Here is a 54635-nt window from a genome sequence, read left to right as displayed (position 1 = left end):
TAGTTGAAGAAGAAGATCGATCCGGTGCCGGAACCGCTGTCCCACAGGATGATCTCGGTGCCGGCTTTGGCGGTGGAGTCCTTCAGGCCCTGGACGTCGTTCAGGGTGACCCGGTTGAACGGGCCATGGCAATAGTCGACGGATCCCTGCTGGATCTGGAGCTTGCCGACTTGATCATCGGTGACGACGCTGATCTGGATCTCGTCGAGGTAGGGAAGTTGATCACCGTTCGGCATCACGCACCAGTAGTACGGGTTGCGCTCCAGCACTACGCCGCGGGAGTTGTCGAACGACTTGCACCGGTAGCCGGTCATGGTCGGACACTCGGGATTGCGGTGCCAGTCGGAGCGGGTCGCCATCAGGCCGCCGACTGCGTCCCAGTCCTCGCCGACGCTCTTGTTGAATTTCGGGTGGAATTGCTTGAGATAGTGGCTCGGCATGGCCCAGAAGGGGCCCACTCGAGGACCGTTCACCCACATTGCGATCCGGTCCGGCGTGAGCGGCGCCGGCGCATCGAAGCTGATCTTGAGCGTGGTCTCGTCGACGGCGGTGAAGGTGGCCAGGGTGCCCTTGCCGGAGCGGGCCTCGTCCGGCGGCGTCACGGCCATCTTCTGCTCGAGCACGAATTCTTCCCACCAGAACATCACGTCGGCGGTCGTCCACGGTTCGCCGTCGGACCACTTGAGGCCCTTGCGGAAGTGGAAGGTCCATTCCGAGGCGTCGTCGTTGGACTCCCACGACTCGACCAGGCCCGGGCCCACATCCTTGCCGTCGTTGAGATAGCGCAGCGGTGAGTTGCCGTAGAAGAACTCGAAGTCGGAGACCGCGCCGGCCGCACCGGTGGTGGAGAAGACGTTCATGTTGAGCTTGCCGCCGTACTTGCCGGGAGTGACCCAGCGGTGCGGGATGACGTACGGATGCTCGGGCAGCCGCTCCTGCACGGGCGGCAGGTCCTGCCCCTCCAGGGCGGGCGCCTGTTGGTACGTGCCCGGGGCGACCAGCGGCTCGGATGCCGAGCCCTGCGCCTCCGAACGGGGCCCGTTGGAACCGTTGCCGTTCGGAGTGTCGCCCCCGCTGGAGCAACCGCCCAGCGCCGCGGCACCGGCGAACAGGGCGGATCCGTACAGCAGGTTGCGCCGGGAGATCTTGGGCATGTGCATCGGGGTCCTCCAACGTCGTTGTTGTCCTCGCCGACGGCACGCGCTGCTCTCTCGCTCTCGGCTCCCCCGAACGTCGAGAACGAGCCTCCGCCTCGAGGCATCTAAGCGCTTAACCTACGGAACGACGGGCACCACCACAGCCCTGCGGCCGCATGGTGAGACCCGGCGCCGGGGGTCAGGGTCCCGCGTACCCCTGCTGGAGCAGGGGCAGCTTCTCGGCCCTGATCGGGCGCCCGGCGCTGAACGAAAAGACGGCGTTTCCGTGCGTCGCGATCGCGTCGGCAATGGACGGCAGGTCGGGGACGAGCGCCCGGATCAGATTCTCGGGCGTCAGCACGTCTCGGATGATCACGACGCTCGGACAGGCCGTGCCTGAGCTCGCCAGAAACTTCGTCAGCTTCTAGAGCCGGGCGAAGGCGGCCTCGGCCGCGTCGAGCGTCTCGGCGACCTGCGCCTCGGTGTGCTCGGTGGAGAGGAACCAGAGGCCGCGCGGCACGATGTTGATCCCGCCGGCCAGCAACAGTTCGTGCAGGCGGGCCATCGCGGCCCGGTCGCAGGCGGCGAAGTCGCGGTAGTTCCGCACCGACGGCTGGTCGGTGATGTAGGTCTGGAACACCGGGCCGGGACCGTCGACCAGCAGCGGGACACCGTGCCGGCCGGCGATCTGCCGCAGTCCGTCCATCAGCGTCCGGCCGGTCGCCCGGAGGGCGGGATAGATCTCGTCGGCATGATCATCGAGGTGGGCGAGTACGGCGTCCGCGGCGGCCATCGCGACCGGATGGGAGTTGAACGTGCCGGCATGGGCCACGGTCCCGCTGCTGATCGTGTCCATCACCTCGCGGCGACCGACCAGGGCCGAGACCTGCATGCCGCCGGCCAGCGCCTTGCCGAACGTGGCCAGGTCGGGCGTCACGCCGATCAGTTCCTGGCCGCCGCCGGGCGCGACCCGGAAGCCGGTGATGATCTCGTCGAAGATCAACAACGCGCCGTGGTCGGCGGTCAGCTTCCGGGCCGCGCCGACGAACTCGGGGTCGGGCGTGATGCAGCCGGTGTTGCACAGGATCGGTTCCATGATCACCGCCGCGACCTCGTCGCCCCGGGTTGCCATGGTCTGGGTGAGCACCTCGAGGTCGTTGTACGGCAGCACCAGCAGCCCGTTCGCCCCCTCCGGCGGCAGGCCGGCCGTGCCGCCGACAGCGGCCGGATGGCGGGCGTCGCCGGCGGCCGCGAGATCGGGATGCACGCTGTAGAGCACGGGATCCAGCCAGCCGTGGTAGTTGCCCTCGAACTTGATGATCAAGGAACGGCCGGTGTGCCCGCGGGCCAGCCGGATCGCGCCGTGCACGGCCTCGGAGCCGACGCTGTTGAACCGCACCAGTTCGGCGCACGGGATCATCGCGCAGAGCCGTTCCGCGACCGACGCCTCGAGCTCGTGCTGCGCGGCGTAGGCGACCCCGCGCTTCGCCTGTGTGGCAACGGCTTCCGCGACTAGCGGCGAGGCATGGCCGAGCAGGTTCGGTCCCTGGCCGAGCACGTAGTCGAGGTAGCGCCGGCCGTCGACGTCCCACAGTTCGGCGCCGGCGGCGTGATCGACGAAGAGCGGGATCCCGGCGCTGCGCCGGGCGTCGCTGGACACGCCGCCGGCGATCACCCGGCGGGCGCGTTCGTACGCCGAAGCCGAACGGGGTCGGTCCGGTGCTGGCGGGGTGGTCATGATCACTCCAGTTTCTCGGTGAGCAGGCGGAACAGCTGTCGCGGCCGGCCGCCACCTGCGGACGGTGCCGACGGCAACGGCCAGGCGAGCCCGGCCGCGACCAGGTCCTTCAACATCCGGCGGCCGGTCCGCGGCGTCACCGCCATGGCCGCGGCGACGGTCTCGACGTCGGCGATCACCGGTTGATCTTCGTCGGCGCGCTCGACCAGCCGGTCCATGATCGCGCGCAGCCGGTCGTCCTGGCTCGACCCGTTGTCCGGTACGGATTCGACCCGGGCGGTGTCGGACGAGCCCGGCGGCAGGTCGATCCGGTCACCGCCGGAGTCCCGGTAGACCGCGTAGGTTCCCTTGCCGGCCAGGGATTCCTCGACCGCGCCCAGGGCGTTGGCCTCGGCACTGCGGGCGGTCGGGCCGACCCCGACGCCGACCGCGACCGGTACGCCGAGCGAGGCGGTGATCATGGACATGAAGGGGGCCAGCTGGAGCCGTTCGGTGAGCAGGTCGAGGCCCTCGTGGGTGGTGGTGACCAGGAACAACGTGTCCGACCGCCGGGTCACCGTCGCGCCGGCCCGGCGGCCGTGGGTGAGCAGCCGCTGCTGCGCCGCGAGGGCGAGTTCCTGTTGCCAGTAGTCGGTGTCCTGGGCCGCCGAGCGGGGCGCGGTGATCAACCGGACCGCGATCATGGCGATCCGGTTGGCGCCGAGCCGGGTGCCCTGACCGAGCAGGACAGCCGTCTCGATCGCGTCCCTGACCGTGGCCCGGGTCGGCGACAGCCGCAGCACGGGATGACCGGCAGCGCGCAGTTCCCGTTCCACGGACAGGATCGTGGTCAGCGCGAGGCTCGCCTCGCCCGAGGCCAGCCCCTCGGCGTGGAACCCGGCGAATTCGCCCACCGACTCCGGACCGGTGTAGGCCAGGCAGCGGACCCGGTCGGCGGACAGCCCGAGTTCCTCGTACGCCTCGACGACGTCGGACCGGCGCAGCGAGTCGATGCTGAGCCGGGTCAGGTCGATCGCCGGGTCGGCGAGCCGGGCCCGGAGCAGCGCGGAGTAGAGCGCCGAGCCGCTGAGCGCAACGTGGGTCGCCGGCACCGTCAGCCAGCCGGTCCGCCGGATCCGGTCGTACAGCCAAGGGCCGGGGAACACCGCGGCGTCGATCCGGTCGGCGATCCGTTCGATCGCGGCCTCCTCGTCGCCGTCGTCCGTGGGCGCCGTGACGAACTTGAGTCGCTGCGGCGCGTACCGCTCGATCACCTGCTGGGCACAGGACTGCATCTCCCGCAGCAGGCGTCGCTGGCCGACCAGCCCAACAGTGACGTCCGGCCCGTTCTGTGGGCGTTTCGGCTCTTCGCTCATGATCATCCTCCCGATCCGGGTAGCGGACGCCAGCTGAACAGCCGGCGAGCCGAACCGCCCAGCACGGCGCGCTTGACGTCGTCCGGGGCCGGCAGCCCGAGGACCCGGCCGAGCGAGAGCCGATGGTCGATGAACGGGAAGTCGGAGCCGAACAGCACCCGGTCCGGGCCCACCGCGGCGAGCAGATCCATGATCAGTTCGCCGACCAGCTGGGACCCGCAGAGCTCGAGGTGCAGCCCTGGATGGCGGCCGGCCACCATGATCGACTCGTCGACGCCGGCCGGGGTGATGCCGGAGTGGCCGAGGATGATCTTGGCCTTCGGGTAGGCCGACGCCACCGTGTCGAAGGCGGCCGGCGCGTCCCACGGCGAGCCCTGGGCGGTGTGGCTGAGCACCGGGCAGCCGGTCCGGTCGGCGAACTCCCAGACCGCGGCGTAGCGGCGGCCGGTGACCGGATACGCATGCAGGCTGGGATGCAGCTTGATCCCGACGAACCGCCGGTCCGACTCGACCCGGGCCAGTTGATCATCGGGCTGCTGCCACGGGTTGATCACCGCGTAGCCGGCCAGCCGGTCCGGGTGTGCGTCGACCGCGGCCAGGGTGGCGTCGTTGCCGCGGTCGGCGTCGAGCTGGATGGCCAGGTTCGACGACAGGACGGTGACCGAGGTGCCGACCCGGTCCATCACCGAGACCATGGTGTCGGCGTCGGGGGCGGGGATGAAGAACCTCGAGTACGGACCCAGGTGGGCATGCGCATCCACCACGTCCACCGAGGATCGTTCCCTGAGCCTGTCGAAGGGCAAGGCAGGATCTGGATCGCCCTTCGACAGGCTCAGGGAACGATGGGGCCAGAGTTGCTCGGCGTTGCTTCGTCCGATGGTCATGATCGTTTCCGGGTCCAGGCCGGCGGCCGAGAGGCGGAGCACGGCCTCGGCTGGGTCCCGGAGTCCGTACCCGCTGCCGAAGATCAGCCGGTCGCCGAAGCCGTTGTGGTGCAGCCATTCCAGCGCCTGATGGGTGGCCAGGTTGACCAGGTCGAGCCGCAGCCCGGGATGGCGGGCGAGCAGCGGTGCCGCGTAGCGCAGCTCGCGGTAGCCGGCCTGGCTGACCACGATGATCAACGCGGAGTGTCGGGTCAGCAGGGTGTCCACCGCGGCCCAGCCGGCCTCGGCCAGGTCCAGCCAGAGCGGCAGCCGGTGCCGTACCAGCGCGTCGAAGAAGCCGTCCAGGCTCGGGTCGGTGAGGGTGAACCGGTGGGTGTCGGGGAACAGCCGGAAGGCCGCCACGCCTTCCGCCGCGGCCCGGTCGACCAGCACTGCCGGGTCGGCGAGTTCGCCCGGTGTGGCCGGGACGGCGGTCCAGCAGGCCAGCACCCCATGATCGGCCAGCTCGGCAGCGATCGCGGACGCCTCGGCGTTACCGGTGAGCGGATCGTGCAGCCAGGAGAGGTTCGAGCCGACCAGGGCGCCGGCGAAGCCGAAGCGGGTCAGATGATCACGGATGGCGGCGGCGTCGCCGCGGCCGAACGGGCGCTCGGGATGCCGGCCGGACCGGACGTGGGCGTCGAACCAGCCGGTCCGCTCGGGCAGCGGCCAGGGCGTCATAGGCACAGCCCGTCGATGCGCCACCGTCCCGCCATCGGCAGGCCGATCGTGATCACGCCGCCGTCCCGGTGCGCGTCGATGCCGATCCCGTTCAACCGGAGCCCGGCATCCGCTGTCAGGCCGGTGATCCGGAGGCCGGACCGCCCCGTGCTGATCACGTCGAGGCCGATCCGGTCGGCCTCGGTGGCCAGCCCGATCGAGGCCAGCGTCCGGGCCAACGGGTCTCGCTGCCGTACCGACACCTCGGGCAGGTCGAGATCGGAACCGGCCCAGGCCGCCGCCCAGCGCAGCACCCCCGAGGCGTCCCGACGGACCCAGCGGGTGGCCTCGATCGTGTCCACCACGTCGGCAGTCTGCACCACGACCCGGCCGTCCTCGCCACCGGCCGCGACGAGATCAAGATCATCCGCGGCCGGTCCGGGACGGAGCACGGTGGTGAACTCGCCGGAGCGGCGCTCCACCTCGAGCCCGTACAGCGGGGCGTAATCCGCCGTACCGCTCGCCGGATCGGGCCGCCGGGCGACCCCCTCGGTGAAGCGTACGGTCTCGTCGGCATCCGGCAGGACGATGATCGACAGTCCCGGGCCGCCCGCCGACCCGGTACGGAAGCCCGTCCCGGACGCCACCCACGGGTCCACCGCGTGCCAGTGGCAGCGAAAGCGGCGCGGTGCCGTCTGCTCTGCCCGGTCCCGGACGATGATCACCACCGGCTCGACGCCGGCCATGATCACTTCCCGGCGCTGGGCCGTGCCGTGGCCGTGGTGTTCGGCGGACAGTGCGAGGACCGGGCCGGCGGTCCAGGACCCGAGCAGCCGGGCACCCCGGTCGTCGTCGAGTTCCGCGTCGTCCACGGTGACGGTGTTGTGGCCACGGCCGGCCTGGTACCAGGTCAGATAGTCCGGCACGTCGTAACTGGCCGGCCCGCCGGCCTCCCAGAGCAGCGGCCGGCGCCAACCGTCCAGCACCAGATCCAGCACCGCGCGGTGCGAGTGCGACTCCAGCTCGTGCTCGATGTGCGGGCCGAGGTTGATCACGATGCGAAGATCATCTTCCGCCCGGAGCACGGCGTATCCCGAGTCGGGCAGCAGGTCGATCGCCGGCGGCCCCGGCACGCGCCGGGCACCGGCGGCGGTGATCAACTCGGGGGCGTCGAGCAGCTCGCCGCCCCTCCGGAGCCAGTCGGCCGGCCAGACGATCCCGCTGTCCTGCAGGTGCGGCACCCAGCCGCCGGAGCCGGTCAGCGTCACCAGCCAGTCGTGCATCGCCCGCACCCGCGGATGCCGCAGGATCGTGCCGTCGCCGTACCCCCGGTCGATCATGGCGGCGAGCTGCACCGCGTCCAGACACATCACGTGGTAGCCGGGGGAGCGTTCGTAGTGACCGCCGTCGGGGTAGATGTCGAGTTCGAGGTGCTCCAGCAGCCGCTCCCGGCCACGGCGGTCCCAGTCGGCCGCCTCGGTCAGGTCCGGCAGCACCGCGGCCAGCTGGATCAGCTGGGTGGCCGAGACCAGTTGCCAGTTGCCGTGCCGGAAACGATCATGCTCGTCGTACGCCCAGCGGGCCCCGCCGATCAGCGCGGCCACCAGGTCGCGCCAGGCCTGGTCGGACAGCGCCGACGGGGTGAGCACCTCGAGCGCCGGCAGCAGGTTGCGGCAGCGCGCCCAGGTGCCGAGGGAGTACCAGATCACGTCCAGCCCCGGCCACTCGCCGATCACCGAGTCGCGCGTCTCAGCCCACCGGACCAGGTGTCGGTCCACGGCCCGGAGTCGTTGGTGATCGCCGGTGAGCAGCCAGGCTTGAATGCCCTCGGCGAGCCAGCCGAGATAGTGCCAGCCGTACCGCTGCGAGCGGCCCTGATCGGCGCCGGTCACGTCAAGATCATTGTCGAGCAGGCGGTCGGCCGCGGCGATGATCTTGGTGGCCTCCGCGCTGCCGCGGACCCGGTCGGCCCACTCGGACAGCGGCCAGGCCGCCGGGCGCAGCCGGGCGCCGACCCAGGCCCGCAGCTCCGCGACGCCGGTGACGCCTTCCGGGCGGCCGAACGCCGCGATCAGGTCGTCGTCGGTCAGCGCCGTGACCCGGGCATCGATGTGGCGCGGCTTCTCCGGTCCCTGCACCGGGGCGGTGATCATCGGCTCGGCTCCGCCGGCGGTGGCACGTCGACCGGCTGACGGGTCCGCAGCGACTCGTGGGCTGCGGCCAGCACGGCGGTCACGTCACGGCTGCTCTCCAAGGTGACCAGGGGTTCCGCGCCGGTCCGGCAGCACTCGATCCAGTGCACGATCGCGTCCCGGTACGCCCCCGCGGGCACCCCGTGGACGACCCGCTGCAGCAGCGTCCGCGGATAGGTCAGGCCGTCCGGCCGGGCCACCACGAGATTCTCGGCCTGCCGGTCCAACTGGATCACGCCGCCTTCGGCGACGATCCCGATGTAGGAGTCGACCGGGGTGGGGAAGCTGGCCGGGGAGATCCAGGCCGACTCGAAGGTGGCGACGGTTCCGCGTTCGTACTCGGCGTGGATCTGGATCGCGTCCGGGGTGTCGATGCCGCGCCCGCGCAGGACGCCCCAGCGCCCGGTCGTGTAGACGCGGACCACCCGGTCCCGGATCAGCCAGGACACCAGATCGATGTCGTGGCTGGACAGGAACCAGGCCGAAGTGGTGTGGGCGGCCCAGTTGATCATCTCGGTGGAGACGGTGATCGTGTCGTTCTTGCGGGCGTACGCTACCGCGGCGTCGCCCATCGTGCCGAGCTCGTCGTACGCCTGCGCGTAGGCGGGAACCCAACGGTGGTTGAACAGGCACATCCCGATCACCCCGGCGGACCGGACCGCGGCGAGGGCCCGGTCGGCATCCGCCACCGAGGTCGCGAACGGCTTCTCGACCAGCACGTGCCGGCCGGCCTCGGCGGCGGCGACCACCAGGTCGGCGTGTTGATGATCAGGAGTCGTGATCACCACCGCGTCCACCGCATCGTCGGTGAACAGGTCGTGCGGCTGATCATGGACGCGCGGCCGGGGAGCGCCGCGGCCGGCGATCTCGTCGGCCAGCCGGTCCGCACTGGCCCGGGTCCGGGACACACAGGCGGTGATCGACACGCCGGGCTCGCGCGACAACGCGACGGCGTTGCCTCGGCCCATGATCCCGGCGCCGACGATCCCGATCCGCAGCGGCTCGGCCCGCAGTGACGCGGTCACCGGGGCTTGGCCAGTTCGGTGTTCCAGGACTTCTCGGCGTCGGCCAGCGCCTGGTCGGCGGTCTTCTTCCCGGTCAGGAAGGCGACGATCTCGGTGTCGAAGATCAACCGCAACTGCTCGTCGTTGCCGGACCCGAGCGAGGCGTCGGCGCTGTTCGGGAACGTCTTGATCAAGGTCGCGATGGCGGCGTCGGCCGGTTCGGTCGCGTCGGTCGTCTTCTCGGTGAAGAAGGGATCCTCGAGCGCCTTCGGTGCCGAGGGATAGATCGCGACGAGCTTGCAGAACGCGACCTGGTTGGCCGCCGAGGTGACGAACTTCAGCCACTCCGCCGCGGCTGCCGGGTTGTCCGACTTGGCCGGGATGCCGAAGATCTGCTGGCCGGGCATCATGTACGTGCCCGAGGCGCCGGTCACCGGCGGCGTCACCGCGATCTTCTGGTAGACCTGCGGGGCGTTCTTCTGCACGTTGAGCAGGTTGGACGACACGGTGATCGGCGAGAACGCGATCAGCTGATTCTCCAGGTTCTGCGGCAGATTCCGTACGTCCGAACTGATCGCGCCCGGGGCGATGGCGCCGGAGTCGTACAACGGCTTGAAGGTGGCGACGAACTCGCGTGCCGCGTCGTTGTTGAACGCGGCGGTCTTCCTGTCCTCGCTGAGCAACTGGATGTCGTTCTGCTGCAGGACGGCGCTGGTCGGGATCAGATTGGTGGCCGATTTGCCGGTCGCCTTGTGGTACTCGGTGGCCAGTTCCAGCGCGTCGGTGAACGTCTTCGGCGGCTGCTGCGGATCGAAGCTGGTCGGCTCCAGCAGCGCGGTGTTGTAGAAGCCGAGCGAGGTGCCGCCGTTGTACCAGGGGATGGCGATCTGCTGGCCCTGGGCGTTCTTCAGCGGCTCGGTCAGGCCCGGTGCATAGGCAGCCAGGTCCTCGGCGCTGAAGAACTCGCCGAGATCACGCATCTGGCCGGCGAACAGCCCGGTGGTGGCCGAGGTGAAGTTCACCGCGTCCGGCACCTTGCCCGAGGCGATCGCCGCGAGCAGCTTGGTGGTGATGTCCTGGCCCGGCACGTCGACCCAGTTGATCTTCACGTCGCCGTGCTCCGACGTGTAGCTGTTGATCATGCCGTTCAGGTAGTCGGCGTAGTTCTTCTGCAGGTTGATCGTCCACCACTCGACGTCGCCCGCGAACTTGTCCCCGGCCGGAGCCTGCGGACCGGTGGCCGGGTTCCCGGACAGGCAGCCTGCCGCGCCCAGCAGGGGCAGCAGGGCGGCGGCCGCGGTGAAGTTCCGGCGGGAGATGGCGGTGGGCGCGGACATGGCGTCCCTCCTGGCTGTGGGTGATGTCCTCAAGATGGGTTACGGACACAGTTTCGAACCGACTCGGGAGCGAAGTCAAGGCCGAAGGTGCATTTACAGCCGCAACTATTGACACTGCGCGTCCCGGATCCTTAGCGTCTTGGTGATTCCTGAACCGTATGTTTCGGGCACGTAACGAGGGCGTCGACCAAGTCTGGAGTGCGCGCATGGCATTGACCGCGGCAGGGCTGGCTCGGCGCAGTGGCGGACCTGGGCGGGTGGTCGGCCAGCGGTGGTGGACGCCCTACCTGTTCCTGTCCGTCGGGCTGGTGCTCTATGCCGCGATGTTCGCCTGGCCGGCGGTGATCGCGATCCAGCTGGCGTTCTCCCGTTACACGATCATCAACCCGATCAGCTTCGTCGGGCTGGCGAACTTCCAGTCGATGGGTGCCGACCCGCGGTTCTGGCACGCGCTGGGCAATTCGCTGCTCTTCCTGATCATGTTCCTGCCGCTCTCGGTCGTGGTTCCGTTGCTGCTGGCGCTGTTGGTGAACATCCCGTTGCGGGGGATCCAGGCGTTCCGGATGGCCTACTACCTGCCGGTGATCACCTCGATGGTGGCGGTCGCGGTCGGCTGGCGGTACGTGTTCAACCGGGAGGGCGTGGTCAACTGGCTGCTCAGCCTGGTCGGGCTGGGGCCGATCGACTTCCTGCTGAACACCGCCTGGGCGCTGCCGACCGTGGTGCTGCTGGAGGCCTGGAAAAGTGCCGGGCTGTTCATGATGATCTACCTGGCCGGCCTGCAGTCGGTGCCGCGAGAGCTGATCGAGGCGGCCCGGGTGGACGGAGCCTCGGCGGTGCGCCGGCTTTGGCACGTGATCATTCCCGGCCTGCTGCCGACCTTCGCGGTCACCCTGACGCTGAGCATGCTGGAGGCCATGCGGGCGTTCGAGTCGGTCTACGTGCTCACCCGCGGCGGACCGCTCGACTCGACGCTGACCCTCGGCTACTACATCTGGTCCAAGGCGTTCCAGGACTACGACATGGGGTACGCCAGCGCGATGGGCCTGGTGCTCTGGGCGATCATGATCATCCTGGCGATGGCGAATCTGCTGGTGACCCGGCGGCGGGACCGATGAGGGCCCGGAGCACCGGCTTCCACGTCCGCCGGGTGCTGCTGTACGTCCTCCTGGTCGCGCTGGCCGCCGTCTTCATCGGGCCGTTCCTGATCCTGCTGTCGGCGGCGACCAAGCCGGCTACCCAGGACGTGTTCTCGTTCCCGCCCGATCTGCTGCCGCGGCCGCCGGTGGCCGACTACTTCGTCGAGGCGTGGACCACGATCCCGTACGGGCAGTTCCTGATCAACTCCGTGATCTACGTGGTCGTCATCGTCCCGGTCTACCTGGTGGTGAGTGCCCTGGTGGCGTACCCGCTGGCTCGGATCGCCTTCCGGGGCAGAGGAGTCTTCTTCCTGCTGTTCCTGTCGATCATGTTCCTGCCGGGCGAGCTGATGCTGATCCCGCGCTTCCTGGTGATGAGCCAGCTGCAGCTCACGGACACCTACACAGCGGTGATCCTGCCGGCGATCCTGTCCTCGCTGGGCATCTTCCTGCTCCGGCAGGCGTTCCTGCAGATCCCGGACGAGGTGATCGAGGCGGCCCGGGTGGACGGCGCGAACGAGTTCATGATCTTCGCCCGGATCGCGGTGCCGATCGCGGCGCCGACGCTCGCCGTGCTCGCGATCCTCGGCTTCATCTCGGTCTGGAACAGCTTCATCTGGCCGCTGGTGGTGCTGACCAGCCAGTCCAAGTTCCCAATCGCGCTCGGCATTGCCTACCTGACCGGCGTCAGCGGCACCGACGTGCGGGGGCTCGCGGCCGGAACGGTGATCTCCCTGGTGCCCGTGATCATCGTGTTCCTGATCTTGCAGCGGCACATCCTGGCCAGCATGAGCGGCGCGGTCAAAGGCTGACCTGCGTCCCGAGCCCGTCGCAGGGCATGGAGGAGAAGGAAATGATCATGAATGGTGGACCGACGTTCGGCCGCCGGACCGCACTGGCCGGCGCAGCGGGAATCGCTGCCGTGCTGACCTTGCCGGCGGCCCGGGCCGGCGCCGCCGGAGGCTACGACCTGCCGCCGGCCTTCACCGAGGCGCAACGGGCCTACCTGGCGATCGGCTTCGAGCACAACGAGGCCGGTGGCTATGCCTGGGGCGAGTCGTACTTCCTGCTCGGCCTGGTCCGGATGTACCAGGCGTACGGGGAGACGTCGTACCTGGACACCTTGGTGGACCGGCTCGATCACGTCATCGCGACCACGGACCGCGGCCGCGGTGTCACCGATTACCTCGGCCGGTCCGGCCCGGTGTGGCGGACGGCCGGCAACTACACCGCGGCGCACGGGGTGATCACCGACGCCGCCGGGACACCGGCGATTCAGGTGCGCTGGGCCGGCACTCGCGGCGCCGAGTCGACGGCGGTGATCACGGAGTCGACCGGCGGCACGTTCACGCTGGCCCTGCGCAACCCGGCCACGGCGACCGTGATCACCAGGACCGGGCTGTCCCTCGATCCGGCCGCGGCGAACTACGCGGTGAACGTGATCAACGCGGCGTACGCCCCGGGGCTGCGGTGGACCGCGGTCGACCTGCGCGACCAGCCCGGCCCGGCGGACCCGCCGCCCGCGGGCACCGTCGCCTTCGCGTCGCAGTACTACGTGTTCGCCGTGCACACCGGGATGGTCGCGTACCCGCTGGCCCTGTTCGCCCGGGTCGTCGCGGAGACGAAGGGACTGCGGAAGCGGTACGGCTCCGCGGGGAAGCGGGCCGCCGAGGCTGCTGCGGCCGCGATCGCCTTCCACGACGGCGAGTTCGTGATCAACGACGCGGGCCTCGGCGACTACGTCTGGCCGCGCAACGCGCCGATCCCGTTCGACGGGCTGATCCAGCCGTACAACCAGAGTCACGGGCCCGGCCAGGCGATGGCCGAGCTCTACCGGGTCACCGGGGACGCGAGCTACCGGGACCGGGTCGCGGCCATGATCAACAGCTATGCTCACGGTGTCCGGACCGATGCCGACGGCGCGTACGTCTGGAACTACTGGCCGGTGCACAGCGAGCTCTACTCCGGCTACACCAAGGCCGACGACCTGTCGAGCTACACCCCGGCCTACTCGGCGGTCCGCTCGATCGAGGACATCAGCCACGCGGCGATCACCACCGAGTTCCTGGAGGCGGCCGAACGCGCCGGGATCAGGCATCCTGATCTTGATCTCACCGCGATCGCCCGGACGTTCGTGAAGAACGTGATCAGATCCGAGACACAGGTCTGGTACCGGGTCGACGGCACCGCCGAGGCGGTGCCCGGCAACGCCGTCCAGGCGGCCCGCTGGATGCCGTACGCCCGCTATGACGCCGAGATCTACGCACAGTGCCTGCGGGTCTACGACGCCGTGCAGCTGGTGCCCAGCCAAGGCTCGCACGCCCTGGGGATCGGCTACCTCAACTGGGCCCGGAAGCGAGGCTGGGAACGCGGCTGACTTCAGCCTTACGTCCGATGATCAGGTCCGGCTACCGTGCCGGACATGCAGCTCAAGGTCGAGAACGCGCCGTACGGTGTCGAGGTCAGGACTCCGATCCTGTACGGCCGGGTGCCGGGACAGCCGGTCTGGCAGGGCGGCCTCTGGCTCGACCTGCTGCTGCCGTCGCCGGCACCTGCCGACCCGGCGCCGGCCGTCGTGTATCTGCATCACGGCGGCTGGCGCCAGGGTGACCGGAGCTACGGCATCTATCCGTGGAACGGCCCGTTCCTCGCCGCCCACGGCCTCGTGGTCGCATCGGTCAGCTATCGGTTCAGCAGCGTGGCGCCGTTTCCGGCCCAACTCCACGACGCCAAAGCCGCCGTCCGCTGGCTGCGAGCGAACGCCTCAGGATCCGGGCATCACGGCCGTTCTCGACGCCCTGTTCGGCGGACCAGCGTCGCGGACGACCGCGTTACGCGAACTCGCCAGCCCGAGAATCCACGTGACGCCCTCGTCGGCGCCGTTCTTGATCATTCACGGGGCACGCGACGAAACGGTCCCCGTCCGACAGGCCCGAGCGATGGCCGAGACGCTGCGGCAGAGCGGCGTGCCGGTCACCTTGCACGAGATCGAGGGCGTCTTCCACAACCTGCTACCGGAGACCGATGTGCCCTGGGGCACGGAGCCGTGGTCCGAACTGGCAGCACTGGCGCTGGCCTTCTTCCAAACGACGCTGCCGGTGACCATTTCCTGAGCCGGCCGAGACTCCGATCGGGGGCTCAGGCGGCGCCGTGATCTTGGTCCATGGTCATGCCTGTGGTGGCGGGATGATCATGATCTCCCTTGCGGCCGATCTCCGAGGATCAGGGATTCAGTCGTTGGCGTCCAGCGTGACCGTGCCTGCCGTGCCGTCGACAGTGATCATCCGCCCGGTGGAGACGCGCCGCGTCGCGGCCGGCACGCAGATGACGGCCGGGATGCCGTACTCCCGGGCGACCGTGGGTCCGTGCGCCATCACGGCACCGCTCTCGGTGACGAGACCGCCGGCTGTCAGGAAGAGTGGCGTCCATCCTGGGTCGGTGGTCGGGGTGACGAGAATCTCGCCGGGTTCTATGGAGGCGTCGGAGAGGTCATGGATCACCCGGGCGCGGCCTGTGACGCGGCCGGGTGCCGCGCCGGTACCGGTGAGAGTGTCGCCGTGGGATGGCGGGGACGGCAGGAGTGTTTCCACATCCGTGCCGTCTGACAGCAGAGCGACCGGAACGGTGCGGCGGCGCAGTTCGCGCTCATGCTCCGCGCGCCGCTGGGCGATCGTGTCCTGGTAGTCGGCACCGGTCTCCACCACCGTGCGCAGCTCGTGGAGCTGAAGGAACATGACGTCGTCGGCAGCTGCCAGCAAGCCTTTCGCGAGGAGGTCTTCGCCGACCAGGAGTAGCTGGCGGCGGCGGTCGCGCAAGGCGTAGAGCCCGGCGAATTTTCCCGCCTCGCGCAGTCCGGACAGTTCCCTTGACCTGCGCAGGAAGAAGCTGGCGAGCCGGCCCCGAAGCGGATGCTGGCGACGGGCCCGCCGGGTGAGTTCGGAGACCATCGATTCGGCCTTCTTCGCGGCGCGCTCGAAGCGACGATCCGGTGCCTGCTCGGGGTCGGTGACCCGGAGGCAATTGGCGAGCATCGTGAACACCGGCGTCGGGGCCTCGGCCCAGCGCGGTACGCCGACGTCGACCTCGGCGGCCGACCGGATGCCGTACCGCTCGAGAAAGGCGTCGAGGCCGATGTCCGGCAGCCGACCCGCCAGTTGGGCAGCCGCGAGTTCTGATGGCGGAGTGTTGAGCAGCATCTCTCGGTACGGCTCCGCCCGCCGGGCCACGTCCCACAGGGCGAGGTCCATCTCGATCGTCACGTTGTGCGGCATTCCACCGAGCACCGTGCGGATCTCGTCCTCGCTCGCGATGCCCTTGAGTAGCGGCGGGAGGGCGGCAGACACGGCGAGCCCGCTGACCACGGGCCAGACGATCGCGTCGGTGACCGTGCTCGACTCCGCATCACGCTCGAGCAGGTCCAACACCTCAGCGACCGTGGCCGGATCGGTCGCCGGCTGCCGGCGGAGGCGCTCGATCTCGCCGAACACCCGGGACCGCGCCCGCTCGGGACGGGCCAGCGCACTGAGAATCCCGAGGGCAGCTTTCGGGCCGGTCTTCATGGCGGCGGCATTGCGCTTGCGGGAAGTCTTCCTCGGCTCGAACTGCGGGTCGGCCAGCAGGTGTTCGACGGCCTTCTGTGCGCGCGGCCCGAAGTCCACGGCCATCAGCTTGACGAGTCGCTGCCGGGTCGAGCGATCGCGCAGCGCGTCGGTCAGGTCGCCATACAGCCGCCCGCCGATGTCGACGATCTCGACGGTGAAGCCGAACGCAGCAAGCATGCCGGCCAGCATCGACTTCAGCGTCGACATGCCCATCGGTGTGGCAGGTTGCAGCATCCCCTGCACGTGGCCGAACTCGACGTACAGCCGCGGGCCGGGTTTGTCGCTCGGCGGGGGTGCCGGGAAGAGGGTGGTGATCGGGCGTGCCTGCAGCAACCACAGCTCCCCGTCGCGGTCGTAGGCCCACTCGATGTCCTGCTCGGTGCCGAGTAGCTTCCTGATGCGCTCACCGGCCGCGCGCAACTCCTGCTGCCGCGCCGGGGAGAGGCAACCGTGTTCGCTCTCCTTGGTGCCGTTCAGCACGTAGTGGTCCGCAATGACCGATCCGTCAACGACCGCGGTTCCCAGTCCTGGCGCGGCGTCGACCACGCTCACGCTGCGCGATCCGGTCAACGGGTCGGCGGTGAACAGAACGCCCGCGACATCGGCATCGACCATGCGTTGGACGACGACGGCCATCCGTACCCGGTCGTGCGGGATGTTGTTGGCCTCGCGGTAGGCGGTCGCGCGAACGGTGTGCAGGGAAGCCCAGCAGGCCTCGATCGCCTGAAGCAATGCTTCGTCGCCGGTGACTCCGAGGTAGCTGTCCTGCTGACCGGCGAAACTCGCGTGCGGTAGGTCTTCGGCGGTGGCGCTGGAGCGGATCGCGACCGGCCCTCCGCCGAGGCGTTCGTAGGCCGCGAGCACCTCGGCGCGCGGCACCACCCCCTTCGCATACGCCTCGGTCGTCACGCAGAAGCCGTCCGGCACCCGCTCACCGAGGTGGACCAGTCCAGCAAGGCCTGCCGCCTTGCCGCCGACGAGGTCTCGCTGTCCGATCCCGATCTCGGTCAACTCGAGCACGTTCATGCGGGGCCTCCCTCCCTTGCGCCGACCCGATCCTCAGTGACCGACCGACACAGTTCCAATACGACTGCAATGCATAGATTTGACAATACAGGCGCAATGTAAAATCGCCGAATGCCGCGCAAGGTCGACCATGGTCAACGCCGCGAACTGCTGGCCGACGCCCTGATGCGGCTTGCCGCCGCACACGGTCTGGAGGGTGTCAGCCTGCGACACGTGGCAGCCGAGGCGGGTGTCTCGACCGGGATGGTGCAGCACTACTTCCGCAACAAGGACGAGATGATGACGTTCGCACTCGGCATGGTGGGAAGCCGGATCCGAGCTCGGACGGATGCCGTGGGCGCGCCGGCGGCGTCTCCGCGCGAGCTCGTCCGTGGCGTCCTGCTCCAGATTCTGCCGCTCGACGAGACCCGGCGGCTCGAGGGCCACGTCGGGCTGGCCTTCCTCGCGTACGCGGCTGTGAAGCCGGCGATCCAGGAAGGTTTGCGTACGGATGCCGCCGGAATGCGCGAGTTCATCGCGCAGCAACTGCGTGCGACCGGAGCTGACGGCATCGACCCCGAACTCGCGGCGACCGGGCTGCTGGCGCTTGCCGACGGCCTCGGCGTGCAAGTTCTCTCTGGGCAGTACGCCGAGACGCACGCCGCCGCCGTACTGGATGCCCACCTCGACCTGCTCTTCGGCAAGCCGTCCCGCGACGTTGATAGCTCCTAGTGTCGAGGGAGTATGGGCTCAGGTCAGGATTTCGACGTCGAACGAGGCGACCAGGTCGGGGTCGGCGTAGAGGTCGATGCTGACGATCCTGCCGTCGCGGATGCTGATCTCGAAGACCGAGCGCGGCTGGCCGCCCGGGGCCCAGGTGGCGCCTGCGAAGCCGTCGACCAGGGCGACCTGGGCGGCTTGAGCGGACCCCGCCAGAGCCTTCGCGATGGCCTTGGCGCCACGCAGTTCGGCCTCGATGCGTGGGGCGCCGCGGTCGGCACTGGCCTTGGCCGCTGCGACGGCCATCGGGTCGGCTCGGAGCACCACGTCCGGCGCGAGCAGGGTGAGCAAGCGGTCGAACCGGGAGTTGCGGGTGGCGTCCAGGAAGGCGGCGACCACCTCGGTCTGCCGGGTCTGATCACGAGTGCCGTCGGTATCGGTACGCGAGCGATCGTACGTCGAGCCGCCGCGCACCCGGCGCCGAGCCCGGCTGGCCAGCTGTCGGCTCGCCGCCGGCGTCTTGTCGATGATCGGGGCGATCTCGTCGAACGGCACCGCGAACAGATCGTGCAGGACGAACGCCAGCCGTTCGGTCGGGGCCAGGGTGTCCAGGATGATCATCAGGGCCGCGCCCATCGAGTCGGCCTGCACGGCCTGCTGCTCGGGGCCGTGATCCTCGTCGTCGCGCAGCTCGGTCGGGCGCGCGTCCAGGGAGTCTTCCCGTCGCGTGCGCCGCGTCCGCAGCTGGTCCAGGCAGATCCGGGAGACGACCGTGGTCAGCCATCCGGCCAGGTTGTCGATCTCGCTCGGGTCGGACCGGTGCAGCCGAAGCCAGGCGTCTTGCACCGCGTCGTCGGCTTCGCCGGCCGATCCGAGGATCCGGTACGCGACACGGCGCAGGCGTGACCGGTCGTCCTCGAAGGCCGCGGTCAGCATGTCCTCGGTCGGCAGGTCCATCTTGTCCTCCGGCACCTGTCACATCCTCTCGTCGGTGTCCGTCACCGGCCTGACGAACCAATCGGGGTTCGTGTGACAACGCGAAGGAATGATCATGGAAGCACGGATGAAGAACCCGGCCGGCTACTTCCCGGAGGCCGGGAAGGCGCTCTATGCGCTCGGCAACGCGATCCGCGACAAAGGTGTGCCGGCCGAGACCCTGCAACTGGTGCATCTGCGGACCAGCCAGATCAACGGCTGCGCCCCCTGCCTCGAGGCGGGCTTCGCCTCGGCGAGAAAGGACGGGGAGTCCGACCAGCGGCTGGCCACGATCCCGGCCTGGCGTGAGGCGCCCTATTTCACCGACGCGGAGAAGGCGGCACTGGGCCTGGCGGAGGCGATCACCCGGCTCAGCGACCGGCCGGATCCCGTGCCCGACGACGTCTGGAACGCCGCCGCGGAGCACTACGGTGAGAAGGAGCTGGCCGTGCTGGTGCTCTGGATCGCCACGACGAATACGTACAACCGGCTCAATGTCAGCACCCGGCAGCAGCCCGGCTCCTGGAGTTGAACGACCCTCCCGTCTGACCCGGACGCCGCCACGGGTTCAGTCGGCGGGCAGGCCGAGGATGCCGCGGGCGGCTCGTACGGCGAGCGCGACGTCGTAGGGTGCGCCGGCGACGCCGATGCTGACGGCCTCCAGGGCGTGGCCGAGGGCTTGGGCGGTCTGGGTCGCGGGTGGGCCGGGTGGGATGGAGCCGTCCCGGCGGCCGGCCCGGATCAGCCGGAGCAGGTCGGCCTCGGTCTTGGCGACGGTCGCCGCAATGGCTCGGCCGACCGGATGCTCCGGGTCGTTGAACTCGATCCGGAGCACCTGGATCACCCGCGCTACGTCGTGTCGGCGGCAGAACCGGGCGTGTTCGGCGGCCAGGGCGAGCAGGAGTTCGGCCGGGTCGCCGGTGCGGTCCAGCGCGGGGCCGACCTCGGCGTCCCAGGTCCGGTCGACCCATTCGACGACGGCCAGCGCGACCTCCTCCTTGCCGGCGAACTGGTGGTAGAGCGCGCCTCGGCTGTAGCCGGCGACCCGCGCGACCTCCTCCAGGGAGAGTCTGGTGTAGCCGGTCCGGGCGATGCCCTGGGCGGCGGCGCGGACCAGGGCGGTCCGGCTGGCGGCGCGGCGCTCCTGCTGCGTCCGTCGGGTCGGGTTCGTGGTGGCCATCGGTCCGTCAGCGTACCCGCGGGGCACTGAGGAAGATCAGTACGGCCAGGGCGCCCGCGATCAGCGGCTCGGCGGGCTGATGATCAGGACCGAGTCCCATGATCATGGTCACGGTCCGGGTGATCGCGATGATCGCAACCAACACGGCCGCGTACCGGACCAGGGCTCGTCCCGCCCGGGCGGGCAGCCGCAGCGACAAGATCAACACGGTCACGACCGAGATGAACAGGACGCAGCTGAACCACCAGATCCCGGAGAACTCGGCGCGCTGCGGCGCCGCCGTGTTGCTGGCCAGCAGCTGCGCGGGCCAACTCTGCACGGTGGCCCAACCGACGTGGAACAGCGTCGTGACCGTCGTCAGCGCAGCGGTGATCCAGAACAGGACGGCCCTGCCACCGACTCGCCTTGGGCCCGCCATGACCTCGACCGGCCGCGGCGGTCGGGCCAGCCAGGTCAGCACGGCCACAGCGCACGGCAGGATCCAGAGCGGCCCACCGCCGCCGAGCACCACTTGGCACACGAGCCCGAGGATGCCGAACGACGCGTTCAAGATCGTGATCATGGTCAGCAGGGACCGGCCCGCTGCCGCCGACAGCCGGTGGGAGATGATCACCACGATCGGGTACGTCCACCCGACCGCCGCCATCGCGTACCCCATCATCCGCAGGCCTTCCTTGGCCTCCACGACTGCGTCCCCGGCCAGCAGACCGGCGACCGCCGGGCCTCCGTACACCCAACTCTGCACGCTCGCCTCCAGGACTCCGACGGCCACGGCCGCGAGACGCCAAGGCCCCGCTCCCGCCGTCCGGACCGGTCGTTCGATCATCGCCTGCTCGCTCATGGCACCGTCCTCTGTTGTCGATGCTTCCCACTAAGAAACATACACGTCGGTTTGTATGTAGGGTAGCCGGAGGCATTCCGCCGGCTTGGGGGGAGTGCCGTACGGTGCTGGGATGACCGCGGAACGATCGATGCCCACTCAGGACGACGTGCTCGGCTATTTCGACACGCTGTCGAACTGGGGGCGCTGGGGTGACGACGACGAGCTCGGCACGCTGAACCACATCACCGACGAGGTCCGGCTGGCGGCCGCGCGGGCGGTCCGGCACGGTCGGGCCGTGTCCTGCGGCTGGGAGATCTCGGTGCCCGCGGAGATGGAACGTGCGACGACGTCATGCCCTTGTGCCGCAGAGATGCCGGGCGCCGAGCACATGCCGCCCGCCTTCCACCAGGACCGGCGCTGGGGCTTCTCGAACGAACGCCTCGGCATCCTGTTCCACGGCAACACGATCACCCACCTCGACTCGCCGTGCCATCTCTTCTGGGACGGCCGGATGTACAACGGGCGCTCGCACGAACTGGTCAGTGCCGACACGGGATCGGCCTGGGCGGCGGTCACGGCGGCGGCGAACGGGATCGTCACCCGGGGCGTGCTGCTCGACGTCGCGGCCGCCCGCGGCGTGGACTGGCTGGAGCCGGGGGAGGGCGTGTTTCCCGAGGACCTCGAGGAGGCCGAACGTCGCCAGGGGGTACGGGTGCGCACCGGCGACGCGTTGCTCCTGCGGACCGGTTACGGCCGGGTCCGGCACGAGGTCGGTGACACGGGTGGCATGACGCAGGCCGGCTGGCACGCGTCCTGTCTGCCCTGGCTGCGGGAACGCGAGGTCGCCCTGATCGGCGCCGACACGCCTCAGGACGTCCAGCCGTCGGGGTACGACGCCGTGTTGATGCCGGTCCACGCGGTGAGCCTGGTGGCGATGGGCCTGTGGCTGCTCGACAACTGCGACCTGGAGGAGTGCACCAGGACGGCCGCTGAACTCGGCCAATGGGACTTTCAGCTCGCCGTCGCGCCGGTCCGTTACGCCGGGACCTCCGGCAGTCCGATCAACCCGATCGCCACGTTCTGAACATTCGGGCGAGCTCCCGCTGCTGGTCGATCTGTGTGTCCGAGAGGGGACTTGAACCCCTACGCCCTATAACGGGCACTAGCACCTCAAGCTAGCGCGTCTACCAATTCCGCCACCCGGACCAGGCTGGTGTGAACAGCGCCTGAACTATAGCAACCGAGACCCCCGGAACGACAATTCGTTCACCGGGTGAGCCAGGCCTTCCTTTCTGGAATGGTTCAAGAATAAGGGTTACGGTGCTGACCATGACCGATTCGACCGTGCCGAAGGACGTCGCCGACCACGATGAACCGCACGGTCAAGGCCTGCAGCAGAAGCTCAATTGGCTCCGCGCAGGCGTGCTCGGGGCCAACGACGGGATCGTGTCCACGGCCGCCCTCGTCGTCGGCGTGGCCGGTGCGACGACCGACCGTGGCGCGGTCGGGATCGCCGGCCTGGCCGGGCTGATCGCCGGCGCGCTGTCGATGGCCGCCGGCGAGTACGTCTCCGTCAGCACCCAACGCGACACCGAGCGGGCGCTGATCGCCAAGGAACGCGACGAGTTGCGGACCATGCCGGAGCAGGAACTGGCGGAGCTGACCCAGCTGTACCGGGACAAGGGACTGTCGCCGGACCTGGCCCGCCAGGTCGCGGTCGAACTGACCGAGAAGGACGCGCTGAAGGCCCACCTCGACGTCGAGCTCAACCTGGACGCCGACGACGTGGCCAATCCGTGGACGGCCGCGATCGCCTCGGCGATCTCGTTCAGCGTCGGGGCCCTGCTGCCGCTGCTCGCGATCTTGCTGTCGCCGGAGCTGATCCGGGTCCCGGTCACGTTCGCCGCGGTCGTCCTCGCCCTCGCACTGACCGGCGTGATCAGCTCGAAGCTGGGCGGGGCGGCGACCTCGCGGGCGGTGATCAGGAACGTCCTCGGCGGCGCGCTGGCCATGATCATCACGTACGTCGTCGGACGGCTCGTCGGCGGCGTCTGAGCCCAGCGCAGCGTCGGGTGGCAGGATGGCGCCCATGGACCACCGACCGGATGCCGAGGTCGTCGAGATCTGCCGCGACCTGATCAGGATCGACACCACCAACTTCGGTCCCCAACCGGGGCCGGGCGAGCGGGAAGCCGCCGAGCACGTCGCCGGCCTGCTCGACGAGGTCGGCATCTCCTCCGAAATCTTCGAGGCCGGGCCGAAACGCGCGTCGCTGATCGCGGACTGGGCGCCCGAGGGCGTCGACACCTCCGCGACCCCGCTGCTGATCCACGGCCATCTGGACGTGGTGCCGGCCAACGCCGACGACTGGACCCACCACCCGTTCGCCGGCGAGATCGCCGACGGCTGCGTCTGGGGCCGCGGCGCGGTCGACATGAAGGACTTCGACGCCATGGTGCTGAGCGTGATCCGGGCCCGCGCCCGGGCCGGCGTGGCGCCGCGACGGCCGGTCAAGCTCGTCTTCACGGCCGACGAGGAGGCCGGCAGCCACTACGGCGCGCACTGGCTCGTTGATCATCACCGGGACCAGCTGGACGGCTGCACCGAGGCCATCGGCGAGGTGGGCGGCTTCTCGCTCACCGTACGCGATGATCTTCGGCTCTACCTGATCCAGACCGCCGAGAAGGGCATCGCCTGGCTGCGCCTGATCGCCGACGGTACGGCCGGCCACGGCTCGATGCGCAACGACGACAACGCCGTCACCGAGCTGGCGGCGGCGGTCGCCAGGATCGGCGCCTACGACTGGCCGCACAAGATCACCGAGGCGCAGCGGGCGTTCCTCGACGCGGTGTCCGAGGCGCTCGAGGTGGAGCTCGATCCGGACCGGGCCCAGGAGACGCTGGCCAAGCTGGGCAGCATCTCCCGGATGATCGGCGCCACCATGTCCAACACGACCAACCCGACCATGCTCACCGCCGGCTACAAGCACAACGTGATCCCGGGCCGGGCCGAGGCCGCCATCGACGGGCGGTTCGTGCCGGGCGGCCGGGAGGAGTTCCTGGCCACGATCAAGGAACTCGTCGGCGACAAGATCACGATCGAGATGGACACGCTGCAGCCGTCGGTGGAGACCGAGTTCTCCGGCGCGCTGGTCGAGGCGATGCAGCGGAGCCTGGCCGCCGAGGACCCGGGGGCCCGCGCGGTGCCGTACCTGATGAGCGGGGGGACCGATGCCAAGGCCTGGGACCGGATCGGGATCCGCTGCTTCGGCTTCGCACCGCTCCGGCTGCCCGCGGACCTCGATTTCGTCGGCATGTTCCACGGCGTCGACGAGCGGGTGCCGACCGACGCGCTGGAGTTCGGCGCCCGGGTGTTGGACCGGTTCCTGGCCACCGCCTGAACAATCCGAATACTCTGGTGGTCGATGAGTAAACGTCAGGTGGAGTACCAGGTCCAGCGGGTTCGGCTGGACCGGACGGTCTCCCGCAATGCCGTACGGAAGCTCCTCACCGACCACGCCGAATACGGCGGCTGGGAGCTGACCCGCCTGCGTCGCTACTGGGACGGCAGCCGCGAGATCTGGATTCGCCGCAAGATCATTCCGGCCGTGCCGACGCTGGAGCTCTAACCGGTCGCGACCCGCTCGTCCGCCCGCGCGGCCATCGGCCCGCCGGACACGTCGTCCAGCGCCGAGGCGATCTGGGCCGGCAGTTCCTGATCTTCCACGGCCAGCGCGGGCATGAGCTGTCCGGAGGTACGGGCTCCGAGCAGGGGAGCGGTCACGCCGGGCGAGTCGCGGACCCAGAGCAGCGCCACCTGGAGTGGGGTCAGGCCGAGGCCGTCCGCGGCCCGCGCGACCGCCTCGACCACGGCCCGGGACCGTTGCTCCAGATAGGGCTCGACGAACCAGGAGAAATGATCACTGGCCGCCCGGGAGCCGCGCGGGGTGCTGTTGCGGTACTGCCCGGTCAGCACGCCGCGGCCGAGCGGGGACCACGGGAAGAAGCCGATCCCGAGCGACCGGACCGCCGGCAGCACCTCCACCTCGGCCCGCCGGGCCAGCAGCGAATACTCGACCTGGACGCTGGCGATCGGCGTCCGGCCGGGCAGCGCCCGCTGCCAGGTCGCCGCCTGCGCGGTCTGCCAGCCGACGAAGTTGGACACGCCGACGTAGCGGGCCTTGCCCTGCGCGACGGCGAGATCCAGTGCCGACAGGGATTCCTCCAGCGGCGCCTCGCCCCAGGTGTGCAGCTGCCAGAGATCGACGTAGTCGGTACCGAGCCGGCGCAGCGAGCCCTCAAGATCACGCAGCAGCGCGCCGCGGGACGTGTCGACCACCCGTTGCCCTGACCTGATCGCGAAGCCGGCCTTGGTGGCGATGATCACGTCCTCGCGTGGCACCACGTCGCCGAGCAGCCGGCCGATCAGCCGTTCGGTCTCCCCGGAGCCGTACGCGGCCGCCGTGTCGAGCAGGTTGCCGCCCGCCTCGCAGTACGTCTGCAGCAGTGACCTGGCCTGCTCGGCCGTCGTGTCGCGTCCCCAGGTCAGCGTTCCGAGACCCAGTCGCGACACCCGCAGTCCGGTGCTGCCGACCTGGCGCGTTTCCATAGCGCGCCACTTTAGTGCCGTGGATTACGGTGACAGGCATGCGACTTGGCCTGAATCTTGGTTACCTGGTCGGCTCCGAGGACCCGGGCGGCCAGCTGCGCCTGGTCCGGCGGGCCGAGGAGTTGGGCTTCGACACGGTCTGGGCGGCCGAGGCGTACGGGTCCGACGCGGTCTCCGTGCTGGCCTGGCTGGCCGGCCAGACGTCCACGATCGGGATCGGCTCGGCCGTGCTGCAGATCCCGGGCCGGACGCCGACGATGACCGCGATGACGGCCGCCTCGCTGGACCTGCTGACCGGCGGCCGGTTCCGGCTCGGGCTCGGGGTGTCCGGTCCGCAGGTATCGGAGGGTTGGCACGGGGTCCGGTTCGATCATCCGCTCGGCCGGACCCGGGAGTACGTCGCGATCGTCCGGTCGGCACTGGCCCGGGAGACGGTCAGCCACGCCGGTGATCATTACCGGCTGCCGTTGCCGGACGGTCCGGGCAAGGCGCTGAAACTGACCATCGTGCCGCCCAGCGAACGAATCCCGCTGCTGCTGGCCGCGGTCGGTCCACGCAACCTCGAACTGGCCGGGGAGATCGCCGACGGCTGGCTCGCGGTGTTCCACGCGCCCGAGCACGCCGATGATCAACTCGCCGCGATCAAGCGTGGGTTGGCGCGCTCCGGGCAGCCGGACCGGGACTTCGCCGTGGTCCCGACGGTGCCGGTGGTGGTCGGCGACGACCCGCAGCGTTGCGCCGACGTGATCCGGCCCTACGCGGCGTTGTACGTGGGCGGGATGGGCAGCCGGAAGCAGAACTTCTACAACGCCCTCGCGGTCCGGATGGGGTTCGCGGATGCGGCCGCCGAGGTGCAGGAGCTGTTCCTGTCCGGCCGGCAGCGGGACGCCGCGGCGGCGGTTCCGTACGAGTTCATCGATCAGACCTCGCTGGTCGGCCCGCCCAGCCGGATCGCCGAACGGCTGGCCGTGATCAAGGAATCCGGCGTGACCAGCGCCGCCCTGCTGCCGTTCGGCCGGACCGTCGAGGACAAGCTCGCCATGATCACCGCGGTCCGCGAGGCGTATCCGGGTTAGGGGGAGACCGGCGGCACCAAGCCGGTGATCAACAGCACCGCGAGCACCGCGGCGAGGACGAGCCGGTAGATCACGAACGGCAGGAAGTTGTGGGTGCTGATGTAGCGCAGCAGCCAGTGGATCACGGCCAGGCCGACACCGAACGCGATCACGGTGGCCAGGATGATCGGCCCGATGTCGGTCGGTACGCCCTCGTCCTTGATCAGGCCGAACAGCTGGTAGAAGCCGGAGCCGAGCACGGCCGGAATCGCGAGCAGGAAGCCGTACCGGGCCGCGGCCTCGCGCTTGTAGCCCATCGCCAGGCCGGCCGCGATCGTCGCGCCGGACCGGGAGACGCCGGGGATCAGCGCCAGCGACTGGGCCAGGCCGAACAGGATGCCGTGCTTCCAGGTGATCTGGTCCAGCGTGCGCTCGGTCTTCGCGAAGTGGTCGACGATGCCGATGATCAGGCCGAACCCGGCCAGCATCGCGACGGTCAGCCAGAGGTTGCGGAAGACCGATTCGATCTGGGCCTCGAACAGCAGGCCGAGCACCACGATCGGGATCGAGCCGATGATCACCAGCCAACCCATCCGGACGTCCGGGTCGCCCTGCAGTTCCCAACGGAACAAGGCCTTGCACCAGCGCGAGATGATCCGCCCGATGTCCCGGGCGAAGTAGAGGACCACGGCGAGTTCGGTGCCGATCTGGGTGATCGCGGTGAACGCGGCTCCGGGATCCTTGCCGCTGATCAGCCGTCCCACGATCGAGATGTGGGCACTGGAGGAGATCGGCAGAAACTCGGTCAATCCCTGTACCAGGCCCAAGATCAGCGCTTCAAGCCATCCCACGTCGCTCGTGTCTCCCGTTCGTCGCCCTCGGCCCACAGCCGGGCCCCGGAAGACACTAGACCCCCGCCGGTACGGGCGCGTCACACCCCGGTCGCAGACGAGGTCTGACCGGAATCGAGCGCACGTCGCCGGAATCGCCCTCCGAGAGCGCGATTCCCGCGAAAGTGCGCTGGATTCCGGTCACCGGTAGAACTGAACCGTGACGATCCACTCCGAGCACCCGTTCCTGCCGCCGGAACGGGACCGGTCGCCGGTCCGCCGGTTCCGCGGCCGCCTGCCCGCGCCGGTCACCCTGTGGACCAGCCCCGGTCCGGCTGGGCTGACTGTGTCCTCGCTGTTGATCGCCGACGGCGAGCCGGCCGAACTGATCGGGCTGATCGACCCGGACTCCGACCTGGCCGACGCGTTCGCCGAGCAGGACACGGTCGCGGTGAGCCTGTTGGGCAGCGCCGATCAGCGGCTGGCGGACGCGTTCGCCGGGCAGACTCCGGCGCCGGGCGGACCGTTCCGGCTGGCCGAGTGGACCGACACCGACTGGGGACCCGTGCTCACCGGCACGTCGGCCTGGCTCGGCGCCCGGCTCGTGGACCGGACGACAACGGCGGGCTGGGCGCTGCTGGTCCGGGCCACGATCGAACGCGTCGAGCTGGCCGACTCGACGGCCGACGCGCTGGCCCACCTGCGCGGTCGCTACGGGACCGTGGGCATCAGGAGTTGACGTCCGCGAACCAGCTGCTGGTGACGCGGCTCCAGAGCAGGATCAGCAGCAGGATGTACATGCAGACGCTGATCACCGCCACGACGATGTCCCCGCCGAGGACGATCTGAAGAATCGAGCCGGCCGAACCGAGTGCGCAGACCACTGAGAGGCCGAGCCGCGCCCAGCGGTGCCCGGACCTGATCGCGACTCCACAGACGATCATGATCACGCTTTCGACCAGGGTGAGCACGGTCAAGGACAGCGTGAGCGCATAGTCGAACGGCAGCTGAGTCCGCTGGTAGTCGCTCAGTTCGACCAGGGCGGCGATGGCCATGAACGCGGCGAGTACGGCCAGCACCCCGAACCCGATCGCGATCACCGAGATCACGAGAATCCGCTTCGGCCGCTCCAGGATCCACGCTTGCACCGACGACACCCGGACATCCTTCCCGGTCGCCGTTACGGGAGACCCAACGGGACCTGAAGGTCTCGAGACCCTCTGGCTCCAGTGATATCGGGCTACCCGGCCGCCTGCGCAACGCTTTCGATCTTGGAGGGGTCGACTCGAATCAGCCCGGGTACACCGTCGAAGTCCGAATCGGGGGTGACGATCATGGTGATGCCATGCTCAAGGGCCGTCGCAGCATGCAAAGCGTCCCGGCCCCGGATCGTGTCGGTCGTCATGATCAAGTCGAGTGAGCGGAGGACGACCGACGAGTCGACGTCGTGCAGGTGAAGCATCTCTGCGGCGGCACGCGCCTGTTCGACAGCCGTCGTCCGGGAGGTGCGCCGCAGCCGGTGAAACACCAACTCCTGCACAAGGTCCCAACTGGCATGCGGTTCGATCAGTCGATCACGGGCGGCTGCGACGACTCGGCGGCAAGGCTCGCGCTCCGGGTGTTCGCCACCCAGCGCGTACGCGAAGATCGCCGTGTCGACCAGCACGCGGGGCGTGATCATGAGGACTTGGCTGCCAGTTCGTCCTCCAGGGCGCGCTTGCTTTCGGACCATTCCTCGGGAGGCTCATCGTTGTCGTCGCCCCAGGCGAGGATCCGGTCTGCTGCGGCCACCCTGACGTCGAGTTCACGGGTGAAGGAGAGATCGATGGCCTCTCGGATGACCGCGCCGACGCTCGTGTGCCGGCGCCGGGCACGATCCGCCACGCGCTCGTATTGCTCCTGGGCGAGCAGGAGATGGACGCGGCGCTCCAGGGTCGAGGACATGCACATAGAGTAGCATGCGCATGCATGTGCAGGTAGGGTCGCTGGCGAGGTTTAGAGTGACCTCGTGAGCGACGATGCCCGTACGTTCCTCGGCACCGACCTGTCCGGGGCGAGGTTCCGCGACGTGGTGCTGGTCGACGCCAAGATCACCGGGCTGATCACCGGGCTCACCGTGAACGACGTCGAGGTCGAGCCGTTGATCAACGCCGAGCTGGACCGGCGGCACCCGGAGCGGATCCTGTTCCGGTCGGCGGACCCGGATGATCTTCGTCGCGGCTGGGAGATCGTACGGGAGCAGTGGTCGGCGACGCTGGCCCGGATCCGCGCCCTGCCCGAGCCGCTGCGGCGGGACCGCGTCGACGGCGAGTGGTCGGCGCTGGAGACCCTGCGCCATCTGATCTTCGTCGCCGACGACTGGTTCGGCCGTACGGTCCGGGGCGAGGCGCAGCCCTACTGGCCGGGCGGGCTGGTGCCGTCGTTCCTGGAAGCGTTCCACCCCGAGCAACTCGGGCTCGACCTCGCCGCCGACCCGGACCTGGCCGCGATCGAGCGGCGCTGGACCGAACGGACCGGCCAACTGGACGCCTGGCTGACCACAATGACCGAGGCCGAGCTGGCCCGGGAATGCCCGTCCAGCTTCAGTTCCGGTGCCGGCGCGCTGCTTCCCGCGAGAACCTGCATCCACGCTGTGCTGGAGGAGTTCGGCGCCCACCGCCGGTACGCCGAACGCGACCTGGACCGCCTTGTTACCGTTGACGGCAAATGACGACACTGTTGCTGATCCGGCACGGCCGTACCGCGGCCAACACCGCCGGGATCCTGGCCGGCCGTTCCCCCGGAGTCGAGCTCGACGAAGTCGGCCGGAAGCAGGCGACCGAGGTCGCCCAGCGCCTGCTCAGAGTCCCGCTCACCACCGTGATCACCTCCCCGCTGCGCCGTTGCCGGCAGACCGCGCAGGCCATCCTCGCGGTCCGCGACGGACAACAGGCGACGGTCGAGAACGCCCTGACCGAGTGCGGCTACGGCGACTGGACCGGCCGGCCGCTGCGCGAGCTGGCCAAGGAGAAGCTCTGGCCGACCGTGCAGCAGCAGCCCTCGGCGGTCCGCTTCCCGAACGGCGAGTCGATGACCGAGATGTCGGCCCGGGCGGTCGGCGCCGTCCGCGCCTGGGACGCCAAGCAGGCCGCCGAGCACGGCGATCACGCGGTCTGGGCGGCGGTGTCGCACGGTGACGTGATCAAGGCGATCCTGGCTGACGCGCTCGGCCTGCACCTGGACCAGTTCCAGCGACTGCTCGTCGATCCGGCCTCGGTGTCGATCATCCGCTACACCGCGACGCGTCCGTACCTGGTCACGATGAACTCCACCACGGCCGACCTGGGCGACCTGCTGAAGCCGCCGCCGGCACCGAAGAAACGGGGCCGGAAGGCGGCCGCCGACGCACCGGTCGGCGGGGGGCTCGGCGCCGCCGACGGACCGCACTAGGCTGGACGTCATGGCGATATTGGTTCACCGCTTCGACGCGCCGGACAGGTTCGTCGCCGGCACCGTCGGGCAGCCAGGGGAGCGAACCTTCTTCCTGCAGGCCCGGGAGGGCAACCGGATCACCAGCGTGGTGTGCGAGAAGCAGCAGGTCTCCGTGCTGGCCGAGCACCTGGACAAGATCCTCAACGAGGTGGTCCGGCGCAGCGGCGGCGAGGTCGACGTACCGCCGCCGGCCCCGGCGCCCCGGGACACCCAACCGCTGGACGCGCCGATCACCGAGGAGTTTCGGGTCGGCACCATGACGATCGCCTGGGACCCGAACATCGACCGGATCGTCATCGAGATGTTCTCCAACGTCGAGACGGCCGAGGACAGCGAGGAGGAAACTCCCGCCGAGCCGGAGCAGGAGCTGTCGCCCGAGGAGGAGGCCGACGAGGTGTTCGTGGTCCGGATCACGGCCGCGTACGCCCGCGAGTTCGTGGCCCGGTCCCAGGCGCTGGTCAACGCCGGCCGCCCCGCCTGCCCGTTCTGTCTGCAGCCGATCGACCCCGAGGGCCACGTGTGCCCGCGGGCCAACGGCTACCGGCGCCCGCTGTTCAACTGACGCCGGTGCACCCTGCCCTGGAAGCTCGCCTGGACACTGGCGAGCTGGAGATCACCGGGCGACTGCTGCAGGCCTCCAACGTCACACTGCTGGCCACGCTGACCGACCCCGACACGAAGCTCGGGATCGACTGCGTCTACAAGCCGATCAAGGGCGAGCGCCCGCTCTGGGACTTCCCGGACGGCACGCTGGCGCTCCGCGAGGTCGCCGCCTACGAGGTGTCCCGGGCCGGCGGCTTCGACCTGGTGCCGGTGACCGTCCTGGTCGACGGGCCGCTCGGGCCGGGCTCCCTGCAGGCCTGGGTGGACGTCGAGGACGACGCCGAGGAACTGATCGACCTGGTCCCGGCCGAGACCATGCCGCGGGAGGGCTGGTTCACCTGCGTCGAGGGGTACGGGGTCGACGAGACCCCGGTCGCGGTGATCCACGCCGACCATGATCAACTCCGGCTGATGGCCGTCCTGGACGCCTTGATCAACAACGCCGACCGGAAGGGCGGCCACATCCTGAACAGCGGGGCCGGCGTCTTCGGTGTCGATCACGGGATCAGCTTCCACAGCGAGCCGAAGCTGCGCACGCTGCTCTGGGGCTGGGCCGGTACTGAGCTCAGCGAGGCCGAACTGGCCTGCGTCGAGCGGGCCGCATCGGAGGCGCCGCCGGTGCTGCGCAAGCTGCTGGCCGAGGACGAGGTGGAGGCGTTCCTGCGCCGGGCCGGCCGGCTGCTCACGACCCGGCACTTCCCGCGGCCGCGCGCCGATGATCACCGCACCGTGCCCTGGCCGCCCTTCTGACTCAGTCCCGGCCGGGCCAGTACGACCGTGACGGCGCTGATGATCACCAGCAGACCGAGGGCCGCGGAGAGGCTGCTGACCTCGGCCAGCGCACCGATGACCGGTGGTCCGGTGAAGGAACCGAGATAGCCGATCATGGTCACCGCCGCGATCGCGACACCGGGAGCGGCGCGGGAGACGCCTCGCGCGGCACCGATCACCGTCGGGGCCAGTGGGGCGAGCCCCAGCCCGAACACGGCCCAGCCGATCAAGGTGGCGGAGGTCGTCGGTGCCAGGATCGCGAGCAGGCTCCCGGCCGCCGCGACGACACCGCATCCCTGGATGACGCGGACCCGCCCGAAGCGGGTCACCAGCCGGTCACCGAACAGGCGGCCGACGGCCAGGGTGATGGCGAACAGCGTGAAGGCGGTCGCGGCGAGCCACTCGGGCGCGCCGCGTTCGCCGGCCAGGTGGACCGCGGTCCAGTTGTACGCCGCGCCGTCGAGCAGGAACGCGCAGAACGCGATCAAGCCCAGCAGGAGCAGCCGGCGGCTGGGGCGGGCGAACACCGGCTGGGATCGCTGCCCGGGATCGGCGACGAGCCAGTGGCAGGCGACGAGTGAGGCCAGGCCGGCGATGAGCGCGGCGATGGCGAAGTGGGTCGCCACCGGCAACTCGGCCGCGGTCGCGGCCGCCCCGGCCAGACCACCCGCCACCAGACCGAGCGGATGCCCGGCATGGAGCCCCGACAGGATCGACCGGCCGCACCGGTGCTCGAGCTCGACACCCTGAGCGTTCACCGCCACATCGACCACGCTGTTGGCGGCCGCCATCAGCGCCAGGCAGCCGGCCAGCGCGACGATCCCCGGCGCGAACGCGACCGCGACCAGCGCGACCGGAAAGATCACGAACCCGATCCGCAGCGCCAGCCGGCTGCCCGCCCTGGCCACCAGGGCTCCGCCGCTCGGGAGTCCGACGATCGCCCCGGCCTCGAGGCCGAGAATCGCCAGGCCGAGCTGCCCGTCGGACAGGTCGAGCTCGTCCTTGATCGCCGGAATTCGGGTCGCCCAGGCGGCGTAGCACCAGCCCGCCAGGAAGAACATCAGGCCGGTCGCGGCCCGAGCGGAAGGCTCAGCGATCACGGTCATGGCGGCTCACGTACCCGCATCCATCATGATCATTCATGATGATCAGGCATCGGAGTCCTAAACTCTCTGCATGCTGGATGTCGCGAAGCTGGTCACCCTCCGGGCGGTCCTGGCGCACGGTTCCTTCTCCTCCGCTGCCGCCGCGCTGAACCTCACCCAGCCCGCGGTGTCACGACAGGTCTCCCTGCTGGAACGGCAGGTCGGCACCCAGCTGGTGCGCCGAACGCAACGCGGGGTGTACGCCACCGAAGCCGGCCGGTTACTCACCGACCACGCCGAAGTGATCATCGGCCGGCTCGCCCTGGCCGAAGCACAGCTGGCCGACCTGACCGGACTGCGAGCCGGGCAAGTCCGGCTCGGGTCGTTCTTCACGGCCTTGATCTATCTGTCCGCGGAGGCGGCCGTCGCGCTCGAGGCCAGACACCCGGACCTGTTCCGGCTCCAGCGGGACGTGATCAAGGACGAGCTGGTGGACCGCGCGGCCGCATTCCGCCGGCTCGCCGCGAACGAGCTGGACCTCGCGATCGTGTTCGAGCACTCCTTCCGGCCCGACCCGCCGCCGCCCGACGGCATCGAACTGATCCCGCTCTTCGACGACCCGCCGTGCGCGCTGCTGCCCAGCGCGCATCCGCTGGCCGAGGCCGGCGCGGTCAAGCCCAAGGACCTCAGAGCCGACACCTGGATCCGCGCCCACCACGGCTCGGCCGCCGCCCTGGTCGACCACGTGCTGACCCGGGCCGGAATCCGACCGGAGATCGTGCACGCGGGTCACGGCGACGAACCGGTCGAGGCGCAGGCCTTCGTCGCCGCCGGCCGCGGGGTCAGCGTCGCGCATCGGCTCAACGTGATCCTCGACCCCGCCAAGATCAGCAGCGTGCCGCTCCAGGGCGGACCGGTCCGACACATCCAGGCTGCGATCATGCGCGGGCAACGAGCGCCCGCTGTGCTGGCCCTCAGCGAAGCCCTGCAGGAGGTCGCCCGGCTGCGCGACGAGACCCACACGCGTGGCCGGCGGCCCCGCTGATTAGGGTTGGCGCATGCAGGCATGGCGCGCTCCGGGGATCTCCCGCCTGCCGGGATCGGACGGAACGGTCTCGGTGTACGACACCTCCAGCGGGGCCGTCGTCCCCGTCGGTCCGACCTCCGGAACGGCCCGGATGTACGTGTGCGGCATCACGCCGTACGACGCGACGCACCTCGGGCACGCGAACACCTATGTGGCGTTCGACCTGCTGAACCGGTCCTGGCGAGACGCCGGCCTCGAGGTCGCGTACGTACAGAACGTCACCGACGTCGACGACCCGCTGCTGGAACGGGCCGAGCAGACCGGCGTCGACTGGGCCGACCTGGCCGAGGAACAGACCGAGCTGTTCCGGACCGACCTGGCCGCGCTCAACGTGCTGCCGCCGGACCACCTGGTCGGCGCCGTCGAGTCGATCGACGAGGTCGTCGCCTTGATCGAGAAGCTGCGCGAGATCGACGGCGCGATCTATCCGGTCGCCGATCCCGAGTATCCGGACCTGTATTTCGCCCGGGCCGCCGACGGCCGCTTCGGCAGCCTGTCCAAGCTCGGCGCCGAGGCGGTCGCGATCTTCGCCGAGAACGGCGGCGATCCGGACCGGGCCGGCAAGAAGGACCCGCTGGACTGCCTGGTCTGGCGGCTGGCCCGCGACGGCGAGCCGAGCTGGGAGTCCGTGCTCGGTGCCGGCCGGCCGGGCTGGCACATCGAGTGCACCGCGATCGCGCTGCGCTACCTCGGTCCGGAGTTCGACGTGCAGGGCGGCGGCCGCGACCTGATCTTCCCGCACCACGAGATGTGCGCGGCCGAGGGCCGGGTGGCGACCGGGCGCGAGTTCGCGAAGGCGTACGTGCACAGCGGGATGGTCGCCCTGAACGGCGAGAAGATGTCCAAGTCCAAGGGCAACCTCGAACTGGTCTCCCGGCTCCGCGGTCAGGGCGCCGACCCGATGGCGATCCGGCTGGCCCTGCTCTCCCAGCACTACCGGGCCGACTGGTCCTGGACCCCCGACCTGCTCACCGAGGCCACCGAGCGACTGGACCAGTGGCGCGAGGCCGTCCGTCGGGATGCCGGAGTCGGCGCCGCCGAGACCCTGGCCAAGGTCCGCGAGGCCCTCCGCAACGACCTCGACGCCCCGGCCGCCGTGGCCGCCATCGACGCCTGGGCCGGCGCCTCCCTCACCATCGACGGCGACGACGCCGAAGGCCCCGCCCTGATCGCCAGCGCCACCGACGCCCTCCTCGGCATCCGCCTCTCCTAAAGACCCGCCGACCGGTCACAAAAGCAGCCGTTTCTGCGGCGTGTCGCTGCAGAGGTGACCGGTCGATCGGGGGCAGTTCGATCGGGGTGAGCAGTTCGATCGCCGAGGGCGAGTGGGCGACCGCGACCTCCATCGATCCGCGACCGTTCCTTCGAACCGCGACCGTTGCAACGGTCGCTGATGGGTGTAACGGTCGCGGACTTCGCGGCGGGGGTGGTGCGACGTGACCGGGCGGTGGACTGGGTCGCGGCCGTACCTCCGATCTGCGACCGTTGCTCCGATCCGCGACTGCTGCAACGGTCGCGGGTGCGGGCAACGGTCGCGGATGCGGACGGGCAGTGGCCCGGGGTCGCCACTTCGTCCAGCCAGGAACATGCCCCGGGGCTCGGTCAGCTCGGCGCCCGGCCCGACGGGTGCCGCCCGTCCGTTGCCTCGGGCCCCTCCGGAGCGGCCTTCCGGGGCGACGACGACCGCGACCTCCACCTCCGCGCACCGGCGTCTTCTTCCGCCGACCAGTCACTCCTGCAGCGACACGCCGCAGAAACAGCTGCTTTTGTGACCGGTCGGCGGAATGGGGGAAGGGAATAGGGGGTGGGAGGATGTGGTGACGAGTTCGTTCAGCTCGCGCGTGTTCCGGGGTCGGTGCAAGTCCGAACCGGCGGTGACAGTCCGCGACCCGGCCTGAGGGCCGGTTGATGTGGTGAAACTCCACGACCGACGGTGAAAGTCCGGATGGGAGGAACCGCGGGGGTCGTGGCACGCGCCGACCTGGCGCGACCATGCACCCCGTCCACCCCGGTCTGCATGCGCCCGGAGAGTGGAGAGGTCAGTGGGATTCTCGGAACTGCTGCTTGGCTTCCTGAATGCCAAGCTCGACATCGGCCCCGGCATCCTGTGGCGGGAGATCATCGGCAACGGGTTCGGGCTGGCCAGCGCGATCCTCGGCATGCAGCGCCGGGTCGCCGCGTGGCCGATCGGGATCATCGGCAACATCCTGCTGTTCACGGTCTTCCTCGGCGGCGTCTTCCACACGCCGCAGGACCTCGATCTCTGGGGCCAGGCCGGCCGGCAGATCTTCTTCTTCGCGGTGAGCGTCTACGGCTGGATCCGCTGGTACGGCTACCGCAAGGCCCACGCCGACGAGGACGACAAGGCGGGCGTGCAGCCGCGCTGGGCCGGCTGGCGGGGCCGGCTGCAACTGGCGGTCGCCGCGGTGATCTTGTGGGTCGTCTTCTACTTCGCCCTGTCCGCCCTCGGCTCCTGGGGTCCGGCGGCGGACGCCTGGATCCTCACCGGCTCGATCCTCGCCACCTACGGAATGGCCCGCGGCTGGGTCGAGTTCTGGCTGATCTGGATCGCGGTGGACGCGGTCGGGGTGCCGCTGCTGCTGTCGGCCGGCTTCTACCCGTCGGCGATCATGTACCTGATCTACGGCGGCTTCTGCCTGGCCGGTTTCGTGGCCTGGTGGCGGCTCGAACGCAACCCGCGGCCGGCGGCCCAACCGCAGGCCGTGACCCAACCCCGGTAGACCACTTCGCGGACTCCGCCCGGGCGACGCCGGGCGGGCCAGCGGCGGGAACGTACGGCGGACAAGAGGATCCTCCGCCCGGCTCGACCGGACCATGATCATCAACTCGTCCCGCAGGTCTAGTGTCAGTGCCTCCGGCCCGCTCCGATCCCAGTCCGGCGGGGATACCGTTCGGCGCATCGACTGATGATCAACATCAGCCCGATCGGTCGAGGAGCAGACATGTCCGGATCGGTCCCGCGTCGCCTGTCGCGACGCACCATGCTCGGCACGGCGGTGACGGGAACGCTGGCGCTCGGCGGCTGCGCGATGGGCGGCACCGGCTCGGCCGGCCCGACCACGCCGCGGCCGACCAGCGCCGACAACCCGTTCGGCGTCGCCGTCGACAAGCCGGTCGAATTCTTCAACTTCGAGGGCGGCTACGGCCACGACTGGTTCGACGTGCCGACCCGCCTCTACAACGCCCGGTTCCCGGACTCGAAGGTGACGTACAAGAGCAGCCAGGACCTGCCGAAGGAGTTGCAGCCGCGGTTCGTCGACGGTACGCCGCCGGACCTGATCGGCAACGTCGGCCTGGACACGGCCGGCCTGGTCAAGCAGGGCCGGCTGGTCGACCTCGGGCCGGTCCTCGAGGCTCCCGCGTACGACACCGAGGGCAAGACCGTGGCGGAGACCCTGTTGCCGGGCGTTGCCGAGGTCGGCGTCTACGACGGCAAGCGCTACTCGGTGCCGTCGGGCTACGGGCTGAACGCGGTCTGGTGCTCCGGCAAGCTGCTGGCCGAGCACGGCTGGACCTATCCGGAGACGTTCGACGCGATGCTCGCGCTGTGCGCGGAGATCAAGCAGGCCGGGCTCGCGCCGTGGACGTACCAGGGCAAGTATCCGGGCTACATGTGGGGGCCGATCATGGGCACGGCCGAGAAGGCCGGCGGCCGGCAGATCGGGCTCGCCGTGGACAACCTCGAACCCGGCGCCTGGCAGCAGGAGGCGCTGGTCGAGTCGGCCGCCCGGTACGGCGAGCTGCACGCCCGCGGCTACATCCTGGACGGCACGGCCGGGCTGACCCACACCCAGGCGCAGACGTACTGGGCGCAGGGCAAGGCCGTCTTCATCCCCTGCGGAGCCTGGCTGGAGAACGAACTGGGCGACATCGCGCCGAAGGACCTGGAGATGACCGCCAAGCCGGCTCCCGGCCTCGGTGCCGGCGACGCGCTGCCGTTCGCCGCCTGCAACGGGGGACCGGGCGGTGACCTGCTGGTCGCCGCCGACGCCCCGAACCCCGGGGCCGGGATGGAGCTGCTGCGGGCGATGCTGTCGGTCGAGGCCAGCCGCCGCCGGATCGAGGTAACCCGCTCGCTCGGCATCGTCAAGGGCGCCGCCGACGGGGCCGACATCTCGTTCGCCATGACGTCGATGAGTTCCATGATCGAAGCCGCCGGCGCCGACGTCGGCAGCTACTGGATGTTCGGCACCTGGTACCAGGCGCTGCAGAAGGAGGTCGACAACGCCACCGGCGCGCTGCTCACCGGTGCCGTCGACGCGAACGGCTGGGCGGCCCGGATTCAGAAGAAGGCGGACGCGATCGCGGCGGACTCGTCGGTGACCAAGTACCGCCGTGAAGCCCGCTGACCGAGTTGCCGTATGCATCACCACAAGTGGCGCTTCATCCTGTCCGCCTTGATCATCCCGGTCGCGCTGTACGTGATCTTCGTCGTCTCGCCGTACGGCCAGGCGGTCTGGATCGCGATGACCGACTGGGGCGGCTATTCGGCGTCCTGGAACTTCGTCGGTCTGGACAACTTCGCCCGAGTGCTTCGTGATCCGGACTTCCTCCGGGCGCTCGGCCACAACGTGATCATGCTCGTGGTCTGCCCGGTGTTGATCATCCTGCTCGGGCTGTTCCTGGCCACCATGATCACGTTCGGCGGCTCGGGTCGGTCCGGCAACCGGGCGGTGACCGGGGTCCGCGGCGCCGGGTTCTACCGGATCGTCTACTTCTTCCCCAGCGTGCTGTCGATCGCGGTGATCGCGGTGATGTGGCAGGCCGTCTTCGAACCCCGCAATGGCCTGCTCAACGGCTTCCTCTCCGCGGTCGGGCTGGGCTGGCTGCGGCAGATCTGGCTGGGCGATCCGCGTACGTCGCTGGCCAGCGTGATCGCCGTGATGGTCTGGGTCTCGGCCGGCTTCTACGTGGTCCTGTTCACGGCGGCGATGGCGTCCATCCCGACCGAGATCATCGAGGCCGCGCTGATCGACGGCGCGAACCGCTGGGCCACGTTCTGGCGGATCGTGCTGCCGCTGGTCTGGTCGCCGGTGCAGACGGCGATCATCTTCTTGATCATCGGCGCGCTGGACGGGTTCGCGGTCGTGCAGATCCTGACCAACGGGGGACCGGACAATTCGAGCACGGTGATGGCGCTCTACATGTACGACACCGCGTTCAAGTCCAGCAACTTCGGGTACGCCTCCGCGATCGGGGTCACCCTGCTGGTGATCACGCTGGTGCTGACCACGGTCACGCTGCGGCTCACCCGGCGGGAGGTCTGATGACGCGGCTCGGCCGGACCCTGCTCGGCGCTCCGGCGCAGGTGATCTTGCTCTGCTGGGCGGTGATCGTCTGCGTGCCGATGCTGTGGTCGTTCGTCAGCTCGTTCAAGTCGGACCCGGAGATCTTCGAGAGCCCGTGGACGCTGCCGGCGGTCTGGCGCTGGGACAACTTCGTCCGGGCCTGGAACCAGTCCAACATCGGCGCGTACTTCCTCAACACGATCATCGTCGTCACCCTCGGCCTGATCCTGACCCTGGCGTTGTCGTCGGTGGTGGCGTACGTGCTCGCCCAGTTCCGCTTCGTCGGCCGTACCTTCCTCTACTACCTGTTCGTCGGCGGGATGGCGTTCCCGGGCTTCCTGGCCCTGGTCCCGTTGTTCTTCGTGGTCAAGAATCTGGGCCTGCTGAACACGTTCACCGGTTTGATCATCGTCTACGCGACCCAGTCGCTGTCCTTCTCGGTGTTCTTCCTGACGGCCTTCTTCCGGTCGCTGCCGATGGAGTTGGCCGAGGCCGCCCTGCTGGACGGCTGCGGACACTGGCGGGTGTTCTGGACCGTGATGCTGCCGCTGGCCCGGCCCGGTCTGATCAGCATCGGCATCTTCGACTTCCTCGGCATGTGGAACCAGTACGTGCTGCCGATCGTGCTGGTCACCGACCCGTCGAAGTACGTGATCGGCCAGGGCCTGGCCAAGCTCGCCGTGAACCAGGGTTACGCCAGCGACTTCTCCGGCCTGTTCGCCGGCCTCACCATCGCGACGGTGCCGGTGCTCCTGGTCTATCTGATCTTCCAGCGCAAGATCACCGCGGGTATGACGGTGGGCGCGCTGCGCTGACCGGCCGGGGACGTCAGTTCTTCGGTGTCTCCCAGTAGTGGCACTCGGGGTCGTAGACGGCCGGTGTCGGGGTGGCCCACGGGTTGACCAGTCCGCCCTGGGCGAGGTTGTCCCGCCTCGGCACATTGCGCAGGTCGGTCTTGACCACGATCACCTGCGGGGCGTTGGCGACGCAGCCCATGAAGAATGGTCCCTCGGAGATGTGGATCTTCTCGATCTCCTAGATGAGCTCGAACCGCTTCATGGCGTCCGTCTCGATCTTGCCCTGGTCGTACAGCTCCCAGAGCCGGGCCACCGGGCCGCCGGGTTCCGGTTCCAGCCGCGGCGGGTGTCGCTGCCACGGATCCAGCTCCTGCTCCTTGTCGTTCTCCCCGGTACCCCGGAGTTGGTACCACCGACCTTCCAGGGGTGCCCACCGCTCGGGCTCGACCGGGACCAGCCACATCGGCTGGATGAACGAGATTCCGACGTTGGCGATGCCCCAGTTGGTGTGGCCCATCAGGGTGCCGGTCTTCCAGCGGTCGCCGTAGCTCTGCGGCGGGATGGGGTGCGCGTCATCGACAGCCCGACCGCTTTCAGGTCGGCGACCAGCTGATTGTCCTTGCTCACGTGTTCCTCGGACATGTCCGCCGCGTATTCGACGCAGAGTTGCAGCTTCTTTCCGTTCGGCAGTTCCCGCACTCCGTCGCCGTTGGTGTCCTTGACGCCGATTTCGTCCAGCAGTAGCTTCGCCTTCTCCGGGTCGTACGCGACATAGGCATCGCGCCATTGCCGATAAAGCTGCTGACCCGTGTCGTTGATATTGAATTCGGTCAATTTCGGGCTATGGGTTCCCGTGGTCAGTTCGCCGGTGTTGAAATAGACCGCCTTGCGGACCGCGTCCCGGTTGAACGCGTGCGATACGGCCTGCCGGAACTTCGGCTCCGGCCTCCGTCGCGCCGCTCCGCAGGGTTTCGACGTCGGTGAGCGCGATCTGGTTGAAGGGTCCGTGACAGTAGTCGACGGATCCCTGTTGCACCTGGAGCAAGCCGGCCTGCGGATCGCTGATCAAGGTGAACCGGATCTCGTCCAGGTATGGAAGTTGATCACCGTTCGGCATGACGCACCAGTAGTACGGGTTGCGCTCGAGCACCACCCCCGAATTGTTGTCGAACGTCTTGCAGTGCCAGCCCAGCATCGTCGGGCATTCGGGGTTGCGATGCCAGTCGGCCTTCGTCTCCATCAGGCCGCCGACCGTGTCCCAGTCGGCCGGGACGTCGGTACCGGTTTCGGGATGGAATTGCTTCAGATAGTGGCTCGGCATCATCCAGACGGCACCGTTCTGGCCGATGCCCCCGTTGACGTAGGCGGAGGATGTCCTCGGTGGTCCAGGGCTGCCCGTCGGACCACTTCAGGCCCTTGCGGAAGTGGAACGTCCATTCCGAGGCGTCGTCGTTGGACTCCCACGACTCGGCCAGGCCAGGGCCCGACATCCTTCCCGTCGTTGAGGAAGCGCAGTATCGAGTGGCCGTAGCAGAACTCACGGTCCGAACTGGCCGAGGCCATGCCGCGAGGCGAGAGTGTGAGCAGCTCCAGCGCGCCGCCGTACTTGCCGGGCTGCACCCACCGGTGCGGGATGACGTACGGACGCTCGGGCAGCCGCTCCTCAACCGGGGCAGGCCGGCGTCGTCCAGGCTGGGCGCCTGTTGGTACGACCCGGGCGGGGGCAGCGGTTCGGTCACCGAGCCGTTGGCCCGGCTGTCGCCACCGGCCGTGTCCTGGCCGGAGGGGCCGTTGTTGCCGCCGGTGCACGACGTCAACGCGAGGGCGCCCGCCGCGGCCGCCGTGGCATGGAGGAAGGTGCGTCGACTGAGCCGGTAGGTGACCATCGTTGGTCCTTCCACGGGCGAACGGGTGAGGTCGTCACACAGATCGTCACCACGGCGTAGTCGGGATACCGGGGGCTTCGGCAGGGTTGCCGGACCATTACGCTGGCCCGGTGACCGCGCCCGAAGCCCGTACGCCGAAGACGTTCGAGTCGCTGTTCGCCGAACTCAGCGCGAAGGCGGCCAGTGGGGACCCGAACTCCGGCACGGTGGCCCGGCTCGAGGCCGGCGTCCACGAGATCGGGAAGAAGATCATCGAGGAGGCGGCCGAGGTCTGGATGGCAGCCGAGCACGAGTCGCGGGAGGCCGCCGCGGAGGAGATCAGCCAGCTGCTCTACCACTTGCAGGTGCTGATGCTCGCCCTGGACCTGGACCTCGACGACGTGTACGCGAAGCTGTGAGAGCCGCCCGACTACGATGAGCGCCGTGACCGACACCCAGTCCCGGAACGGGACCCTCCGGATCGCCGTACCGAACAAGGGCGGACTGTCCGGGCCGGCCGCCGAGATGTTGCGCGAGGCGGGGTACGCGCAGCGCCAGGAGAACAGCAAGGACCTGGTGCTGTACGACGAGGCCAACGGCGTCGAGTTCTTCTACCTGCGGCCGCGGGACGTGGCCGTCTACGTCGGCGAGGGCGTGCTGGACCTCGGCATCACGGGCCGCGACATCGTGGTCGAGTCGGGCGCCGCCGCGACCGAGGTGATGCAGTTGGGCTTCGGCGCCAGCCGGTTCCGGTTCGCCGCTCCGGCCGGCAGAGGTCTCGACGTGGCCGGGCTGGACGGGCTGCGGCTGGCGACCTCGTACCCGAATCTGGTGGCCGGCTACCTGGCCGAGCACAACGTGACGGCCCGGCTGATCGAACTGGACGGGGCGGTGGAGTCGTCGATCCGGCTCGGCATCGCCGACGCGATCGCCGACGTCGTGGAGACCGGGACGACGCTGCGGCAGGCCGGCCTGGAGCTCTTCGGCGAGCCGATCCTCACCTCGGAGGCGATCCTGATCACCAGCGCCGACCGGCCGTCGCCGCTCGGTCTTGATCAACTGCAGCGCCGGTTGAACGGCGTCCTGGTCGCGCGCAACTACGTGATGATGGATTACGACGTGTCCAGCGAGGGCCTGGACAAGGCCATGGAGATCACGCCCGGCCTGGAGTCGCCGACCGTGTCATCGCTGGCCCGGGAGAACTGGTACGCGGTCCGGTCGATGGTGCCGCGCCGGGACGCCCAGCGGGTGATGGACGAACTGTGGGAGGTCGGCGCCCGGGCCATTCTGGTCACCGACATCGCCGCCTGCCGGCTGTAACCCGATGCCCTCGACCGAACCCGGCCCGGACCGGCTCGTGCTCCGCCCGTTCTGGCTGCGCATCGTCGGCCGGGCCCTGGCCGTGGGATTCCTGATCTTCGCCGTGGTGGGCTGGTTCGCCTTCCCGGCAACGATCCGGGCCCTGGTGACGCCGTTCCAACTGGGCACGCTGATCGCGATCCTGGCGGCCATGATCGGGGTGATCATCATCGCGACGGCGAGTTCGGTGATCGCCGATCCGGACGGGCTCACGGTCCGCAACGGGGTCCGCCGGTACCGGGTCCGCTGGGACCGGGTGCACAAGATCATTCTGCGGGACGGCGATCCGTGGGCGTTCGCCCTGCTGCGTCCCGCCGACGGGACCCCGTTTGAGGCCGACCTCGACGCCGAAAGGCTTTCCCTGATGGGGATCCAGGGCCACGACGGTGATCGGGCCCGGCAGGCGGTCGACGCCCTGCGTCGCTACCGCGCCGCCGTCGCCTGAGTCAGGCTCATTCGATCCCGCGCTTCTTCAGCAGCGCCTCGATCTCGGCCAGGTCGTCGTCGACCGGATCCTGCTTCGCCGGCGCGGCCTGCTTCTGCTGCTTGGGTGCCGGCTTCGCGCCACCGACCGCCTTCGGCTGCCCGCCGGTCACCGGCTTGGCGCCGTCGTCGGTCTTGGTCTTCCCGCTCGTGCGGCCGGCGACGATGCCGCCGACCACCCAGAGCACGATGCACAGGCCGAGCATCGAGATGCCGAGCCAGACCAACGGAGTGAACACGATCCGGGCGGCCCAGCCGACCACGGCGACGATCGCGTTCCAGACCAGGGTGAGCAGGCCGGCGAAGTAGAGGGCGATCGGGGCCAGCACGACACCGATGCCCTGCACCACCCGGCCCTTGTTGCCCCGGCGCCAGGCCAGCGCAGTGATGATCACGCCGAGCAGGGCGATTCCGGCGCAGAGCGGGAGGAGTACGGCATCCGAGGCAGGCATGCCTCAACCCTGCCACAGCGATCCAGCCCCCGGCATGGGTGACCGCCCGTACCGAGCCCCCATCCGGTGGTGGCGGGTCGGGCGGTGGTTGTCGCTCAGGTGATGGATCCCGCACGGTCAGCGCCAGGCTAGGGTGAGCCGGATGCAGCACGAACGGACCCTGGCCGAGTCCCCGTTCCCGGGCGACGACGGTAGCGCGACGCCGGCCACCCGGGCCGTGCTGGCCGCGTGGGCCGAGTCGAGCGGGTCGGACCCGATCGCGTACCTGCGGGCGGTCGCGGCCCTGTGCGGCGACCGGCTGCTGGTTCCGGTGGTCGCGACGGCCACCTCGATCGGCACCGGGGCCCGCGGCCTCGCCTCCGACAAGGAGGCGGAGATGTCGGTGGTGCTGCTGCAAGCACCGGACGGACGACGGGCCATGCTCTCCTTCACCGGTACGGACTCGCTGGCCGCCTGGGATCCGGCGGCCCGGCCGGTTCCGGTGACCCTGGACCAGGCGGCCGAGGCCGCGGTCGCCGACCACGCCGACGCGCTGCTGATCGACCACGCCGGACCGGCGTCGCTGGTGATCGAGGACGAGGTGCTGCGTCAACTGGCCGCCGGGCATCGGTTGATCGAGGTCGAGCCGGGGGAGTTCGGCTGGACCACGGTGGTGGCAGGCTGAGCCCGCGATCTGACAGCGTTGGGCACCGGGTGTTACAGTGGGCGCCGACCGGTTCAGCATGCCCGTTGAACCCGCAAGCGGAGACCTGATCTCCCACCCGACGCGACTGTCACAGGTTGCCGGGTCGGTCCGCGACTGCGGCCTAGGCCGCATCGCCTGATCAGGGTCTTCGTTGGTGACGAAGGCCCTTTCTTCGTTTCCGGGCGGGATTCGCCGCGGAGGCCGTACCGATCACTGAGGAATCCACTGAGGAGGATCAACAATCAGCACTGAACCGCGAATCAACGATCGCATTCGCGTCCCGGAGGTCCGGTTGGTCGGGCCGGCCGGGGAGCAGGCCGGCATCGTCAAGATCGAGGATGCCCTGCGGCTGGCCCGGGATGCCGAGCTCGACCTCGTCGAGGTCGCGCCGATGGCGCGTCCGCCCGTGGTCAAGATGATGGATTACGGCAAGTTCAAGTACGAGAACGCGCAGAAGGCGCGGGAGAACCGCCGTAACCAGACCAACACCGTGATCAAGGAGATGAAACTCCGGCCCAAGATCGACAACCATGACTACGAGACCAAGAAGGGTCACGTAGTCCGGTTCCTCAAGGCCGGGGACAAGGTCAAGATCACGATCATGTTCCGCGGCCGGGAGCAGTCCCGACCGGAACTCGGCTTCAACCTGCTGAAGCGGCTGGCCGACGACGTCGACGAGTTCGGCTTCGTCGAGTCCTCGCCGAAGCAGGACGGGCGCAACATGTTGATGGTGCTCGGCCCGCACAAGAAGAAGACCGAGGCCAAGGCGGACGTTCAGGCCGAGCGCGACCGCAGGGCGGCAGCCCGCGAGGCCGACGCAGAGGCCGAGCGGACCGAACTGGCCGACCGGCGAGCCAAGGCGGCAGCGGAGCCGGCGACCAAGAAGAAGCGTGGTCCGGCCGACAACCTCGACCCGGACATCGACCTCGGCTGACCCAGCCGGCGGGGCGTTGCCCCGTGCAGCAGACCAAGGAAACAAGGAGCGGCACGATCATGCCGAAAATGAAGACCCACACCGGTGCCAAGCGACGGTTCAAGGAAACCGGTTCGGGCAAGCTGGTCCGCCGCCAGGCCGGCAAGGCGCACCTCAACGAGCACAAGCCGACCAAGCAGAAGCGGCGCCTGAGCGGGACCGTGGTCCTGGCGAAGAGCGACGCGTCCACCATCAAGAAGCTGCTCGGCAAGTAGGCCGCGCCCCACCGAGTCAAGGAGTAGTGCAATGGCACGCGTGAAGCGTTCCGTCAACGCCCAGAAGAAGCGTCGCGAGGTTCTGGAGCAGGCCTCCGGTTACCGGGGCCAGCGGTCGCGGCTGTACCGCAAGGCCAAGGAGCAGGTCACCCACTCGCTGGTCTACGCCTACCGTGACCGCCGGGCCCGGAAGGGCGACTTCCGTAAGCTGTGGATCCAGCGGATCAACGCTGCGGCCCGCGCCGAGGGCATGACCTACAACCGGTTCATCGCCGGCCTGAAGGCCGCCGACATCGAGGTCGATCGCAAGATCCTGGCCGAGCTGGCCGTGTCCGACCCGAAGGCGTTCACCGCCCTGGTCGAGCTGGCCAAGGCCACCCGGGTCACCGAGTCCGCTGCCTGATACCACGATCGAGCCGATCGGACTGCCTGCCGCATCGCGGGGGCGGATCCGGTCGGCTCGTCGCTTGCTCCGGCGCAAGGACCGCTATGCCACCGGCACGTTCCTCGCCGAAGGACCGCAGGCGGTACGGGAAGCGCTGGCCGAACCGGGCCGGGTGTCCGACCTGTTCCTCACTCCTGCCGCCCTGGATCGTCATCCGGAGCTGGCCGCCGCACACCCGGCCCCGGCGCTGATCACCGACGATGATCTTCGTACGCTGACCGAGGCGGTCACCCCGCAGGGCGTGGTCGCGGTCTGCCGGATGGAGCTCCGGCCGGTGCCGGAGTTGATCACCCGTGCGGCGCGGCTGCTGGTCTGTTGTGCCCGGATCAGCGATCCCGGCAACGCGGGTACGGTGATCCGCTGCGCCGACGCGTTCGGCGCCGACGGGGTGGTGTTGTCGGCCGAGTCCGTCGACCCGTACAACCCGAAGACCGTGCGCGCGACCGTCGGCAGCCTGTTCCACCTCCCGATCGGTGTCGGCGCCGAGGTGCCCGAGGTGGTCGCCGCGGCCCGCGCCGCCGGCCTGCAGGTGCTCGCCGCGGACGGTGCGGGGGAGAGCCTGGCCGCCCTGGCCGCTGGTGGCGACCTGGCCCGGCCGACCCTTTGGCTGTTCGGCAACGAGGCCCACGGCCTGCCGGCCGATCTGGTCCGGCTGGCCGACCGCGTCGTCGCCGTCCCGATCTTCGGCTCCGCCGAGAGCCTCAACCTCTCCACCGCCGCCGCCGTCTGCCTCTACGCCTCCGCCACCGCCCAGAACCCCACCACCTAAACCCGCCGACCGGTCACAAAAGCAGGCGTTTTGGCGGCGTGTCGCTGCACAACTGACCGGTCGGTGAGGAGCGGGCCGGCGGGAATTGCGGTGCGGCGCGTTCGTGGCCGCGGGCGAGGATGGTGGGCGTGCCTCAACCTTCCTTCGGTGTCCTGCACGACTTCTCCCAGCCGCTGCCGGCGACGGTGCCCTGGCCGGCCTACTACGCCGAGATCCTGGACCTGATCACCGACGCCGAACGCTTCGGGTACGACACGGTCTGGCTCTCCGAACACCACGGGCGCGCCGACGGATTCGCGCCGTCCCCACTGGTCGCGGCGGCCGCGATCGCGGCCCGGACCAGCCGGATCCGGATCGGCACCAACATCCTGCTGCTGCCGCTGCATCATCCGCTGCGGGTGGCCGAGGACGGCGCCGTCGTGCACGCGGTGTCGGACGGGCGGCTGATCCTCGGCGTCGGCCGCGGCTACGCCGAGGACGAGTTCGCCCTGTTCCAGGCGCCGCTCGACCAGCGGACGTCGCGGCTCGAGGACGGGATCGGGATCATCCGGCGGACCTGGCGGGACGGCCGGACCGGCTTCGAGGGTCGCCGCTACACGCTGCCCGACGGGCCGTTCACGCCGCAGCCTGCGCCCGGCGCCCCGATCTACGTCGGCGCGGTCGCGCCGGCGGCCGTGCAGCGGGCGGCCCGGCTGGCCGACGGGCTGCTGGTCTACGTCACCGCCGAACGTGATCTTCCGCCGCGCTATCAGGCCTACACGGCGGCGCTGGCCGCGGCCGGCCGGTCCGCGGCGACGTTCCCGTTCGTCTGGACGGGCGTCGCGCATGTCGCCGCGTCGGCCGACCAGGCCTGGTCCGAGGCCGGCCCGTGCCTGGCCTATCTCGAAGATCAACTACGGATCGCCCGCGGCGAGGACCGACCGATCACCGCCGATGATCTTGACCCGGCCGACTTCCTGGTCGGGCCGCCGGACCAGGTAGCGGACCGGCTGATCACCCTGCGCGAGACGGTGCCGTTCGATCACTTCGCGTTCTGGGGCAGGCTGCCCGGCCTGACCGTCGAGCAGGCCCGGCGGGGGATCGAGACCTTCGCCCGGCAGGTGATCCCGGCCGTCCGCGCTGCTGCCTGATCACTGGGCGGCGCCGCGGAGCAGCCAGCGGTCGACCGGCACGTTGATCAACACCCGGTTCCGTACGGCTCGATCTCGACCCCGGCCTGCCAGCCGTCGTACTTCTGCGCCAGGGCAGCCAGCACGTCCTCGCGCAGTGCGTCCCGGTGTACGACGGCCCGACCCTCCGCCACGTACGGCTCGTCGCCGCCCTCCAGGGCAAGGCTCACCCGCGGGTCGTTGATCATGTTGCGCACCTTGGTGTTGCGCTCGCCGCTGCTGATCCAGAACCCGTCGCCGACGAAGACGTACCAGACCGGGGTGACGTGCGGAGACCCGTCGTGACGCAGCGTGCACAGCCAGGCGTTCCGTTCCCCGTGCAGCCGATCAAGATCAAGATCAAGGTCAGGCATGGGCGGAGCGTAGCGAGGGCACCCGGAGCAGGCCGGAGGACACCCCGTCCAGGGCCAGCTCCAGGTCCTGCTGATGGAACCGCACCCCGTACAGCCGCCGGCTCTCCTCGATGATCGCCGCCGCATCCGGATCGGTCGCCACCGCGGCCGCGGCCGAGTTGTAGACCTCGATCCGCAGCGTGTTGGATCCCGCCCGGAAGCGGCCGGTCAAGTCCAGCCGGTACGGGGCGTCCCAGACCACGCCACAGGCGGCGCCGTTCACCGAGACCACCGCGACCTCCCGGACCGGAGCCTCGACCCGCGCCCGATAGGAGTTGCCGCGGATCTCCGCGCGGCTCGGATCATGATCATCGATCGCGTCGGCCGGCCCGAAATCCAAGATCAACTCGGTCGCCGGGTCCAGCCAGTCCGGCCGGGCATCCAGGTCGAGCTCGTACCAGGCACCGCCGGAGTAGCCCGGCCGTTCGTCCTCCCACCGGTGCGGCAGGACGACCTCGCGGACGCCGCCGGCGTCCAGATAGCCGAACCGCCACGGACCGGCCAGCGGCGACTCCGCGGCCGAACCGGACCGGGCCACCCGCTCACCGGCATCGCCCTCGCGGTCCGCCCCATCGGTGGCGACGACCACAGCCGCCTGGTACGGATGCAGGGTCAGCGTCGCCGCCCGGGACCCGGCCAGCACCTCGGCCTGCCCGGTCGCCGGATCCCAACGCTCGAAGCGATCCCGCTCGGTCCGCGGCGCCAGATCGAAGGTCCGGACCGTACTCCCGGTGTTCGCCACGAAGTAGAGGTCGCCGTCACCGAGCCGCCGGTGCACGACCCCGATGTCGTCGCCCGCCCCGGACAGCTCCGCGTCCGGCGGCAGGGCGCGGCGGAGCGCCTCCTCGAACGTTTCGACCGTGGCGGCCACCCCTTCGGGATAGGCGGTGGAGTCGACGGCCAGCACGGTGCCGCCCGCTTCCCGTACCGCATCGAGCCAGGCCCGCGCCGTCGGCGGCAGCGTCGTCACCCGGGGCAGCACGACGACCGGCACCGAGGCCGGATCGACCGATTCCAGCGCCGGGTCGTCGATCAGGTCGTAGTCGTAGCCCGCGCACCGGATCGTCCGCGGCAGCTCGGGGCCGATGTGCCGCCGGGTCGCCTTCCACAGGTCGAGCCCGCGGCCGAGGGTCGGATAGACATCGCTCGCCGGCAGGTAGAGCTTCACGTCGGCCACCGGCTCGCCCTGGCGGAGCAGCCAACCGAGCCTGGTCAGGTACGCGTTCAGGGCCGGCATCGCCGGCCACCACGGATTGCGGTCGTCCAGCGCCCCAGCCGCGTAGAAGTACCAGCCGAGCCCGGGCGCGTCGGGCGGCGAGTAGGGCCAGCCGTGCCCGACGAACTGATTGATGCCGAGCAGGAAGTGCTCGTGCGCCTCGCCCTTCAGGTCCAACGGTGTGGCCCGGAACGAGGGGGAGTGCACCCAGGTCCAGATCTCCGAGGAGATCACCGGCCGGCCGTACAGGTGCCCGGCCGAGGAGGCCCAGCGGGTCTGGGTCAATTCGGTCCAGCCCCAGCCCTCGCCCTCGATCAGGTCCGCGTGCCGGTTGCTGCTCACGGTGACCGGCGGCACCCCGTACCCCTGCAGCCGGAACGGCACCCCGTGCCCGGCGGCCCAGTCCCGGCAGACGGCGATGAAGTTGTCCTCGGCGAGTTCGGTCAGGGTCCGATAGAAATCGGCACGGAACTCGGCCGAGCCCGCCTCCTCGACGGTGAGCCGGTGCAGGTGCGGCAGCGGATCGTAGCCGCGGCGGCGGGCGAACTCGGCCGGCAGGTCCGGCGTCCAGTCCGCCGCGTACACCTCGAGACTGTCGCAGAACACCGAACCGAGCAGCTCGGCCGGCACCGCCGCCAACAGCCGATCTCCCAACTCCGCAAGGTGTTTCCGGGTGGCCGCCGCCGAATAGTGATCAAGGACCGGACCCTCGGCACCGGCCGCCGCCCGCTTCACGTTCTGGCCGGTCGGCCGGGACCAGGCGAGCAGCACCGTCCGGGGCCCGCGGCCCTGCTCGATGGTGATCATGGAATCCGAGATCGACAAGGGGACCCAGCCGGACCGCGCCTCCCCCGGCGAACCCTCGGCGAGGAAGGCGGCCACGAGTTCGTCACCCGGCCACGGCGCGACCACCGGCACCCGGACGGCCGCCGCGGTCAGCTCCCGGCGCTCCCAGTGCAGCCGCCGGGCGACGTGGTCGGGACCGATGTGCGGGCCGCCGTACGACCAGCCGCTGCCGATCGTCAGGTCGAACCGCAGCCCGAGCGACCGGGCGAACTCGGCGGCGTGCCGGAGTCGGGCGCCGAACTCGTCGGACAGGAACGGGTGCCGCACCTGCCGCAGCGGATAGACGAAGGCCACCTCCGCGCCGCCGAAGCCGGCGTCGGCCATCGCGGTGAGTTCTCGTTCGACCTCGGCGTCCTCGACGTCAGGGCCGAACCACCACCACCGCATCATCGGTCTGGCCGCCGGATCCGGCTCCGCGAAGCCGCGCCGAAGTTCTGCCACTCTCCCTGGGAACTCGGTCCGGCTGGTGGCGTCGTGGCTCGGCATGTCGCTCGCTTCCTCGAGGGCGTCGCAGCCCAGGGGTCGGATGAAACGATTTTACGAAGGTGGCGTCGCCGGGGCTCCGGCGGGGCGGGGTGTCCGAGTGGCAGGCGTACGCGAGCGGTTCCTAGACTGTCCGAGCATTCACGACCCCAATCCGCAGAACCCGAGGGAGCCTTCATGCCCGGGCCGACACAGACCGACGCCACGAACGCGCTCGACGCCGACCAGCTCGACGCCCTGGTGACGGCGGCGATCGAGGCGTTCGCCGCAGCCGACAGCGTGGCCGCGTTGAAGGAGGCGCGGCTGGCGCACGCCGGCGACCGGTCGCCGCTGGCCCTGGCCAACCGGCAGATCGGCGGACTGCCGCCGGAGCAGCGCAAGGAGGCCGGGTCCCGGGTCGGGCAGGCCCGCAACCGGGTCCGGCAGGCCCTCGAGGCCAGGGACGCCGAGATCAGCGCTGCCGAATTGGATCGCCGGCTGGCCGAGGAGCGGGTCGACGTCACCCTGCCGACCGAGCTGGGCCCGCTCGGCGCCGTCCATCCGGTGACGGCGCTGATGGAGAAGATGAGCGACGTCTTCCTGGCGATGGGTTGGGAGATCGCCGAGGGACCCGAGCTCGAGGCCGAGTGGCTCAACTTCGACGCGCTCAACTTCATCCCCGACCACCCGGCCCGGACGATGCAGGACACCCTGTTCATCGAGCCGCCGGAACACAACCTGCTGCTGCGGACGCACACGTCGCCGGTGCAGGTGCGCAGCCTGCTGGACCGGGACCTGCCGGTCTACGTCGTCTGCCCGGGCAAGGTCTACCGAGCCGACGAGTACGACGCGACCCACCTGCCCGTGTTCCACCAGATCGAGGGTCTCGCGGTCGACCGCGGCATCTCCTTCGGGCATCTGAAGGGGACCTTGGAGCACTTCGCCCGGGCCATGTTCGGCGACGACACGAGGTTCCGCTGGCGGCCGTCGTACTTCCCGTTCACCGAGCCGTCGGCCGAGGTCGACCTGCTCTGCTTCGTCTGCAAGGGCTCCTCGGTCGGCGATCCGGAGCACCCGTGCCGGACCTGCCGCAGCGAGGGCTGGATCGAATGGGGCGGCTGCGGCGTGGTCAACCCGCGGGTGCTCGAGGCCGGCGGCGTCGACTCCTCGGAGTACTCGGGCTTCGCGTTCGGCATGGGCATCGACCGGACGCTGATGTTCCGCAACGGCGCGGAGGACATGCGGGACATGATCGAGGGCGACGTGCGGTTCAGCCGTTCGCTGGTGGGAGGAGCACGATGAGGGCACCGCTGTCCTGGCTGCGGGAGTACGCGCCGCTGCCGGAGGGCACGTCCGGCCGGGACGTCTCGGAGGCGTTGATCAAGATCGGCTTCGAGGTCGAGTCGGTCGACACCGCCGGCGGCGAGATCGACGGCCCGCTGGTGATCGGCCGGGTGCTCGAGTTCACCGAGGCCGAGCAGAAGAACGGCAAGATCATCCGCTGGTGCCGGGTCGACGTCGGCGAACACAACAACGGTTCCTGGGCCAAGGACTCCGGCGGTGACGACACCACGTCGCGCGGGATCATCTGCGGCGCCCGGAACTTCGCGGTCGACGATCTCGTCGTCGTCGCACTGCCCGGCACCACGCTGCCGGGCGGGTTCACGATCGCGTCCCGGAAGACGTACGGGCACATCTCCGACGGCATGATCTGCTCCGCCCAGGAACTCGAGCTCGGCGATGACCATGACGGGATCATGGTGCTCGCGGGCGATGATCTTGTGGTCGGAGCCGACGCGCGACCGGTGCTCGGGCTCGGCGAAGAGGTGCTGGACATCGCCGTCACACCCGACCGGGGCTACGCCTGGTCGGTCCGCGGGCTGGCCCGGGAGACGGCCCACGCGTTCGACGTGCCGTTCACCGATCCGGTGGATCGCGCGGTGCCGGCCACCGTCGGCGACGGCTACCCGGTCCGGCTGGAGAGCGACGGCTGCCCGCTGTTCGTCGCGGTCACGGTGACCGGCGTCGATCCCGAGGCACCGAGCCCGCGCTGGCTGACGTCGCGGCTGCAGCAGGCGGGGATGCGGCCGATCTCGCTCGCGGTGGACGTGACCAACTACGTGATGCTGGAGACCGGCCAGCCGCTGCACGCCTACGACGGCGCCAAGCTGGCCGGGCCGATCGTCGTCCGCAAGGCCCGCGCGGGCGAGACGATCACCACGCTCGACGACGCCAAGCGCGATCTGGACGCCGACGACCTGGTGATCACCGACGACTCCGGCCCGATCGGCATCGCCGGCGTGATGGGCGGCGAGACGACCGAGGTCGGCCACGACACGGCGACCCTGGTGATCGAGGCGGCCCACTTCGAGGCCATCTCGATCGCCCGCACGTCGCGCCGGCACAAGCTGTCCTCCGAGGCATCCCGCCGGTTCGAGCGCGGCGTCGATCCCGGTGCGACCTACGCCGCGGCACATCGCGCGGCCGCCCTGCTGGTCGAGTACGGCGGCGGCCAGGTCGCCGCGGCCGAGACCGTCGCCGGCACGGTGCCCGCGGTGTCGACGCTGAGGCTGGACCCCGAGCTGCCGGGAATGATCATGGGCGCCGAGCTCGGCGCGGACACGGTGATCGACAACCTGCGCCGGGTCGGCGTGACCGTCGTCGCCGATGATCATGAACTGGCCGTCACGCCGCCGACCTGGCGGCCCGACCTGCGCGACCCGTACGACTTCGTCGAGGAGGTCGGCCGGCTGTACGGCTACGACCGGATCACCCCGGTGCTGCCGCCGGCGCCGGGCGGCCGGGGCCTGACCCGGTCGCAGCGGTCCCGCCGGTTGATCAACACCGCGCTGGCCCAGGCCGGCTACGTCGAGGTGCTGTCGTTCCCGTTCCTCGGCACC

58 protein-coding genes, 1 tRNA gene, 2 pseudogenes and 1 riboswitch (2 of these 62 cut by a window edge) are annotated in these 54635 nt (G+C 69.8%); of the genes and pseudogenes, 34 read left to right on the top strand and 27 right to left on the bottom strand.

Features of this window, described 5'->3' with window-relative positions; all coding sequences use genetic code 11:
• The 8 genes from BKA15_RS05110 to BKA15_RS05075 all read right to left on the bottom strand — a co-directional run.
• A protein-coding gene (locus BKA15_RS05110) for an ABC transporter substrate-binding protein (protein ID WP_246322264.1) crosses the window boundary here: on the bottom strand, positions 1–1160 show its 5' portion. Its footprint begins 955 nt before the window's first position; only the first 1160 of its 2115 coding nucleotides appear in the window; it begins with the start codon at positions 1158–1160; the stop codon falls past the left edge of the window.
• A 175-nt stretch (positions 1161–1335) separates the two neighbouring features.
• Complete coding sequence (locus tag BKA15_RS05105) at positions 1336–1497, bottom strand: hypothetical protein (protein ID WP_179748663.1); 162 nt, start codon at positions 1495–1497, stop codon at positions 1336–1338.
• Positions 1498–1560: 63 nt separating this feature from the next.
• The gene (locus BKA15_RS05100) at positions 1561–2874 is read right to left on the bottom strand and encodes an aspartate aminotransferase family protein (protein ID WP_179748661.1); all 1314 of its coding nucleotides are present in this window, start codon (positions 2872–2874) and stop codon (positions 1561–1563) included.
• Between the two features lie 2 nt (positions 2875–2876).
• Complete coding sequence (locus BKA15_RS05095; protein ID WP_179748660.1) at positions 2877–4235, bottom strand: hypothetical protein; 1359 nt, start codon at positions 4233–4235, stop codon at positions 2877–2879.
• Positions 4232–5833 (bottom strand): amidohydrolase family protein, encoded by a 1602-nt coding sequence (locus tag BKA15_RS05090; protein ID WP_179748658.1) that lies wholly within the window; start codon positions 5831–5833, stop codon positions 4232–4234. Before BKA15_RS05090 ends, BKA15_RS05095 begins: the two co-directional genes overlap by 4 nt.
• Positions 5830–7965, bottom strand: a complete 2136-nt coding sequence (locus BKA15_RS05085; RefSeq protein ID WP_179748656.1) for a heparinase II/III domain-containing protein — start codon at positions 7963–7965, stop codon at positions 5830–5832. Before BKA15_RS05085 ends, BKA15_RS05090 begins: the two co-directional genes overlap by 4 nt.
• Positions 7962–9029 (bottom strand): Gfo/Idh/MocA family protein, encoded by a 1068-nt coding sequence (locus BKA15_RS05080; RefSeq protein ID WP_218871074.1) that lies wholly within the window; start codon positions 9027–9029, stop codon positions 7962–7964. The genes BKA15_RS05085 and BKA15_RS05080 overlap by 4 nt, the downstream gene beginning before the upstream one ends.
• Positions 9026–10345: an ABC transporter substrate-binding protein gene (locus BKA15_RS05075; RefSeq protein WP_179748654.1), complete on the bottom strand. Its 1320-nt coding sequence runs from the start codon at positions 10343–10345 to the stop codon at positions 9026–9028. Before BKA15_RS05075 ends, BKA15_RS05080 begins: the two co-directional genes overlap by 4 nt.
• A gap of 206 nt (positions 10346–10551) precedes the next feature.
• Between BKA15_RS05075 and BKA15_RS05070 the strand changes: the two genes are divergently transcribed.
• The 5 genes and pseudogenes from BKA15_RS05070 (at position 10552) to BKA15_RS36740 (ending at position 14597) form a co-directional block, all read left to right on the top strand.
• Positions 10552–11463 (top strand): carbohydrate ABC transporter permease, encoded by a 912-nt coding sequence (locus BKA15_RS05070; protein WP_179748652.1) that lies wholly within the window; start codon positions 10552–10554, stop codon positions 11461–11463.
• The gene (locus tag BKA15_RS05065) at positions 11460–12296 is read left to right on the top strand and encodes a carbohydrate ABC transporter permease (RefSeq protein ID WP_179748650.1); all 837 of its coding nucleotides are present in this window, start codon (positions 11460–11462) and stop codon (positions 12294–12296) included. The genes BKA15_RS05070 and BKA15_RS05065 overlap by 4 nt, the downstream gene beginning before the upstream one ends.
• Positions 12297–12337: 41 nt before the next feature.
• Positions 12338–13861, top strand: coding sequence for a hypothetical protein (locus BKA15_RS05060; protein ID WP_179748648.1), 1524 nt, complete (start codon positions 12338–12340; stop codon positions 13859–13861).
• A 45-nt stretch (positions 13862–13906) separates the two neighbouring features.
• A pseudogene (locus BKA15_RS37205) lies at positions 13907–14245 on the top strand (alpha/beta hydrolase fold domain-containing protein); the annotation flags it as partial.
• On the top strand, positions 14169–14597 hold the full coding sequence (locus BKA15_RS36740) for an alpha/beta hydrolase family protein (RefSeq protein ID WP_376766825.1): 429 nt from the start codon (positions 14169–14171) through the stop codon (positions 14595–14597). The pseudogene BKA15_RS37205 and the gene BKA15_RS36740, both read left to right, overlap by 77 nt.
• Positions 14598–14714: 117 nt before the next feature.
• On the opposite strand, the gene BKA15_RS05045 is transcribed toward BKA15_RS36740, so the two are convergent.
• On the bottom strand, positions 14715–17111 hold the full coding sequence (locus BKA15_RS05045; RefSeq protein ID WP_179748644.1) for a PEP/pyruvate-binding domain-containing protein: 2397 nt from the start codon (positions 17109–17111) through the stop codon (positions 14715–14717).
• Positions 17112–17222: 111 nt separating this feature from the next.
• Between BKA15_RS05045 and BKA15_RS05040 the strand changes: the two genes are divergently transcribed.
• A complete protein-coding gene (locus BKA15_RS05040) occupies positions 17223–17822 on the top strand; it encodes a TetR/AcrR family transcriptional regulator (RefSeq protein ID WP_179748642.1) in 600 nt (199 codons plus the stop codon).
• An 18-nt stretch (positions 17823–17840) separates the two neighbouring features.
• On the opposite strand, the gene BKA15_RS05035 is transcribed toward BKA15_RS05040, so the two are convergent.
• Positions 17841–18782, bottom strand: a complete 942-nt coding sequence (locus tag BKA15_RS05035) for a sigma-70 family RNA polymerase sigma factor (RefSeq protein WP_312878826.1) — start codon at positions 18780–18782, stop codon at positions 17841–17843.
• A gap of 79 nt (positions 18783–18861) precedes the next feature.
• On the opposite strand from BKA15_RS05035, the gene BKA15_RS05030 reads away from it, so the two are divergent.
• Positions 18862–19317: a carboxymuconolactone decarboxylase family protein gene (locus tag BKA15_RS05030; RefSeq protein ID WP_179748641.1), complete on the top strand. Its 456-nt coding sequence runs from the start codon at positions 18862–18864 to the stop codon at positions 19315–19317.
• A gap of 36 nt (positions 19318–19353) precedes the next feature.
• Here the strand turns inward: BKA15_RS05030 and BKA15_RS05025 are convergent, their stop codons facing one another.
• Both BKA15_RS05025 and BKA15_RS05020 read right to left on the bottom strand, forming a co-directional pair.
• The gene (locus BKA15_RS05025; protein WP_179748639.1) at positions 19354–19965 is read right to left on the bottom strand and encodes a TetR/AcrR family transcriptional regulator; all 612 of its coding nucleotides are present in this window, start codon (positions 19963–19965) and stop codon (positions 19354–19356) included.
• Positions 19966–19972: 7 nt separating this feature from the next.
• Positions 19973–20806 (bottom strand): hypothetical protein, encoded by an 834-nt coding sequence (locus tag BKA15_RS05020; protein WP_179748637.1) that lies wholly within the window; start codon positions 20804–20806, stop codon positions 19973–19975.
• Between the two features lie 112 nt (positions 20807–20918).
• Between BKA15_RS05020 and BKA15_RS05015 the strand changes: the two genes are divergently transcribed.
• Positions 20919–21872 (top strand): cyclase family protein, encoded by a 954-nt coding sequence (locus BKA15_RS05015; protein WP_218871073.1) that lies wholly within the window; start codon positions 20919–20921, stop codon positions 21870–21872.
• Positions 21873–21908: 36 nt separating this feature from the next.
• Here the strand turns inward: BKA15_RS05015 and BKA15_RS05010 are convergent.
• Positions 21909–21994, bottom strand: a tRNA-Leu gene (locus tag BKA15_RS05010).
• A 123-nt stretch (positions 21995–22117) separates the two neighbouring features.
• Between BKA15_RS05010 and BKA15_RS05005 the strand changes: the two genes are divergently transcribed.
• The 3 genes from BKA15_RS05005 to BKA15_RS04995 are packed head-to-tail and all read left to right on the top strand — an operon-like array spanning position 22118 to position 24416.
• Positions 22118–22843 (top strand): VIT1/CCC1 transporter family protein, encoded by a 726-nt coding sequence (locus BKA15_RS05005; protein WP_179748635.1) that lies wholly within the window; start codon positions 22118–22120, stop codon positions 22841–22843.
• A 34-nt stretch (positions 22844–22877) separates the two neighbouring features.
• A complete protein-coding gene (locus BKA15_RS05000; RefSeq protein WP_218871072.1) occupies positions 22878–24188 on the top strand; it encodes a M20/M25/M40 family metallo-hydrolase in 1311 nt (436 codons plus the stop codon).
• A gap of 24 nt (positions 24189–24212) precedes the next feature.
• The gene (locus BKA15_RS04995) at positions 24213–24416 is read left to right on the top strand and encodes a DUF5703 family protein (RefSeq protein WP_179748631.1); all 204 of its coding nucleotides are present in this window, start codon (positions 24213–24215) and stop codon (positions 24414–24416) included.
• On the opposite strand, the gene BKA15_RS04990 is transcribed toward BKA15_RS04995, so the two are convergent.
• Positions 24413–25396, bottom strand: a complete 984-nt coding sequence (locus BKA15_RS04990) for an aldo/keto reductase (RefSeq protein ID WP_179748629.1) — start codon at positions 25394–25396, stop codon at positions 24413–24415. The genes BKA15_RS04995 and BKA15_RS04990 overlap by 4 nt on opposite strands.
• A gap of 38 nt (positions 25397–25434) precedes the next feature.
• Here BKA15_RS04990 and BKA15_RS04985 point away from each other — a divergent pair, with 38 nt between their 5' ends.
• Positions 25435–26472: an LLM class F420-dependent oxidoreductase gene (locus BKA15_RS04985; protein ID WP_179748627.1), complete on the top strand. Its 1038-nt coding sequence runs from the start codon at positions 25435–25437 to the stop codon at positions 26470–26472.
• Here BKA15_RS04985 and BKA15_RS04980 read toward each other — a convergent pair.
• Positions 26469–27302 (bottom strand): undecaprenyl-diphosphate phosphatase, encoded by an 834-nt coding sequence (locus BKA15_RS04980; RefSeq protein WP_179748625.1) that lies wholly within the window; start codon positions 27300–27302, stop codon positions 26469–26471. The genes BKA15_RS04985 and BKA15_RS04980 overlap by 4 nt on opposite strands.
• 199 nt (positions 27303–27501) lie before the next feature.
• Between BKA15_RS04980 and BKA15_RS04975 the strand changes: the two genes are divergently transcribed.
• Positions 27502–28020 carry a flavin reductase family protein gene (locus BKA15_RS04975; RefSeq protein ID WP_179748623.1) on the top strand — a complete coding sequence of 173 codons (519 nt, stop codon included), beginning with the start codon at positions 27502–27504 and terminating at the stop codon, positions 28018–28020.
• On the opposite strand, the gene BKA15_RS04970 is transcribed toward BKA15_RS04975, so the two are convergent.
• From BKA15_RS04970 to BKA15_RS04960, 3 genes are all read right to left on the bottom strand, one after another.
• Entirely contained in the window at positions 28010–28438 is a 429-nt protein-coding gene (locus BKA15_RS04970) for a hypothetical protein (RefSeq protein ID WP_179748621.1), read from the bottom strand. The two genes, BKA15_RS04975 and BKA15_RS04970, sit on opposite strands and share 11 nt — an antisense overlap.
• Positions 28439–28521: 83 nt before the next feature.
• Entirely contained in the window at positions 28522–28962 is a 441-nt protein-coding gene (locus BKA15_RS04965; protein WP_179748619.1) for a type II toxin-antitoxin system VapC family toxin, read from the bottom strand.
• Positions 28959–29225 carry a hypothetical protein gene (locus BKA15_RS04960; protein ID WP_179748617.1) on the bottom strand — a complete coding sequence of 89 codons (267 nt, stop codon included), beginning with the start codon at positions 29223–29225 and terminating at the stop codon, positions 28959–28961. Before BKA15_RS04960 ends, BKA15_RS04965 begins: the two co-directional genes overlap by 4 nt.
• A 64-nt stretch (positions 29226–29289) precedes the next feature.
• Between BKA15_RS04960 and BKA15_RS04955 the strand changes: the two genes are divergently transcribed.
• The 4 genes from BKA15_RS04955 to BKA15_RS04940 are packed head-to-tail and all read left to right on the top strand — an operon-like array spanning position 29290 to position 32105.
• Positions 29290–29991: a DinB family protein gene (locus tag BKA15_RS04955; protein ID WP_179748615.1), complete on the top strand. Its 702-nt coding sequence runs from the start codon at positions 29290–29292 to the stop codon at positions 29989–29991.
• Positions 29988–30710 carry a histidine phosphatase family protein gene (locus BKA15_RS04950; RefSeq protein ID WP_179748613.1) on the top strand — a complete coding sequence of 241 codons (723 nt, stop codon included), beginning with the start codon at positions 29988–29990 and terminating at the stop codon, positions 30708–30710. Before BKA15_RS04955 ends, BKA15_RS04950 begins: the two co-directional genes overlap by 4 nt.
• 10 nt (positions 30711–30720) lie before the next feature.
• Positions 30721–31314 (top strand): Rv2134c family protein, encoded by a 594-nt coding sequence (locus BKA15_RS04945; protein WP_179748611.1) that lies wholly within the window; start codon positions 30721–30723, stop codon positions 31312–31314.
• A 5-nt stretch (positions 31315–31319) separates the two neighbouring features.
• Positions 31320–32105 (top strand): Rv2133c family protein, encoded by a 786-nt coding sequence (locus BKA15_RS04940; RefSeq protein WP_312878825.1) that lies wholly within the window; start codon positions 31320–31322, stop codon positions 32103–32105.
• On the opposite strand, the gene BKA15_RS04935 is transcribed toward BKA15_RS04940, so the two are convergent.
• A complete protein-coding gene (locus tag BKA15_RS04935; RefSeq protein WP_179748607.1) occupies positions 32075–33232 on the bottom strand; it encodes an MFS transporter in 1158 nt (385 codons plus the stop codon). The genes BKA15_RS04940 and BKA15_RS04935 overlap by 31 nt on opposite strands.
• A gap of 70 nt (positions 33233–33302) precedes the next feature.
• Between BKA15_RS04935 and BKA15_RS04930 the strand changes: the two genes are divergently transcribed.
• From BKA15_RS04930 to BKA15_RS04905, 6 genes are all read left to right on the top strand, one after another.
• Complete coding sequence (locus BKA15_RS04930) at positions 33303–34256, top strand: LysR family transcriptional regulator (RefSeq protein WP_179748605.1); 954 nt, start codon at positions 33303–33305, stop codon at positions 34254–34256.
• 13 nt (positions 34257–34269) lie between these two features.
• Positions 34270–35511, top strand: a complete 1242-nt coding sequence (gene mshC / locus BKA15_RS04925) for a cysteine--1-D-myo-inosityl 2-amino-2-deoxy-alpha-D-glucopyranoside ligase (RefSeq protein ID WP_179748603.1) — start codon at positions 34270–34272, stop codon at positions 35509–35511.
• Between the two features lie 624 nt (positions 35512–36135).
• A riboswitch (FMN riboswitch) is annotated at positions 36136–36259 on the top strand.
• Positions 36260–36340: 81 nt separating this feature from the next.
• Entirely contained in the window at positions 36341–37039 is a 699-nt protein-coding gene (gene pnuC / locus BKA15_RS04920) for a nicotinamide riboside transporter PnuC (protein ID WP_179748601.1), read from the top strand.
• 222 nt (positions 37040–37261) lie between these two features.
• Positions 37262–38668, top strand: a complete 1407-nt coding sequence (gene ngcE / locus BKA15_RS04915) for an N-acetylglucosamine/diacetylchitobiose ABC transporter substrate-binding protein (protein ID WP_179748599.1) — start codon at positions 37262–37264, stop codon at positions 38666–38668.
• A gap of 12 nt (positions 38669–38680) precedes the next feature.
• Positions 38681–39586: a carbohydrate ABC transporter permease gene (locus BKA15_RS04910; RefSeq protein ID WP_179748596.1), complete on the top strand. Its 906-nt coding sequence runs from the start codon at positions 38681–38683 to the stop codon at positions 39584–39586.
• Positions 39586–40422 (top strand): carbohydrate ABC transporter permease, encoded by an 837-nt coding sequence (locus BKA15_RS04905; protein ID WP_179748594.1) that lies wholly within the window; start codon positions 39586–39588, stop codon positions 40420–40422. Before BKA15_RS04910 ends, BKA15_RS04905 begins: the two co-directional genes overlap by 1 nt.
• Positions 40423–40435: 13 nt before the next feature.
• Here the strand turns inward: BKA15_RS04905 and BKA15_RS35300 are convergent, their stop codons facing one another.
• The 5 genes and pseudogenes from BKA15_RS35300 to BKA15_RS35285 form a co-directional block, all read right to left on the bottom strand.
• Complete coding sequence (locus tag BKA15_RS35300; RefSeq protein ID WP_246322262.1) at positions 40436–40603, bottom strand: hypothetical protein; 168 nt, start codon at positions 40601–40603, stop codon at positions 40436–40438.
• Between the two features lie 39 nt (positions 40604–40642).
• Positions 40643–40921, bottom strand: a complete 279-nt coding sequence (locus BKA15_RS35295; protein ID WP_246322261.1) for a hypothetical protein — start codon at positions 40919–40921, stop codon at positions 40643–40645.
• Positions 40921–41463 (bottom strand): ABC transporter substrate-binding protein, encoded by a 543-nt coding sequence (locus tag BKA15_RS36255; RefSeq protein ID WP_446685536.1) that lies wholly within the window; start codon positions 41461–41463, stop codon positions 40921–40923. The genes BKA15_RS35295 and BKA15_RS36255 overlap by 1 nt, the downstream gene beginning before the upstream one ends.
• Positions 41402–41599 (bottom strand): annotated as a pseudogene (locus BKA15_RS37470) (ABC transporter substrate-binding protein); the annotation flags it as partial. The pseudogene BKA15_RS37470 and the gene BKA15_RS36255, both read right to left, overlap by 62 nt.
• Positions 41508–42290 carry an ABC transporter substrate-binding protein gene (locus BKA15_RS35285; protein ID WP_246322260.1) on the bottom strand — a complete coding sequence of 261 codons (783 nt, stop codon included), beginning with the start codon at positions 42288–42290 and terminating at the stop codon, positions 41508–41510. The gene BKA15_RS35285 and the pseudogene BKA15_RS37470, both read right to left, overlap by 92 nt.
• A 110-nt stretch (positions 42291–42400) precedes the next feature.
• On the opposite strand from BKA15_RS35285, the gene BKA15_RS04895 reads away from it, so the two are divergent.
• From BKA15_RS04895 to BKA15_RS04885, 3 genes are read left to right on the top strand one after another with little or no spacing between them, the layout of a single operon-like run.
• Positions 42401–42688 carry a phosphoribosyl-ATP diphosphatase gene (locus tag BKA15_RS04895; protein ID WP_179748592.1) on the top strand — a complete coding sequence of 96 codons (288 nt, stop codon included), beginning with the start codon at positions 42401–42403 and terminating at the stop codon, positions 42686–42688.
• A 25-nt stretch (positions 42689–42713) separates the two neighbouring features.
• Positions 42714–43589 carry an ATP phosphoribosyltransferase gene (hisG, locus tag BKA15_RS04890; protein ID WP_312878824.1) on the top strand — a complete coding sequence of 292 codons (876 nt, stop codon included), beginning with the start codon at positions 42714–42716 and terminating at the stop codon, positions 43587–43589.
• A 4-nt stretch (positions 43590–43593) separates the two neighbouring features.
• Positions 43594–44073, top strand: a complete 480-nt coding sequence (locus tag BKA15_RS04885; protein ID WP_179748588.1) for a PH domain-containing protein — start codon at positions 43594–43596, stop codon at positions 44071–44073.
• Between the two features lie 7 nt (positions 44074–44080).
• On the opposite strand, the gene BKA15_RS04880 is transcribed toward BKA15_RS04885, so the two are convergent.
• Positions 44081–44563 carry a hypothetical protein gene (locus BKA15_RS04880; RefSeq protein ID WP_179748586.1) on the bottom strand — a complete coding sequence of 161 codons (483 nt, stop codon included), beginning with the start codon at positions 44561–44563 and terminating at the stop codon, positions 44081–44083.
• 142 nt (positions 44564–44705) lie between these two features.
• Between BKA15_RS04880 and BKA15_RS04875 the strand changes: the two genes are divergently transcribed.
• From BKA15_RS04875 to BKA15_RS04850, 6 genes are all read left to right on the top strand, one after another.
• Entirely contained in the window at positions 44706–45227 is a 522-nt protein-coding gene (locus BKA15_RS04875) for an SseB family protein (RefSeq protein WP_179748584.1), read from the top strand.
• A gap of 262 nt (positions 45228–45489) precedes the next feature.
• Positions 45490–46182, top strand: coding sequence for a translation initiation factor IF-3 (gene infC / locus BKA15_RS04870; RefSeq protein WP_179758248.1), 693 nt, complete (start codon positions 45490–45492; stop codon positions 46180–46182).
• 59 nt (positions 46183–46241) lie between these two features.
• Complete coding sequence (rpmI, locus tag BKA15_RS04865) at positions 46242–46436, top strand: 50S ribosomal protein L35 (protein ID WP_179758247.1); 195 nt, start codon at positions 46242–46244, stop codon at positions 46434–46436.
• Between the two features lie 31 nt (positions 46437–46467).
• Positions 46468–46839 (top strand): 50S ribosomal protein L20, encoded by a 372-nt coding sequence (rplT, locus tag BKA15_RS04860; protein WP_179748582.1) that lies wholly within the window; start codon positions 46468–46470, stop codon positions 46837–46839.
• Positions 46832–47650: a TrmH family RNA methyltransferase gene (locus BKA15_RS04855; RefSeq protein WP_179758246.1), complete on the top strand. Its 819-nt coding sequence runs from the start codon at positions 46832–46834 to the stop codon at positions 47648–47650. The genes rplT and BKA15_RS04855 overlap by 8 nt, the downstream gene beginning before the upstream one ends.
• 128 nt (positions 47651–47778) lie before the next feature.
• Positions 47779–48780, top strand: coding sequence for an LLM class flavin-dependent oxidoreductase (locus BKA15_RS04850; protein ID WP_179748580.1), 1002 nt, complete (start codon positions 47779–47781; stop codon positions 48778–48780).
• 47 nt (positions 48781–48827) lie between these two features.
• Here BKA15_RS04850 and BKA15_RS04845 read toward each other — a convergent pair whose 3' ends face one another.
• Positions 48828–49172 (bottom strand): pyridoxamine 5'-phosphate oxidase family protein, encoded by a 345-nt coding sequence (locus BKA15_RS04845; protein ID WP_218871069.1) that lies wholly within the window; start codon positions 49170–49172, stop codon positions 48828–48830.
• Positions 49165–51759, bottom strand: coding sequence for a glycosyl hydrolase (locus tag BKA15_RS04840; protein WP_179748578.1), 2595 nt, complete (start codon positions 51757–51759; stop codon positions 49165–49167). Before BKA15_RS04840 ends, BKA15_RS04845 begins: the two co-directional genes overlap by 8 nt.
• Before the next feature lie 174 nt (positions 51760–51933).
• On the opposite strand from BKA15_RS04840, the gene pheS reads away from it, so the two are divergent.
• Together pheS and pheT are read left to right on the top strand one after the other, a co-directional pair.
• On the top strand, positions 51934–53037 hold the full coding sequence (gene pheS, locus BKA15_RS04835) for a phenylalanine--tRNA ligase subunit alpha (protein ID WP_179748576.1): 1104 nt from the start codon (positions 51934–51936) through the stop codon (positions 53035–53037).
• Positions 53034–54635: the 5' portion of a phenylalanine--tRNA ligase subunit beta gene (gene pheT, locus BKA15_RS04830; RefSeq protein WP_179748574.1), read on the top strand. Its footprint extends 915 nt past the window's final position; 1602 of the gene's 2517 nt are visible here — the first part of the coding sequence; it begins with the start codon at positions 53034–53036; its stop codon lies beyond the right edge, outside the window. The genes pheS and pheT overlap by 4 nt, the downstream gene beginning before the upstream one ends.

It is taken from the genome of Microlunatus parietis (genome assembly GCF_013407955.1).
GTDB classification, from domain to species: Bacteria; Actinomycetota; Actinomycetes; order Propionibacteriales; family Propionibacteriaceae; genus Microlunatus; species Microlunatus parietis.
The sequence above is the reverse complement of the archived record's forward strand: the minus strand, read 5'-3'. Positions and strand labels throughout refer to the sequence as shown.

What these genes read in the sequence shown, in the direction of transcription:
- BKA15_RS05100 (WP_179748661.1), bottom strand. Translation starts at nt 2,874, where the DNA reads ATGACCACCCCGCCAGCACCGGACCGACCCCGTTCGGCTTCGGCGTAC.
- BKA15_RS05095 (WP_179748660.1), bottom strand. Translation starts at nt 4,235, where the DNA reads ATGATCATGAGCGAAGAGCCGAAACGCCCACAGAACGGGCCGGACGTC.
- BKA15_RS05090 (WP_179748658.1), bottom strand. Translation starts at nt 5,833, where the DNA reads ATGACGCCCTGGCCGCTGCCCGAGCGGACCGGCTGGTTCGACGCCCAC.
- BKA15_RS05085 (WP_179748656.1), bottom strand. Translation starts at nt 7,965, where the DNA reads ATGATCACCGCCCCGGTGCAGGGACCGGAGAAGCCGCGCCACATCGAT.
- BKA15_RS05075 (WP_179748654.1), bottom strand. Translation starts at nt 10,345, where the DNA reads ATGTCCGCGCCCACCGCCATCTCCCGCCGGAACTTCACCGCGGCCGCC.
- BKA15_RS05070 (WP_179748652.1), top strand. Translation starts at nt 10,552, where the DNA reads ATGGCATTGACCGCGGCAGGGCTGGCTCGGCGCAGTGGCGGACCTGGG.
- BKA15_RS05065 (WP_179748650.1), top strand. Translation starts at nt 11,460, where the DNA reads ATGAGGGCCCGGAGCACCGGCTTCCACGTCCGCCGGGTGCTGCTGTAC.
- BKA15_RS05060 (WP_179748648.1), top strand. Translation starts at nt 12,338, where the DNA reads ATGATCATGAATGGTGGACCGACGTTCGGCCGCCGGACCGCACTGGCC.
- BKA15_RS05045 (WP_179748644.1), bottom strand. Translation starts at nt 17,111, where the DNA reads ATGAACGTGCTCGAGTTGACCGAGATCGGGATCGGACAGCGAGACCTC.
- BKA15_RS05040 (WP_179748642.1), top strand. Translation starts at nt 17,223, where the DNA reads ATGCCGCGCAAGGTCGACCATGGTCAACGCCGCGAACTGCTGGCCGAC.
- BKA15_RS05030 (WP_179748641.1), top strand. Translation starts at nt 18,862, where the DNA reads ATGGAAGCACGGATGAAGAACCCGGCCGGCTACTTCCCGGAGGCCGGG.
- BKA15_RS05025 (WP_179748639.1), bottom strand. Translation starts at nt 19,965, where the DNA reads ATGGCCACCACGAACCCGACCCGACGGACGCAGCAGGAGCGCCGCGCC.
- BKA15_RS05020 (WP_179748637.1), bottom strand. Translation starts at nt 20,806, where the DNA reads ATGAGCGAGCAGGCGATGATCGAACGACCGGTCCGGACGGCGGGAGCG.
- BKA15_RS05015 (WP_218871073.1), top strand. Translation starts at nt 20,919, where the DNA reads ATGACCGCGGAACGATCGATGCCCACTCAGGACGACGTGCTCGGCTAT.
- BKA15_RS05005 (WP_179748635.1), top strand. Translation starts at nt 22,118, where the DNA reads ATGACCGATTCGACCGTGCCGAAGGACGTCGCCGACCACGATGAACCG.
- BKA15_RS05000 (WP_218871072.1), top strand. Translation starts at nt 22,878, where the DNA reads ATGGACCACCGACCGGATGCCGAGGTCGTCGAGATCTGCCGCGACCTG.
- BKA15_RS04995 (WP_179748631.1), top strand. Translation starts at nt 24,213, where the DNA reads ATGAGTAAACGTCAGGTGGAGTACCAGGTCCAGCGGGTTCGGCTGGAC.
- BKA15_RS04990 (WP_179748629.1), bottom strand. Translation starts at nt 25,396, where the DNA reads ATGGAAACGCGCCAGGTCGGCAGCACCGGACTGCGGGTGTCGCGACTG.
- BKA15_RS04985 (WP_179748627.1), top strand. Translation starts at nt 25,435, where the DNA reads ATGCGACTTGGCCTGAATCTTGGTTACCTGGTCGGCTCCGAGGACCCG.
- BKA15_RS04965 (WP_179748619.1), bottom strand. Translation starts at nt 28,962, where the DNA reads ATGATCACGCCCCGCGTGCTGGTCGACACGGCGATCTTCGCGTACGCG.
- BKA15_RS04960 (WP_179748617.1), bottom strand. Translation starts at nt 29,225, where the DNA reads ATGTCCTCGACCCTGGAGCGCCGCGTCCATCTCCTGCTCGCCCAGGAG.
- BKA15_RS04950 (WP_179748613.1), top strand. Translation starts at nt 29,988, where the DNA reads ATGACGACACTGTTGCTGATCCGGCACGGCCGTACCGCGGCCAACACC.
- BKA15_RS04945 (WP_179748611.1), top strand. Translation starts at nt 30,721, where the DNA reads ATGGCGATATTGGTTCACCGCTTCGACGCGCCGGACAGGTTCGTCGCC.
- BKA15_RS04935 (WP_179748607.1), bottom strand. Translation starts at nt 33,232, where the DNA reads ATGACCGTGATCGCTGAGCCTTCCGCTCGGGCCGCGACCGGCCTGATG.
- BKA15_RS04930 (WP_179748605.1), top strand. Translation starts at nt 33,303, where the DNA reads ATGCTGGATGTCGCGAAGCTGGTCACCCTCCGGGCGGTCCTGGCGCAC.
- mshC (WP_179748603.1), top strand. Translation starts at nt 34,270, where the DNA reads ATGCAGGCATGGCGCGCTCCGGGGATCTCCCGCCTGCCGGGATCGGAC.
- ngcE (WP_179748599.1), top strand. Translation starts at nt 37,262, where the DNA reads ATGTCCGGATCGGTCCCGCGTCGCCTGTCGCGACGCACCATGCTCGGC.
- BKA15_RS04910 (WP_179748596.1), top strand. Translation starts at nt 38,681, where the DNA reads ATGCATCACCACAAGTGGCGCTTCATCCTGTCCGCCTTGATCATCCCG.
- BKA15_RS04905 (WP_179748594.1), top strand. Translation starts at nt 39,586, where the DNA reads ATGACGCGGCTCGGCCGGACCCTGCTCGGCGCTCCGGCGCAGGTGATC.
- BKA15_RS35300 (WP_246322262.1), bottom strand. Translation starts at nt 40,603, where the DNA reads ATGGGCTGCGTCGCCAACGCCCCGCAGGTGATCGTGGTCAAGACCGAC.
- BKA15_RS35295 (WP_246322261.1), bottom strand. Translation starts at nt 40,921, where the DNA reads ATGGGCCACACCAACTGGGGCATCGCCAACGTCGGAATCTCGTTCATC.
- BKA15_RS35285 (WP_246322260.1), bottom strand. Translation starts at nt 42,290, where the DNA reads ATGGTCACCTACCGGCTCAGTCGACGCACCTTCCTCCATGCCACGGCG.
- BKA15_RS04885 (WP_179748588.1), top strand. Translation starts at nt 43,594, where the DNA reads ATGCCCTCGACCGAACCCGGCCCGGACCGGCTCGTGCTCCGCCCGTTC.
- BKA15_RS04880 (WP_179748586.1), bottom strand. Translation starts at nt 44,563, where the DNA reads ATGCCTGCCTCGGATGCCGTACTCCTCCCGCTCTGCGCCGGAATCGCC.
- BKA15_RS04875 (WP_179748584.1), top strand. Translation starts at nt 44,706, where the DNA reads ATGCAGCACGAACGGACCCTGGCCGAGTCCCCGTTCCCGGGCGACGAC.
- rpmI (WP_179758247.1), top strand. Translation starts at nt 46,242, where the DNA reads ATGCCGAAAATGAAGACCCACACCGGTGCCAAGCGACGGTTCAAGGAA.
- rplT (WP_179748582.1), top strand. Translation starts at nt 46,468, where the DNA reads ATGGCACGCGTGAAGCGTTCCGTCAACGCCCAGAAGAAGCGTCGCGAG.
- BKA15_RS04845 (WP_218871069.1), bottom strand. Translation starts at nt 49,172, where the DNA reads ATGCCTGACCTTGATCTTGATCTTGATCGGCTGCACGGGGAACGGAAC.
- BKA15_RS04840 (WP_179748578.1), bottom strand. Translation starts at nt 51,759, where the DNA reads ATGCCGAGCCACGACGCCACCAGCCGGACCGAGTTCCCAGGGAGAGTG.
- pheS (WP_179748576.1), top strand. Translation starts at nt 51,934, where the DNA reads ATGCCCGGGCCGACACAGACCGACGCCACGAACGCGCTCGACGCCGAC.